Raw genomic sequence first — 51,334 nt, 5'->3', positions numbered from 1 at the left:
TGTCCGTGCTGGTGGACCACCTGGTGGGGGTGGCGCGAGCCGCTCGGGGGGCGGGGGATGGTGCCGCCGACGGGGCGACCCGCTGGCGGGGGGGGGGCCCCCCGGGGGCGCCCACCCCACCCCCCGCCCCCACCACCCCTGACCGCACGGATGCGGCTACCCCTGGCCGCACGGATGCGGCTACCCCTGGCCGCACCGGTGCGGCGGTAACTGACCTACAAGAAGGTGTTGAAGAAGTAGATCAAGAACAGGCGCCTGCGGCGCGAAGCGCTGGTGACGCCCGTAGGGCCTCTACCGGTAGTGGGGCGCGCGACGCGCGAGGCGGCTCCGCCGCGACGAAAAAGCGAGCGCCCTCGAGGAACAGGACCCGGCTGACCCCGGTCGAGACTGCGCTCGTCGCGGTCGTCGAGCGGGCGGTGCCGCCGTCCCTGCTGGAGCTGCTCGAAGCCCAGAAGGTGCCGCACGGGTGGCGGGTGTCGGTGCTGGGGGAGCTGGAGCACCGTACGGCGGAGCAGCTCGCGGACCGTGTGGCCCGCCGTTGGGTGCGTCACCGGTACCAGAGCCACCTGCTGGCCGGTCGGGGCATCGACAACCCGTACAAGGTCCTCCAGGCGCTCGTGCGGGCCGGTGAGTGCCCGGACGCCGGGTGCGAGGACGGCGAGCTGATCGACACTGGCGCGGACTGCCGGGCGTGCCAGGAGCGCAGGGCGAACGGCCGCCCGTCAGGCAAGGCCGGTTCGGTGCCTCAGCAGCGCTCGGCGTCGGTCTGGTGGGAGTGCCGGACGTGCCGGAACCCGAAGTTGGAGCGGCGGGAGCCGAAGCCGGAAGACCGCGTGTGCCAGGACTGCAACCGCGAAGCCGCCCTCGCCTTCGCGGACCTGGAAGCCCGCCTCAACGCCCCCACGACCGAGGACGTGAACGACCGATGACCAACCTGACGACCGAGCTGGGGGACGCGTTGCGTGCTCTGGGCGAGCACGGCGAGCACCTGCTGGTGTTCGAGGCCGCGCCCGAGCAGCTCGACGAGATCGGCGAGGGCCTGGACCGGGCCCGTCGGCTGCTGGCCGGCGTCCGCGCCGAGCAGTCGCCGACCGGCTGCCGGATCCACCCGGCGGCCCCGCCGGACCCGGCGAGCGGCGCGGCGTGCCTGTTCTGCGCGACGAACCGGCGGCGCAGCCAGGTGACCGCTGCGGCGCCCGTCACCGCGGTGGTGCCGCTGGACGAGATCTGCCGGGCCGTGGCCGAGGTGGGCCACGACGAGGCCGTACGCCGGTACGGCGCCCGCGCCGTGACCCGGGCACTGCTGCGGTGCCGCTTCGACCCGATGCTGACCGAGGAGTCCGCGTGAGCGAGGACCTGACGCCGCGCGAGCAGGCCGTGCGCGCGGTCGCCGACTTCGACCGGGCGGTGCACGACCCGAACCGCACGGTCGATCCGGTGGGGGCGCTGTTCCAGGCGCTGGGTGCCGCGTCGGCCCAGCACGCCCAGGAGATGCGGGCGGCGCGGACGCGGTGGCGGAACCGGCCGGAGGTGAAGGCCCGCCGGTCGGCCGCCGCGAAGAAGGCCGCCGCGACCCGGGCGGCGAAAAAGGCCGCCGAGCGGGCCGCCTTGGAGGCCGAGGCCGAGCGGGACGCCCGGGTGCCGACAGTGCGCTGCCCGCACATGGACTTCGTGCCGTTCGGCAGCGGCGAGACGGAGTGCGTCTTGTCGCCGGGGCACAGGGGCGAGGACCACGAGGACCTCGACGGCCACACCTGGCCGAGCGACGACTGCAACGAAGACGACTGTGGAGAGAGCTGTGGCTTCTGAACCGAACGCGACGGCGCCGATGATCGTCGAGGAGGCCGTGAACCGGGCGCTCGCCGGCGACGTGCACGGCGGCGGGATGCTCCTCGTCCCGCTGATGGAAGACAGCCGCCGGGAGTGCTACGCGCTGTGCGCGATGCTCGCGACGATGTGCTCGTTCGGGGTGGAGCCGCCAGCCGACGGCATGTTCGTGCTCCAGGTCGAGGACGTCGAGACCGGCGAGCCCGGCCGCCCCGAAGACCTGCCGCCCGAGGCGCAGTTCGCGGCCCAGTTCGTCACCGCGTGGGCCAACAAGGACCAGGACGCGACGCAAGCCCTGTTCGACGCGCTCGCCGCCGACACCGACACCGAGGCCGGTATGTGCCGGGTCGTGGACGGCGTGCTCGCTCTGTACGGCATGGCGATCGTCGCCGTACGCGCGCTCATCGAGGAGCAGCGCACCAACTCCAACCAGAAAGAGGACTGACCCCTTGAAGTTCGACACCGAGAAAGACGTCCGCGACTTCCTGCGCCTGTGCCTGGCCCCCGGGCACGGCACCGAGCGGACTCCGGCCAAGCTCGCCGAGGTCATGCCCGACCCGCTGTACGACGCGCTCGTGCGGCACGCGCCACACCTCGGCAAGCTACGCGCCGAAGCGGACCGCCAGGAGGCGCAGGCCCGCAGGGCACGCAAGGCGTACGCCGACGCCCTCGCCGCGTGGATCAACACCGACCCGGCGGACAGTGCGGACGTGCCGGGACTGTGCCCGCAGAACCGCCGCGGCGGTCAGCGCGAGCCGCAGCCGCACTTCTACCAGCCGGACGAGGCTGGCGTGGAGCGCTGCCTGTTCTGCAGCACAGTCGCCCACTGGGGCGGCGAGCCCGCCAGGGCCTACCGCACGCCGGACGGCCGTGTGTGGACGAAGGCCACCGAGGCCACCGAGGACGGCGTGACGCTGTACGAGGCCCCGTTCGTCGGCACCCGGTACACCGCCCTCGCCCTGGAGCAACTGCACGGGGAGATCGAGCCGTTCGACGAGCCCGCCGCGCCGCCGTACGTCCTGAACTCGCGGTCGGTGAACCAGAGCCCGCAGACGTCGGTGAAGCACATCCCGGACGACAACGGGCGCACGATCTGCCCCGGCCAGTACCAGGCGACGGAGCCACTGCCGGAGGACAAGGCCGCCGAGTACGCGCTGTGCAGCGGCTGCCGCAAGACGCTGCTGGCCCGGCACGAGACCGCCGACCACGCCGACGCATGACCCGCACCACAACGGCCGCCCCTGCGGGACACAGGGGCGGCCGACCCCAGCAAACCAGGAGCAGAGCGTGAGCACCAGTACGACGCTTCACTGCAACACCACCCGCGGCTTCTCGACCTGCGCGACCACCCTCATCACCGACGGCATGACGGCTGAGGAGGCCCGGCAGATCGGCGCCGCGCACGGCTGGCGGCACGTCAACGGCCGTGACTACTGCGCCGCGTGCAGCGGCAGCAGCATCAAGCCCCGCGTCATCGTCGCCATCAACGGCGCCGGACCCCACACCGACGACGCCCGGGTCCGCGCGGACCTTCGGCTGCAGACCGCCCGGGGCATGCTGCTGTCGCTCGTCAACGCGGCCACCGAAGGCGACTGGTGGTACGACCCCGCGAAGATGTGGAACGACCCCGGCCTGCACTTCGGTGAGGAATTCGTGGCCGCCGGGCCGGTCGATCGGCCGGTGTGCGTCGCCGGGACCGGTCGCGCCGACGACCCCCAGTCCATGGCCGACGCCGCATACATGGCATGCCTCGACCCGGAGGTCGGCCGTGCCATCACCGGCGTGCTGAACGAAGCCTTCGAGACCGTTCACCAGGAGCACGGCCTGGTCGAGTCGTCGCTCACACAGGCCGCCGTCGACCTCGCCGACGCCATCCTCCGGCCGAGGGTCCAGCGGTGATCCCCGAAATGGCTGCAATCCGCCGCGCGCTCGCCGCCGAGGAGCGCACACTACGCCCCGCCCGAAGGGAGCCGTCCATGAACCCGTTGACGCTGGTTCTCCTCCTGGCGCCGCTCGTTCTCACCCTCGGCGGGATCGGCTGCCGCCGTGCTCACCGCGCCTGGCGGAGGTGGGCACAGTGACCCGCACCAGCATGGCCATCGCGACCCTCTTCGGGCTCGGCTTCGTGTTCGCCGTGTCGGTCGGCGGCGGCCACATCACCGCAGGCCGCTGGGGGCACGCAGCCGCCGCGTACGCGGTCGCGGCCCTGTGCGTGCTCGGCGCGGTCCGCGAAGCAGGCCGCGCCACCATGCCGGGCGACTACACCGACGACGAGCCCGCCCTGGCCCCGGTGAAGCAGGCCGGACCGCTCGCCCGGCTGCGGGCCGCCCACAAGGCCCGCCGCGTCCTCCGCTACAGCGCCGACCCGTGTTCCTGCCGACAGGCGTGGGCGACGGGCGGCGCCGCGCACGACCCCTCGTGCCCCGAGCACCGGCGGAGCGTCGCATGAGCACCCCCGCGGTCGTAGTGCACGAGATGCCGCCCGCCGGCGGCTCGCACACGACGTGCTGCCTGACCCTGCCCGCCGAGCTGCCGCACCTCGACCTGTTCACCCGCGACCCCGCACGGGTCACCTGCACCGTCCGGCACATCGCCGAACTCGCCGTCGACTCCGACCGTGGCGAGTCGCCGTTCGGCTGGAGCACCCCAACCTGAAAGGCCCCCGCATGAAGCTGTTCCGTCTCACCCGCGAGCAGACCGAGGCCCTCGGCCGCCACCTGGCCCGCGCCGCCGACATGTGGCGGCAGCTCCTCGAAGCGTTTCGCGCGCTGGCCCGCCAGCTCACCCGCACCGTGACCGCGGTCGCCGAATTCGTGCGCCGCCAGCAGGCCGCTGATCCGCTCGGTCCCGCCACCGCCCAGCGGCGGCCGGCGTGGATGAGCCCCTACGGCCCGCCCACCGGCCGCCACCGCCGACGCTGACCCGCCGCCTGGCCCACCCACCGCGCGAAGGAACCCGACCATGCCTATGCAGCACCACGAGACGCCGATCCTTGACGAGCACTGGCAGGGCTTCGAACTCGCCCGCGATCACGAGTTCCGCTACGTGTGGATCTGGCTGGGATCCAACATCCGTTTGATCGCCCTCTGGATCGACGGCCCGAACTGGGGTTATGCGCATGGCTGGTGCTATCCCCGCGACGCCGAGCTGGTCGCCCGCGCGGTCGCCGGCTGGGACTCGGACATCCAGGACGAGCCTGCGGGCTGGCACAAGCGCCCCACCGGGGACCCCCGCCGGGCCCCGCGCCGAGATGAAGACCCCCACTACAACCGGGCGCGCTGCGAGCACGGCAGCTACTTCCTCGACGACGGATGCCGCGTCATCAACTGCCGCGACGTCCGCGAGCACGAGGACCGCGTCCACGCGAAAGGAACCGTATGACCGCCACCGATGCCGTCGACGAGACCGCGGGCCACGACGGAGGGGTGCTGCCGCCGTACTCCGCCGAGGGAGCCGTCTGCCCGAAGTGTCTCTACACCGAGGCGTTCACCTGGTACCGGCAGGCCCTCACCCGCCGCGTGACCGTCTCCGACTGGAACGGCGCTGTGGCCCGCCGCGGCCCGCTCCCCGAGCGGCACGAGCGCGAGTGCGGGCGCTGCACCTACCGCTGGGACGAGGCCCTGCCCGTCGACCGGCCCGGCATGACGGTCGACGCCCTCGTGTACGCCCTCGACAACTCGACGCCGTACCCGGTCGAACTCGACCGCACGGTGCTGGAGCACATGGCCTTCAAGCTCCTCGGCGTCCTCAACGTCACCGCCCGCCCCGACCATCCGCTGTGGCAGTACAGCGACGGCCGGCCCCCGCCCGCCGTCGCCCCGCAGCCCGCACAAGACAGCACGACGATCTGCGAAGTCCCACACGAGACGCGCGAAGAGGAAGAGGCGTGCGAACGCCGACGCCTGGCACAGCCCGCCACCCCGGCGAAGAGCACCAAGGAGACGACCCGATGACCGTGGAACTGCTGGAGACGATGGAGACCATCAGCAAGCGGTACTCCGTCGCCCCCGACCAGGCCGCCGAGCTCGACGCCGACCAGAAGCCCGAAGAGATCACGATCACCTGGCAGCACGTCACCGACCGCACGCCGAGCGTCATCGTCACCGCCCCGGCCGGAGAGGAAGGCTGGGCTGTACCCATCCCGCACCGGCCCGGCTGGCTCATGGACCGGATCGTCAAGGACGCGCCCGCCTGGTGGCTCAAGTGAGAGCCGGAGTACACCGCTTCCTCGTCACCGCCGACGACAGCGAACGCATGCGGATGTGGAGGCGTACGGCCGTGTATGCCAACTGGCTCGACGGCCGGGACAACCCGCGCGGCGGCCAGACCTGGCTCGTCACAGTTTTCGCCGAGCACGGCGAGGACTTCCTCAACGCAGCCCGCGCCACCGGCGCCACGGTGGAAGAGATCGAAGGCGGCGGTGATGACGAGCAGTATCACCTCCGCGTCGGCGAGCCCGGCAGCGGATGGCACACGGAAGAAGAGGCACCCCGTTGACCGCCCACAGCACCTTGCTACAACTCCTCGGCGAGTGGGTCACCGTCACCCACCCCGACGCCCCACACCGCGTCTGGCACGGGAAGCTCCGCGACGTCATGCACGCACCATGCATCGTCCTGGACCTGCCCGAAGGCGGCACCCAGGTGTTCCCGCAAGCCTTCGACATCGCCGCTGCGGCCCCGGCCCCCGGCGGCCCCCACCCCGACGTCCGAGCCGAGGCGCGGCCGTTCGCCGCGCTGCGGGACACCGGACTGCTGTGGCTGATCAACCGGATCGCGTTCCACCCGCGCGGCCTGGCCCTCGCCCTCCACCTCGACGAGCACGGCCAGGCGTACGGCTGGAGCCTCGTCACCAACACCGACGGCGAACCATGGCAGTTCGACCCGGCCACCGACAACGACGGCTACCGGCGCGCCGAGAACACCATCGCGGCAGTCCTGGACCGCCAGGACGACGCCGCCCGCTGCTGCGTGTGCGGCGGCCGGCCGGTCGCGTACGAGAACTACCGCGATCAGCCGTTCTGCGCTGGGTGCGCGAACTGCGACTGCGGCCAAAACGTGTGCACCCGGACCCGGCCGGACGCGGCCGGACCCTCGACGACCAGCACGGACAGCGTCCGGACGCATCCGGACCCGGACGCGCCGGACACGTCCGGACGGGGCGTCCGCATCGAGTACCGGGCCCGCGTCCCCCGCCACCTGGCCCCGGCCGCCCTCGCCGAAGCCTTCCAGGCCATCGCCGACGCCCGCGCCACCCAGGAGGACCCCGCCGGGCCCGCGCCCGATGGAGTACCCCGCTGCACCGCCACCTGGGACGGCCCCCAGCAGGGCGGCCCGGCCAGATGCTGGCGCGCAGCCAGCCACAACGACGACGAACGCCGAGCCCTCGACATCCCCCTGCACACCGGCCGCAACTCGACTGGCACCCGCTACCGGTGGAGCGACAGCGACGACGGCGCCCACCCCCATCTGGACACCGACCGGACACCTGCGGACGCCTATCCGGCCATCGGCCTCCAGACGTCCGGACGCACCCGGCCGCCCGTCCTCGGCACCGGCGTGACCAGCACGGACACCATCCGGACGCCGCGTCCGGACACTGCGCCCAGTCGCCCCGATACCCGCGAGTGGAAGGTCTGCGGAGACCGGCGTTGCATCGACCCCCGATGCCGCGAAGAGGCCACCCTCGCCGAGGCCCGCGAGCACATCGCCAACGCGATGGAGTTGCCGCTCGACCTCCTCGCCCCCGTGCGCTGCGACTGCGGACAGACCGGCCCGCTCGTCGGCGAGGCAGCGGGCGGACACCACTTCCACATCAGCCCCGAAGAGCACGAGCAGCTCATGCGCGGCCCCGACGAGGGCCTTCCCGGGTCCGCCTGGGCGAAGTGCTGGGACCGCGCCGAAGCCCTGCGCGCCGACCTCAACACGGTGGTCACCGCCTACGAAGCCCTGCGGACGCGGACCATCACCACCAGCAAGTACGTCAAGCAGCAGAGCAACCTCGGCTCCCCGTTCCGGGGCGGCGACACCCGCAACCGCATCCTCGACACCCTCGCCGTCTGGACCGAAGACCCCGGCCCTCTCAAGCTCGCCACCCTCACCGACAGCGAGGCCCCGTGAGCACCGTCCCCCACTTCCTCGACGCCCTCGACACCACCCCCGGCCAGTGGCCCGAAACCCCCTGCAAGGAACGACCCGACCTGTTCGTCGACAGCAGCCGCGCCATTCCCCTCAAGCCCGCCCGCGACGCCGCCAAAGAACGGTGCGCCCGCTGCCCCGTCCGCGAAGCCTGCGCCGACTACGCCATCGACAACGGCATCCGCGACGGCATCTACGGCGGACTCACCGTCGACGAACGCGACCAGCGCGCCCGCCAGCAGGCCACCGCCGACGACTGACCGCACAACAAGAAGGCCCCTGCCCCAACCCGGCAGGGGCCTCGTCGCACCGGGCCGGCCGCCTGGGCGGCTCAGGCGGTCAGGGCGCCAGTGCGCGCCGCGAACTCCCGCAGGCCCTCGACCTGGGTGGGCCCGTACAGCAGCCCGGCCGTCAGAGCCCGCAGTGCTGGCCGGCGCACCTCCTGCGGGGCCTCCTGCTCGACCTGCCGCAAGGCCGCAAACGTCTGCCGACTGTCCCCGAGCGCGTTCCACGTGCGGGCGACATCGGTCCAGGCACGCGCACGCCGTTCAGGCGTGGGCAGGTGGCTCACATCGAGCCGGGCCGCCGCCTTGACCGCCTCGTCGGGAGTGCCGAGCACGTTCAGCACGCTGATCCGATAGGCATCGACTTGCGTCCGGGTGGCCTGCACGGTGAACAGTCCCGGCACCGCTGGCCTGCGGTCCGCTTCCTGCTCGGCCTCCTCCAGCAGGGACAGGGCCGTCGACCGGTCCCTGCCTGCCGCCGCCGAGTAGGCGCCGGTCAGCAGCAGCGTCGTACGGACGGCGCCGGTGTGGTCCCGGTTGGCGTCCAGGTCCGCGGCCTCCTTGGTGAGCAGATGCACGGCGGCCGACGACCGGCCAGACCGGCGCATCGCGATCGCCAGCACGCGCGACGCTTCCCCGACCGCCACCGGAATTCCACTGGACCGCGCAGCGGACAGGGCACGGTCGGCCGCCACCCATGCCGCGTCGCTGTGCTGCTTCGTGGCGAGTTCAGCGGCCAGCACGTAGGCGCGAGCCAGGGCCACGCTCGCTTCCTCGCGGGCCCGGCCCGCCGAGGCGTCCCGGGTCGCCTCCGCCGACGCAATCAGTCCGGGCAGCACGTGGCCAAGACGGGTGTACTCCGTGGCGCCGAAGTCCCGTCGTGCGGCAGAGATCTGACCCACGAGACGCGGCAGCGGCATCGGCGCCGCCTGCGGCAGCCGGAACAGCGACAACTCCAAGTCGTCGGGTGGAGTGACGGCCGATGCCGGACTGGCGCCCACGACGGCCGTCGCCCCCGCTGCCATCACTCCCGTCAGCAGCTCCCTACGACGCACCGCATCCTCCTCGTCCGACCGACAACCTCCGGCCACCGTAGCGACATTGACGATGTCCGGTACGGCAGACGCACAGAGCCTGTCGGACGGGATCTCCAAGAACGCGGCAAACCGCATGAGCGACGAGTAGTCCAAGCGCAGCTTGCCCGATTCGATGCGCGACACAGCCGACGCGGAGTACCCGCACACCGCGCCGACCTGGGCCTGTGTGAGCCGCTTCGCGCAGCGGGCACCGCGTAACAGGGCGCCGATCTCAGCAGACGCTGGCCCCATGGGAACCTCCTCGAACCCAGTTGGGTGGAGGAGAACCTAGCGACGTCGCGGGCGCACGGGGAGGGCGCGCGGAAGCACACCGTATGCGCGGTTCGCACACGGTGTGCCGGTGCGCCCTTGAGCAGTCCCCGACCGGTCTTCACGCCGTCATCTTGAGGACTGCACCCGGCAACAGCCGGGCGTCTCCACGACCGGGCCCCCAACTGCGGCACACCCATGCCGCCGGCCGGTCACCCTCACCGGAGGCACTCATGAAGCTGCTGGTTACCGGCGGAGCCGGTTTCATCGGCTCCCACTTCGTCAGGCGCATCCTGGCCGCCGACGATGTCGAGAAGGTCACCGTGCTGGACGCGCTCACGTACGCGGGCCACACGGCGAACCTCGGACAGGCGTTCCTCAGCCCCAAGCTGGACTTCGTCCAGGGGAACATCTGCGACGCCGAGCTGGTCGACACCCTCGTCCGCCAGCACACCGCAGTCGTCCACTTCGCCGCCGAGTCCCACGTCGACCGCTCGTTCACCACCGCCGGAACGTTCCTCGTGACGAACGTCCACGGCACCCAGATCCTCGCCGACGCGGCCATGCGGCACAGCACCGACCGGTTCGTGCACGTCTCCACGGACGAGGTCTACGGGCCCCTGCTGAAGGGAGCCGCCACCGAGGACTACCCGCTGCGCCCGACCGTCCCCTACGCCGCGTCGAAAGCCGCCAGCGACCTGGTAGCGCTCAGCTACTGGCACACCTACGGCGCACCGGTCTGCGTCACCCGCTCCTCGAACAACTACGGGCCCTGCCAGCACCCCGAGAAGATCATCCCGCTGTTCGTGACCCGGCTCCTGCGCGGCGAGCCCGTCACCCTCCACGACCGCGGCCAGCACGTCCGCAACTGGCTGCACGTCGAGGACAACTGCGCCGGCATCGAACTCGTCCTGCGCCAAGGCGCTCCCGGTGAGATCTACAACATCGGCGGGGGTACGGACATGTCCAGCCGAGAGCTGACGAACGAGCTGCTGCGCATCTGCGGCGCCGGCTGGGAGCAGGTCACGTACATCCCGGACCGGCTCTCCAACGACCTCCGGTACGCCATGGACTGGTCGAAGATCGCCGCCCTCGGCTACCAGCCCACCCACGACTTCGCGGCCGGCCTCGTCGAGACGGCCACCTGGTACAGCCGCAACCGCGACCGGTGGGCGCCGTTGACGCGCAGCTCGGCCCTCACGCGTTCCTGCGGCACCGCCGACACGGCCCGGGAGCCGCTGCATGCCTGAACACTGGCCACAGGACGCGCTGATCGTGCTTGGCGCGTCCGAGGAGCAGATCCCGCTCTTCCAGGAGGCGCGGCGTCGCGGAATCCCCACCATCGCGGTGGACATGCGGCCGGACGCTCCCGCGCTTCCCTTCGCCGACGCAGCCCTGGAGATCTCCACGCGGAACACCGACGCAATCGCCGACGCGCTGGGCCACGCGCGCCCCGCCGGGATCGTGGCCGGCGCGAGCGACGCCGCACTGGCCAGCTGGCATGCCCTGGGCCTGCGGTACGGCACCGCCTACGTGTACCCGAAGAACGCACTCGCGGCCGGCGACAAGGCCACCTTCCACGCGATCGCCGCGTCCTGCGGCATCACCGGATACGGATGGACAGCGTCGGACAACCCGGAAGAGGTCGTCGTCCAGGCGGCAACTCTCAGCTTCCCGCTCATGATCAAGCCCGTGGACGGTTCCGGCAGCAAGGGCGTCACCTACGTCACCCACCCCGACGACCTGCCCGCCGCCGTCGCCCGCGCCCGCTCCTACTCCGCCTCCCGAAGCGTGATCGCCGAGGAGTTCGTCCAGGGCCGCCCGCTGGCCATCGAGGTTTTCATGCAGGACGGCCGGGCGGCACTGACCTGCATCAAGGACAAGGACTTCGTCGACGGAGGCTTCGTCGTCAGGCGGCTGCGCACCGCCTCTCTGCCCTCGGCGACACAACATCAGCTCCAGACCACTGTCGAGCGGCTGTGCCGGGCACTGGACATCGCAAACGGTCCAGCGAACTTCGACGTCGTCCTCGGCGCCGACGGCCAGGAACGGGTCATCGAAGCCAACACACGCCTCGGCGGTGACGGCGTTCCGCGACTGCTCGCCGCCGCCTACGGCGTGAACGTCGTGGGCGCGCTCGTCGCACTCGCGCTCGGTGAGCCGCTCGATGATTACCTCGTGCCGACGCGAGACGCGCATGCGGCGGTTGAGCTGATCGGATCGCCCCTCGCCACGGACGGCGAGCTCGTCGGATGGGAGGGCGTCACCGAAGCCCGCAGCACCCCCGGGATCACCGACGTCGAGCTGTACGCCAAGCCCGGCGACCTCGTGAGGCCGCACGTTCAGTCCGGCCACAAGATCGGCATGCTCATCGCCGCCGGACCGACGGTCGCGGACGTGTCCGCAGCCCTCGAAGCAGCCAGCGCGCTGATCCGGCCGGTCGTTCGACCGATCGCCTCAGACACCAAGACCGCGCACACCGAAGGCGCGGGCGGTGTCACGCCCGCAGTGAAGGGGGAGTCGTGAACGCTTCGTCAAGGCCGGATGCCCGGCGCAACGCCAGCCCGTACCTGTACGGAAGGGAACCTGCGGCAGGGGCCCAGGCACTCGAATCCGGGCAGTACGGGCACAACGAAGTCACCGAGGAATTCGAGCGTCGTGTCGCCGACTTCCTCGGCGTTCCCGACGCCGTGGCCGTCGCCTCCGGCACCGCGGCCCTCCACACGGCGCTGCTCGCAGCCGGAATCGGCCCCGGCAACGAGGTGGTCGTCCCGTCCATCACGTGGTGCTCGACCGTCCAGGCGATCCGGGCCGTCGGCGCCGCCCCTCGCTTCGCCGACATCGACCCCGGCACGCTGTGCGTGACCGACCAGCTCGTCAGGGACGCAGTCGGCCCCGACACGGCTGCCGTCATCCCGGTCCTGTTCGGCGGCCGGCCCATCGACCTCAGCCCCATCCGAGCCGAGCTGACGGAACGGAACATCGCCGTCGTCGAGGACGCCGCGCACGCCTTCGGATCCCGCAACGGGCGGCGCCGCGTCGGCGCGACCGGCGACCTGACCTGCTTCTCGTTCGGGCCGATCAAGAACCTCACCTGCGGCCAGGGCGGCATGGTCATCCCCCGCACCCCCGAAGAGGCCGACGCCATCCGGCGGGCCCGGATGGTCGGCGTCGTCCAGTCCCAGGCGGAACGCGCGAACGCCACCACCTACCGCGTGGACGGCTTCGGCCTGCGCTACCAGATGTCCAGCATCAACGCCGCCGTCGGCCTGGTGCAGCTCGACGACTTCGACACCACCGAGCGCACCCGCCGCGCCCTGTGGCGTGCGTACCGGGAAGCGCTCGCCGGGCTGGACGGGGTGAGGCTCGTCGACGTCGACCCCGACCAGGCGGTGCCGCACCTGTGCCAGGTCCGGGTCCCCAACCGCGACGAGGTGTTCGCGGACCTGCGGGCCCGGGGCATCGGCGTCGGAGTGCACTACCCGCCGAACCACCTCCAGCCCGCGTTCGCCCAGTGGCGGCGGCCCCTCCCGGCCACCGAGCAGGTCGCCGAAGAGATTCTGACGCTGCCCTTCCACCAGCACCTCACCGGCGACGACATCGACCACGTGGCCACCGCCCTCGGACAGGCCCTCAAGACAGCGCAGGGCGCATCGCGCGCACGGCCCTGACGGTGTGCCTGAGAACTAACGCCGTTCGCCGTTCGCCGTGGTGGCGCTGGCCCGCCGGGGCGGCACGGAGCCGGACGTCTGTTCCGCCGGACCAGTAACCGGCCTCCCGGACGCGGCCGACAGGATCTCGTCCACGAGCCTGTCGGCCGCGTCCGGACGGCCGTACGCACGGGCCCGCTCCGCCATGCCCCGGCGAAGGCCGGCATCGGCCAGGAGCGGGCCCAAAGCGTCCCGCAGCCTTTCCGGGGTCACCTCCCCTTCGAGCGCGACCGCAGCCCCCGCCTCCTGCAAATGCCTCGCGTTGTGGGCCTGCTCGTTGCCCGCCGCCGACGCCAGCGGCACGAACACCGCCGGCTTACCCAACGCGGTCAGCTCCGCCAACGTCCCCGCACCACTCCGCGACACGACCACATCGGCCAGCGCCAGCACATCCGGCAGCTCCGGGCCCACGAACCCGGCCAGGTAGTACCGGCCCGCCAGATCGGCGGGCAGCCCCGCCACCCGCGCCCGGAGCCCTTCCACATTGGCCGGACCGCACTGGTGGACCAGGTTCGCCCCCTGCAACAGCCACGGCAGCACCTCGGCGACCAGCTCATTGATCTGCTGCGAGCCCTGAGCGCCACCCGTCACGTACACGGTCGGCAGGTCCCGGTTGAAGCCCCACAACTGCAACGCCTGCACAGCCCTGTCCGGGACACCAGCCAGAACCTCGGGCCGCACCGGGTTCCCCGTCACCACCGCCACCTGCCGCGCCGACTCCGACAGCAGCTGAAGCGTCGACTCCGACGACACACAGATCCGCGAAGCCGACGCCGCCAGCTTCCGGTTCGCCAGCCCCAACCGCACCGTCTGCTCGTGCAGCACCAGCGGACGACGGCACAGCCGCGCCGCCAACCCGGCCGGCACCGCCACATAGCCGCCCGTCGCCAGCACCACATCCGGCCGGAACTCATCGATGGCCTTCCGGGCCTGCACGACACCCAGCGGCACCCGCGCCATATCCCTGACATTCGCCGGCGACGCCAACTTCAAAGGGTTCTTCGACCGGCGGATCTTGCCCGTCACGACGCTGGTGAAGGCGATCCCCTCAGCCGGGGCCACGCGCGCCTCCAGACCGTCAGCCGTCCCGATCCAGACAGTCTCAAGCGCCCGCCCCTCACCCGCCAGCCTGGCCTGCAGAGTCCGCACTGCGGTCAGCGCGGGATACGTGTGCCCACCAGTCCCGCCGCCCGTAACGACGAGACGAAAAGGATCGACGCTGTTCACGTGGAGCTGCTCCCAATCAGACGGAGATCAGACGGGCCGCCACAGTAGCGGCTGCCGAGCACAGCCTCAGCCGCCGCGCGCACATCCACGCCATACGCATCAGCCGCCCGCCACGAAAACGGTCAGCCGTGCGCCCGCAAGCCGACTAATCCAGAACCCCCAGGGCCGTATCCGGACGGCAGTGAACGCACGCAGGCACGCCGTGCCGCAACGCCTCCACCGCCTGCTCCCGTGACACCGGACGGCACCGCCCGCTCTGCGCTGCCGCCCAGCAGTCCCCGCTGTGCACAGAGTCCACGTTCCTGCGGTTCAGCCCGTGCTGCACCAGCCACTCCGGACGCGGTGGCCGCATCTCCTCACCGCGGAGGCGCTCAGCCTCCCGCCGCTCCTCAGCCGCGATCCAACCGTCGATCTGACGCAGAGCGGCCGTCGCCTGCTGCACCACGACCCGGCGGGTGAAGCGCAGAAGCTCCAGACGGGAAGGCTCGCTCACGCGTTCGAATATATATCGGCGGCATCCCGAGCGTCACCCGCCCCCGCACGCAACAAGCTCCCTCCCTGTGCCGTCCGCAACGGCAGGAAGGGGGCCCACGTGTGCCCGGAACAGGGTCAGTAACAACCCCACTCCCGCGCGAACATGTCCGGCGGCTCTGCGTAGTACGCCTCCTCCTCCGCATTGATCTGCTCACAGCGGCACCGGAACCCCCTGCGCATGTCGGCGAGACACTCCTCGTAGTGGTCCTCGTCGTCCTCGACCTGCGGCGATGATTCCTGACTCACGCTTCCCCCTTGTGCATCAATGCACGGAAATGTACCCGGGCGTGGCGCCCGCCCTCGGGCTTGTATGTACCGACCTCCTCGAACAGGCCCTCCTCCTGGAGGCGACGCGCGTGCGTCCTGGCCGAGCCGCGTGGGCAGCGGAGCTGTTCCTCCAGGTCGCCGATTCTCGGCTGCGCTGAAAAATCGGTACAGCGCGACGTAGCCGGGTTGCGGCCGGGTCGGCAACGCGCCGCAGACCTCACTCGTCGTCGCCCCCTGCTGAGTCATCGCTGACGGCCCCCTGGTCGCGCTTCAGGTCTGTCCGGGCTCCCGGGCGTTTGGGGTTGGCGGCGATGAATGCCGCCACTTTCGACTCCCGCCACTTCATGCGGGTGCTGCCGGGGTTGGGTTCTGGTGCAGGAAAGAGACCGCGGGCTCGCCAACGGTGGACGGTCTGCCGGCTCACGTCGAAGCGCTGAATGATCTGCGAGATCGTCAGCAACTCGTCGCTCCCGTCGCCCGGGTGCTCGTCCGACACGGCACCGTCCTCTCCCGGCAACCCGTTGACGAATGTAACGAGGTTGCGCGTAGTATTCAATCAGCAGCACAAAGCCCCGACCCGAGTGGTTGCACGCGGAGGCCGGGGCTGCTGGGAAGCGGCGATGCCCGGTGGTTGCACACCGGGCACCGCCTTTCAACCCCGGCCCCTGGTTGCACAGGGGCCGGGACCCCGACCGCTGGTTGCACAGCGGCCGGGACGCCAGACCTGCCCTAACAGGAGCTGACGCATGACTTGTAAGAGTACTGATCTCGGGTCGCCCGCACCCGAGGGCATCACCGAAGAGCAGAAGTCCAAGGCCGCTGAGGCCCTCGCGATGACCGCGGGGCACCTGGCGAGCGTCGACCCGGACAAGGACGTCGACGAGTTCACGTTCGCGGTCCTGGTGGGCGCGAAGGTGTACGACATCGGTGGCCGTAGCGGTCGCAGTGGCGGCGTGCGGATCGTCCGCCAGGCCCTGGAGGCCGTGGGCGAGGTGCCGTCGGGCGGTGTGACCCGGGTCGAGTTCGCGGTGCCCGTCGCCAGGGCGGCGCAGGCCCTCGGCTACGACTGGTCGAAGAACGACAACCGGCAGCTGGCTGCGGCGGTGGCCGGATGAGTGCGGCGAGCGAGCGCAGGAAGGCCCGGAAGGCGTACGCGGCTGGCCAGCAGCAGCGAAGCGAGGCGCGCCTCGGTGACGACATCGCCCGCCGTGACGGCGCGCAGGGCGGAGGCGCCCGGTGAAGACGCCGAAGTGCTGTGGGCGCCGGATGGTGCCGGAGGGCCGGAGGCTGGTTTGCCGCCGCTGCCACGGCTGGACCGAGTCCGGTGTGGCGGCCGTCCTGGAAGGGGCGGTCCGGTGAGCGAGTACGACGAGACGGTGCCGCCGTTCGAGCCGGTGAGGGACGCGATGCTCGCCGTTGCTGACCGGCTGGAGAAGAACGACCCCGACGAGTCTGCGGACATGAACAACGTTCTCGAGGTCGCTGACTTCGTGACCGAGGGCGCGGATCAGTCGGTGTTGGCCGGGATGATCGCGCTGATTCTCACTCCGGACGCCGGTGAGACGAACCGCCAGTACGCCGCCCGTCTGCGCGCGGAGGTGAGCGACTGATGGGAGTCAGGGATTTCGCGCGGTCGCTCATGCCGGGCAGCGACGTCGCGCTCGCCGCCCAGTTGAGGCAGGCCGAGGAGCAGAAGCGGCGCAAGCAGGCGGCGAAAGCCGAGACCGAGCGCAAGGAACGCGCTCGTCGGCACAAGCAGGAACTTGCCCGTAAGGGCAGTGGTACGAGGCGGTCCTAGCGGCTGCCGATCAGATCGAGCCGGGCCTGCAGACGCGGGTTCGGCTCGATCTCTGACGGATCGAGCGTGAAGGGCGCGAAGCGATGACCGAGACCCCCGAACAGCAGCCAAGAATTCCCGGCGTCCGGTACCGGACCGAGACGCGCACGCGTCAGGTCCCGAGCCAGGTGTTCGGGGACGAGGTGATGGACGAGGAGGAGTACAAGGTCGACGTCCCGATCCCGCCGAGGAACTGGGACGCCGCCTTGATGCGGTTCCTGATGACCGTGGCGATCGGCTCCACCGCGGTGGCGGTGGTCTGGTCGACCGCCAGCATCAGCCGGCTCCTCGGCCTGGTCGTCACCACCACGGCGATTGCCGTCGCGGCGGCCTCGCTCTTCGAGTTGCTGTGGATCGTCTGCCTCGTCGCCGAGTGGCTGCTGCGCGGCCAGCCGGACCGGGCGAAGCCCATGAAGAAGGCCGGATGGTTCGCGGTGGTGTTCGTCGTCGCCGCGGTGGTCGTTGAGGGCATCCACGAGGACCAGGTGGCCGCGGGCATCGTCGGCGGCGCGGTGTCGCTGATGGCGAAGGGCGCGTGGTGGGTGGTCTTCCGGGTGCGGCAGGTCAAGCTGCGCCGGGCGCTCGCCATGTGGCTTCAGGGGAAGCTGGAGGACACGTCGGCCGTGGAGTTGCTGCTGGCCTACCAGCACAGCATCGGTGGCCGTCAGGCGTACGCGGCCCTCGCGTTCGGTGACGACGAGTTCCGCGCGGCGCAGGGCGCTGTGCTGGCAGCTCAGCGGGTCCAGGAGATCCCGGCCGCGCCCGCCGTGCAGTCGGCCCCTGTGGTGCAGTCCGCTCCGCTGGTCCCTCCGGTTCCCCCGGGCTCCGGTCCGGCGCCGACGTCGACCCCGGCGCCGGTGCAGGCCCCGGCGCCGAGCCCGAGCCCTGCGCCGGCTCCGGCGGCGCAGGTTCCCCCGGCCGCGCCCGCTGCTCCGACGGCCGGACCCGCGCCGCAGGCTCAGCCCGCCCCGCACCCGACCGCACCGGTGCCGCCGGTGCAGCCCGCGCCGACGCAACTGCTGTCGATCGCGGCGGCCACCCGGCAGGTCCTCGCCGACAAGGGCGAGGGCATCAGCGACAAGGACCTGATCGACGAGGTCGCGAAGCTCGTCGGCAAGGAGCGCGCCGAGGGCGCGAAGTTCCCGGAGACGGTGCTGCGCAACCGGCGCACGAAGACCAACACGCGGAAGCGGCAAGGCCGCACCGCTCCCTGACCTGCGGACGGGGCGAGGCCGGTCACCTGGTGGCCGGCCTCTGCTTCGCCCAGCGACCCCGTGAGGAAGCCCTGATGTCCCCCCTGCTGGCCGTGGCGCTCATCGTCGCCGCGTTCTGGGTCTGGAACCGTCTCGGACGGCCCGGCCATCGGCCCCGGCCGGGCACGCCCGGAGCCTCGGCGTTCGCCCGCGCCCGCGAGCTGCGCACGCCGCTGGTCCGGCTGGCGACCGCCCTGGGCATCCAGACCCGGGCGGCCCGCCTCGCCGACCAGTACAAGGCGGGCGGCGTAGGGGAGCAGTACGTCGCCGGGCTCCTCGCCGAGCTCGTCGACGAGGGATGGGTGTTCCTGTACGACCGTTGTCTGCCGTCCGGCTCGACGAACATCGACATCCTCGCGATCAGCCCGCGCGGCCACGTCTACGTCCTCGACCCCAAGAAGATGTCCAAGAGCTGGGAGGTCGCCGTCGACGGCGGCCGGCTCTGGCACGGCAGCCGTGACGTCACCGACCGGCTCGATGGCCTCCGTAAGGGGGCCCGCGCCGTCCAGAGCCTCCTCAACGTCCAGCCGGTGCCCATCGCCATCATCGACGGCCGCCTGGCCCACGGGCGCGAGTACCGCCTCAGCGGCTGCCGCATCATCCCCGCCACCCGGGCCTGCACCGTGCTGCGCCGCCTCGACGCCGAGCGTCTGCCGCGCCAGCGCCCCGCCAACTTCCCTGATATCGCGGCCCGACTGCTGCCGCCCTACGCCGGAAGGTGACCAATGTCCCTGGCTGCCCTGCTGCTGGCGCTGCTCGCGTTCGGATCCGTCGGCCCGTACCCGCGACTCAGGCGCGCATGCCGCCCCTTCATGCAGGCCCTCGGCCTCTTCGGCCTCTGCTACGTGTGCTGGCAGCTCGCCAACGTGACGTTCGCCTGGCTGGGGGTTGCCTGATGGCGTCCGCAGCTGAGCGCTGGACGCAGCGCATCATGGCCGGTCTCGGTGCCCGCCCCGTCGGCCACGCCGAGCCCGATGACGAGGACGGGCCGCAGATTCCCATGCAGCCGCCGGTGCGCATCCACACCCCGGCCCCGTCGCCGGGCGTGCCGGACTGGTGGAGCACCAAGCCCCGCGATCTGTCCGACCTGCCTGACAACCGGCGCCCGGACCTGCCCGCCCCCGGCGAGCCCGCCCCGCTGCACGCCGTGGAGCAGGACGACGACGAGGAGGACGAGCAGCCCGTGCAGACCGCACCGGCGCCGAGCGGACCGGTCGAGAAGGTCGCCGCCGACGGGCCGAAGCGGACCGCGGTCCGCAAAGCGGGGGAGAAGGCGCTCGGAGACCGGCGCATGCGGATCGTCGCTTTCAACGGCACCGCTGCGGGCCTCGGTTGGAGCCTCGGCCTGGTTGACCTGTTCGCCGCCTACCTGCCGGTTGCCGAGCAGGCCGCCGTCGGCACCTTCGGGCTCGTCCTCGCCGCCGGTGGCGGCTGGGGCGCCTGGAAGTTCACCGGCACCGACGCCGTGCGCGGCGTCTTCAAGGAGAAGACGCCGCTGGTCCGGCCGATCGTCACCGCCGGTGCCGCCGAGATCGGCCGCCAGCTCGCCCCTGTCCCGGTCGAGTACCTCAACGCGTACGGCCAGGAGTGGGGCCTGGGGCCGTCCTCGGCCAGCCTCCTCCTCACCGCGGGCGGCATCTGCGGCGGCCTGTGGTGGTTCATCGACCGCCGCATCCGTCACTGGCACTGGACGTGCCGGTGGCTGTTCCGCGTCCCCCTCGCCTCCGGCCTCCTCGCCTGCCTGCCGTACTCCAGCGGCCCCGTCGCCTGAAAGGCACCCGCGTGCACACCACCACCCAGCTCGCCGCGCCCGGCATCAACGGCATGCAGCTGTTCGGCGCGGCCACCCTGACGTTCTTCGCCGCCGCGTCCGGTGTCTGCCTCCTCGCTGGGCTCCGGGGCAGCGACCGCATCAAGATTCAGAACAAGGACCAGGCTCTGATCTGGGGGTTCATCACCGGCACGCTGTGGGTCGCGGCCGGTGGGACGTGGGCCGACTTCGCCAACAGCCTCGGCGGCGTCGGCAAGAGCGTGACGACCGACACCGGCCTGGGTGATCCGGGCCTGGGTGGTTCCGCCTGTCTCCTGCTGCTGATGGCCTGGGCCTGGCCGTGGAAGAAGCGCATGCTGTGGCCCGCGCTCCTCGGCCTCATGGGCGCCGTCCTCGCCGGCCAGGCCGGGGGGATCCCCGGCATCGTCGTCACCCTGATCCGCTCGGTCGTCGCGAAGATGGCGGGAGGCTGAGGTGGTCGTCGACCTGACGAAGACGCCCAGGGAGCCCGAGTGCGCGGCGGTCGAGAAGGAGCCGGTAGTCCCTACGGCGCGCGAGGAGCTGATGGTGCCGCTGCGGGCCTTCGCCGCGGCGGTGGCCGCCGGGAGCGTCGTGCTGGTCCGCCAGCTCGGCAAGGCCGTGGGGCGTGGCCTGCGGACCGCGTCGAAGCCGCAGGGGAGCGGCGACGAAAATGAGAAGGGCGGTATCGGCGACATCGTCGAGCAGTTCATCTTGGGCGCCTTCGTCGTCGTCATTGCATGCCTCGTCGGTGGCGCCGTGATGGGCCTGCTTTGGGCGTTCGCCGCCCCCTACGCGGGGTGGATCGTCGTCGCCGTGGTCCTCGGCTGGTGCTTGGTCGCCGCGCACTTCGCGCCCGCTCCCGAGGACGAGAGCGATGAACGCGCAACCGAAAACGATCACGAAAAATCGGCGGGGGAGGAGCCCAAGGAAGACGCCGAAGAGGGGGAGCCGGAGGAAGACGAAGAGGCCCGGGAAGCCCGCTGGAACGATGTGCGGGAAAAGCTCCGCCAGTTCGTGGAACAGCGCGTTGCGGCCGGGGCAGCAAACCACACCCCGAACGTCAAGGGAAGGGGCGCCCGAGTCGACGATCTGCTCGCCGAGCAGCAGCAGCACGGCGCTCTCCCCGGCATGACACGGAAAGGAATGATCGAGCTGCTCGAAATGGTCGGCATCACGGTCCGCGAGCAGATGAGTTTCCGTGTCTACGAAGAGACCGATTCAGGCTCGAAATGGGTCAAGAAGAACGTCCCCGGTGTGCACGTGGAAGACCTCGCCGAAGACCTCGGACACAGGCCCCGACTGCCCGCCCATTTGGTGCCCTCCCTGGACCCGAGCGGGGCCCCCATTTCGCCCCCAGATCCCGCCCCGATTCCGGCCGCCAGGACGGCCGGAGAATAGGCCCCGCTGGGGCCCGCCGTCCCGGCCGGCGAGGAGGCCGCGCAGGGGAGCGGCACAGAGGCGCCCCCCTCCCCCGGCCCGAGAGGGGCCCCGGTCGCCTACCGCTACCGCCCTACCTACCGCCTACTACCGGGGGAGAGGGGGGTAAACCGGACACGCCCTTCCCGGCTCGTCACGGAGCGCGCTACGCTCGTGACGCGCCGCGAGCGACCGCGTGGCACAGGCGCAGCACCACCCAGGGGGCCGAAGATGCACCGATACGAGTGCGGGAACTGCCAGCTCGTATCCGACCCGTACGTTCTCCGGAACGCCGCCGAGCGGTACGGCCAGGAGCACCGCGACAAGCGCCACGACGGAATGCACCCGATGAACGAGGCGATTCTGTCCGGTGGCGGCCGAATGCCGCAGGCCGGCGAGTGGCGGATCTTCGTCCTGTTCGGGGTGCTGATCCTGCTCGGCATCGCCTCCAAGGTGCTGTAACCGCCGCACCCCCGAAAGCCGAAAGGGCCACGCTCCCCCGTCGTGGCCCTTTCCTCATTTGCGGTTCGCTGCCGCTTCCTTGACGATCCGCTCGTCCGCCCCAGGCTGCTGCACGTACCAGTCGTACGGCACGACGACCGATTTCGGCTTTCCGTCGTTGTCCTCGACCAGCTTGTGCTCCGACGGCAGTTTCCGACGGCGCGGCACCTCGTACTTGCGGGCAATGAGCCGCACCTGCTCCTGCTCCCACGGAAGATGCTTGGCCATCTCCGGATTCGTCACGTCCGGGTTGGCCTTCAGCTCGTCTGCGATGCACTTCTCCAGCGCGTCCAGCCGCTTCCGCTCGGTGTCGAGGGACAGGTTCCAGCCGGCCAGGGCGGCGCGGAGCTGCTCGCTGGGCTGGTAGGTCCGTGGCTCCCCGTCGCTCTTGCGGTGCCGCTCGCGCGGCGGGTAGCCGCCCCGCTTGACCATGAGGAGCCGGAGGTTCTCCGCCGTCCATGGCACGTGCTCGGCGAGCGTCGGCAGGTTCAGCTGCCGGTCGTCGTGCAGCTCGCGGCGGATGGCTTCCTCAAGGGCCTCGCGCGCCTCGGCCACGCTCGGGATCCGGTCGGCCGGCTCGGGTACGCCGTCCTCCGGTTCCCACTGCACGGATGCCCGCCAGGCGGCGAGGCGCTCCTTGAGCTGCGCGCTGGGCTGGTAGCCGCTCGTGGGCTCGCTGTCGGTCATACCGCGAGTCTTGCACAAGAGCGCCGGGATAAACGCGAACGATAGCCCCAAGGCAAGGTCAAACTAGCTGTGAACTGCGCTTTTCTCGACCAAACGAGGTTGGACACAGGTGGGCCGGGGACGAATGAAGTACGACAAACCACCACACGCAGAACGGAACAGGACATGCGGAACCTTGGAGCTGGAATGGTCATCCCTCCCGCCAACTCGCCCTTCGTCCGAGCCGCCCTTCAGGGCGCGGGAGTCGCCCTCGTTCCGTCCGTGCGGGTCCATGTCCCCTATCCGGAGGTGCCCGACCTGGGGGCCTGCGGCGACTGCGGGCGGGATCTCGTGTGCCTCGTCGACAGCCTGCGCGCCGTCTTCTGCGAGCACTGTGACCTGGGGATCTCGCTGGCCGGGCAGCCAGCCGGTCGCCGCTGACCCCCCCGCCTCCGGACCCACCCACCCGAAGGGAAACCAATCGCCATGTACGACGTCATCCTCGACGGCCCCGGTCTCGACGGCCGCACCTACTTCGCCGACCGCCCCGGCGAGCTGCGGAGCATCGTGTGGGCCGTCGCCCGCGCCCAGGACCGGCCCGTCACCGACGACAGCGAGATGATCGCCAAGGTCGGCGAGCTGCGTTCGGACTGCGACATCACCGGCGAGGGCACGCTGCAGGTCCACGGCGTCACCGTCACCGTCCGGGACGCCGAGGGCTGCGAGGGGCACGCCGGTGAGGACAGCGTGCTCCTCGGCGGCCCCGAGTTCTGCGACGGCTCGTGCAGGCCCCGCCCCCGCTTCACCAAGAACGCGGCGTTCGCCCTGATGTGCGCGCTCGACGACGCCGAGCTGGACGAGAGCGGCGGCTGCGGGCCCTGCGGGCTGGAGGCCAGCCAGATGTGCGCGGCCTGCGGGAAGTGCAACTGCCACACCCACGAGACGTGCGTCCGCCCCGCCGAGGGCTGACGGTCGACGAGGCGCCCCGGGCCTGACCAAGACAGGGGCGCCTCCCTTGGCCCTTCCTTGACCAAATTAACCGGGATAACGCGGATACTCCCGAGCGTCTTGGTCAATGATGAATGCACGACACACCACCACCCATCGAACAGGAGCCGCCATGGACGCCGCGCCGGACACCAGGTGTACGAAGTGCGGGAGGCGGCTCCGGAACTACTCGCCCGACGGCCTCGGGCCGAAGTGCAGGCGCAAGGTCCGCAAGGCCCAGCGCTCGCCCGAGATCCACGGCCGGTACAAGGCCCACCTGATCGAGCGGGCGGTCGAGCTGCTGGAGCAGGGCGGGCTGATCCCGCTCCGTAAGAGCAGCAAGAACGTCGTCTTCCTCGCCGTCAGCTCCGACGGCTCCACCGCCTACCGCACGGCCGTGGCCGCCTGCACCTGCCCGGCCGGCCTGCGGGCCAAATACGACTGCAAGCACCGCATCGCCGCGCACGTCATGGCGCTGGCCAGCTGAAAGGACACCCGTGAACCGCCTGCCCCACCTCCACCCGATCCGGCCGGACTGGCCCGAGCTGCCCGACGTCGCCCGGTGCGTGCCCGACGACCAGGAGCCGCCCGTCGACCAGTGGCCGGCCCTGAACCTGCGCTGGAGGGAAATCCGCCCCCAGGTCCTCCCCTTCGACCAGGGCACCGGCGCCCTCACCGAGAGCCTGCTGGAGGCCGTGGGCGCCCCGGCCCCCGTCGCGCTCGTCTCCTACCGGCACGAGCCCGGCGCCCGGCGCGGCAAGTGGATCTGGCGCTGCGAGGTCCACGTCGTCACCGGCCAGACGGTGGCCGCCGACGGCTTCAACTTCGACTGCCCGGCCATCGGCCGCACCGGCACCACCCGCGACGGCGCCCGGGAAGCGGCCCTCACCCACATCACCGCCCAGCACCCCGACGCCGCGGTGCCCTACCTCGGCCGCCGCCAGTACGCCCTGCGCCGCTGGTCCTGAAACACCCCACCCAGGAAGGAACGCCATGACCATCATCGAGACCACCGCCACCGAGGCCGTCGCCCGACGCCTGCGCATCCTCGCCGGGATCGTCGAGGACCGCGCCCACCACCCCGACCGCTCCCGCATCGTCCACCTGGCGTTCAAGCTGAAGTACGCGGCGCAGACCGCGACGGTCCACCCGATCGAGGAGGGGCGTCGACTGCCCGCCTACACGCTCAACGAGCTGCAGGAAGCCCGCGACCTGATGGCGGCGCACGACTTCCACCTCTCCCCGGCCGTCCTGGACTACGCGGTCGCCCCGGCCCTCGGCGAGGTCGGGCCGATGAAGCCGCTGGGCGCGGTGAGCCAGAAGCTTGCCCGCGACGACTTCGAGCTCCAAAAGCGCCGCAACACCGTCGTCCACTCCCGCAAGCTGGACTCGGACGACGACGAGGCCGTGGCCTGGGCCCTGCGGGCGCTGACGACGATCCACTACCAGCACGAGCAGCTCGGCAAGGTCGTGGCCGTCGACAACGCCCGCCCGTGCAACCGGGGCAAGACGCCGTTCCACCTGACCGCGCAGCGCGGCTACGCCAAGAAGGCCGCCGCGCGGGCCCGCACCCACGAGGGCGGGAAGCTGGTGGTCGCGCTCGGCGAGTTCGGCATCCCCGCATTCCTGCACGAGGACCGCGGCGTCTCCAGCGTCCTGGTGGCCGTCGACCGGAGCGCCGACGAGAACCAGGCGCACACCGGGCCGCGCATCCTCATCTCCTCCGGCGAGGACGCCATGCGACCGGCCGGTGAGCACGACGAGCCGTGGGCGGGCCACCTGTACGGCGCCGATGGCGAGTGCCTCGACGAGGTCTTCGAGGCCCCGTCGGGGCTCGACCTGGCCGAGGAGTGCGCGGAGGCCGCTATGCGCCTGGCCGCCTGGCTGGACGCCAATGCCGACGCCTACACCAGCTTCTGACCTGCGGATACTTGCCGATTTCTTGACCAAAACGGCCGGGCTAACGAGGTTGGCCGGGTGGGTTCGGTCAAGGATGAAGGCACGACACACCACCACACAGGGCCCGGCCAGCGGGCCGGGCCCTCACCCCCCAACCCAGCAAGGAGCCGCCACCGTGTTCACCGAGACCGTCCAGGGCGACCACACCACCACCGGCACCGCCACCGAGCCCCACGCCCTCACTCTCCTGCGCAGGGCCTGCAACCGCGGCTACGCCATCGAGCCCCAGCGCACCGGAGGCGCCGTCATCCGCTGGCGCCGGATCAGCCTCGCCACGCACCGCCCGGTCCTGCGCTCCATCACCCTCACCCCGCAGGTCCCCGCCGACCCCACCGACTGCGACCTGGCCAACCTGCGGGTCATCGCCTCCGTCCCCGTCGTCCGCCTCGTCGACTCCGAGCGCTTCACCCTCCCGGTCATCGAGGCCGGCACGTACGTCATCCCGCCGAGCCAGGGCGAACGGCTCCTCTCGCAGGGCTTCCTCCTCAACAGCCGGGACGAGCACCTGCGCCTCACCCTCTCGGCCCACCTCGCCCTCGTCGCCCACAAGCACCAGACGATGAACTCCAGCGACTGCACGACGGCCTGGTGCTCGTGCGGCCTGGCCGTCCACTGCAAGAACGCCGAGCAGGCCGAGGCCCGCAGGAACGCGCACCTCGCGGCCGTCGGCGCCGACTTCGTCCAGTCCCTGGACGCCGCCTTCACCGCGGCCGTCGCCTCGGTCTGACCGGCGGTTCCCCTGGCGTTCTTGACCAGATCAACCGGGATAACGAGGTTATCCCGGTGGATTGGGTCAATGATGAATGCGCGACACACCACCACCCACCAACCCGGATCGGAGCAAGCCATGCAGGCCACCACCTCCCACTTCGAGCAGTTCCTCACCGACGGCACTGACGACGCCCACTACAACCTCCGCCTCGCCGACGGCCAGGTCATCAGCATCAAGGCCGCCTCCTGCGCGGCCACCGTGGACGTCTACCTGCCCGACGAGATCGCCACCCCCGACGGCGACGCCTGGGAGCTGGAGGACCCGTGGGAGGCATGGCTGACCGCCGATGACGACCCGGTCGACGGCCGCTACTTCTACGAGGTCCCGGTGGCCGACGTCCGCAAGCTCATCGAGGAGCACGGCGGCGAGCACGCCGACCAGAGCGACCCCGTCACCGACCGCTTCGACCAACTGGTGGCCGAGGGGACCGGCACCGGCCGGCGCCCGATGATCCGCATCCGCCTGGCCGACGGCGAGGTCATCGCCATCAAGGCCGACGCCGGCGAGGGCTACGTGGACGTCTACCTGCCCGAGACGATCGAGGTCCCCGACAGCGACGCCTGGGAGCTGGAAGAGCGCGAGCTCCAGCTGACCCGCACGAACGGCGAGCCGCTCACGGGCCGCCTGTTCTACGAGGTCCCCGCGGCCCACGTCCGCGCGCTCATCTGGAAGCACGGCGGCGAGCACGCCGACCAGACCAACTTCTCCTGACCCACTGCCCGGACAGCATCCGGACGGCATCCGTCCAGCTCAGCGGCCACCGTCCGGACGCCCTACCCACCCGAAAGGCACCGCCATGCAGGTCACCGAGACCATGGTCAGGGGCATCTACGCCACCGCCGCCACCTACCTCCCCGCCGACGACACCCAGGCCGCCCCCCGCCACCTCTTCCGCGCGCTGGACGACGCGATCCACCGGCGCTACGACGAGGAGCCGCTCAGCCCGCTGGAGCTGCGCACCCTGCGCGAGGCCAGCGCCGAGCGGATCGGCTGGTCGTCGAAGTGGACGGTCCGCACGCTCGCCGACGAGCTGCGGGACCTCTCCCTGGAGGGGCTCGACCTCGCCGAGCTGGTCGGCGTGCGCTACACCAACGCGGCCGGCCGGATCTACTTCCACGGTGCGTGGAGCCCGCGCAGGGTCATCCCCGGCATGCCCTTCCCGGCGGCCGACGGGCGCTCGTTCTCCGGGCGGCCCTGGGTGCACCTGTGGACCGACCGCAACACCTGGCAGCGCAACCCGGTCGTCGTGCACGCCTCCATCCGGCCCGACGTCTCCACCCGTCCGGACGCCGCCCGGACGCAGCGTCCGGACGGCGTCCGCGCAGCTCAGACAGTCCTCGCCTCCTAGCCCATCCACCGCGTCCGGACGCCGTCCGGACACCCCTCACCCCACCCACGACGGAAGGCACGCAATGTCCCGCAAGAACCTGGAGACGCCAGAGCGCTACGGCGGAGAACCCCTCTACGGCAACCTGCCCGCCGACTACCGGCAGAACGAGCGCCCCTTCACCGTGACCGTCATCGGGCCCGAGCGGCACGACTGCACCGGCAGCGTCACCCGCTACATCCTCGACGCCTGCTCGACCGAGAAGGCGTGGGCGGCAGCGCTCGCCTGGCACATCGCCTCCGAGGAGACGCCCGACTGCATGGTGGTCGCCGGCGAGTCGTACGAGGGCCTGCCCCAGGGCGACCACAAGCTCAGCCACATCGACCTGCGCCCCGAGCATCAGCGACGCCGCGACCTCGACGACCTCGCCGACGACGCGACCGAGCTGCTGGGCCGGTACGACTGCCTCACCGGCACGTACGTCACCGACAGCGGGACGGTCCCGCCCGAATGGCGCGAGGCGTACGACAACGTCCGGCGCTCGTTCTGGCGCGACGGCTGGAGCCTGGTCCGCAAGATGGCCAGCCTTGACGGCCGCTGACCTGGGGATACTTGCCGATTCTTTGACCAAATCAATCAGGGTAACGAGATTACCCCGGAGGGCTTTGGTCAATGAAGAGGATGTCACCACCCACCACCCCCCAGGGAGTCAGCATGGACCAGGCCACCACCACCGCCATCTTCGCCAAGGCCGCTGCGGCCACCACCTGGCGGCGCACGAACCTCGGCCTGCGCGCCACCGTCGACCACGACGGCTTCACCTGGACCGTCCAGCTCCCCCGCGAAGGCGAGGGCCGGGCCTACATCAGCGGCAGCACCGGCTTCGGCGGCGACACCAGCGAGTACGTGGAGGCCACCTGGGGCGAGACCTTCAAGATCGTGGACGCCGCGCTGGCCGCCACTCGACTCCACTGACCACCCGGCCCGGCCCCCTCGGGGGGCCGGGCCGCCCGCATTCCCGAAGGAGGAACCATGCCAGTCACACCGATCGCCAAGAGCCCCAGCATCGCCATCGCCCGCGCCCTGCGGCGCCTCGACCTCGCCCAGGGCAAAGGCAAGGACTTCAAGGTGGAAGGCGAGTACAACAAGGCCGGTGAGCGCGTCTGCACGTACGTCCTGCTCCTCACCCGGCACGCGGACGAGACGGTCGCCGCCCGCGCGGACGACATCGAGCGCTGGGCGAGCGAAGACGGCGGCTGGTCGTTCACCGTGAACGTCCGGTACAGCAACAACGGCCGCCCGCACTGCACGATCAGCAACGGGGCCGGGGAAAAGGTCCGCGAGGAGCCGCCCGCCACCGAGGCCACGCCCGAGCAGCAGCCGGAGGAGCCGGCCGGTGAGCCGGAGGTCCTCGAGGACCCGGCGCAGCCGGAAGAGGAGGAGCAGCCCGAGGCGCCCCAGACTGAGGAGCCCCGGCCCTCGAAGGGCTCGCTCACCATCACCCACACCCGGGCGGACGGCACGCTCCTGGCGGGCTCCAGGAAGGGTGACGGCGTCTTCGAGCTGGTCAAGCCGTTCGGGTTCTGGCCGTTCCGTTCGCTCGGCGTACTCGGCATCCGGAACTCCCGCGACTGCGAGGCCCAGAAGTGGCGGATTGACTGCGCGACCGCCGCTCTGCGCGAGGCCGGGTGGGAGGTGACCGTCGAGATCGACGAGAGTCGGCGGCGCAGCTTCGAGGAGGCCGAGGCCGATCGGCTGGAGCGGGCCGAGGACCGCACCGAGCGGTTCAGCGACCGCGCCGGTCGGGCCGCCGCAGCCTCCGAGGCGCGCCACAAGGCGGCCCTCGGAGCGCTGGATGGCATCGAGCCCGGCCAGCCGATCCTGGTGGGCCACCACAGCGAGCGCGGTCACCGGCGGGCGATCGACCGCAGCGACAGCCACATGCGCAAGTCGATCGAGGAGCAGAGCAAGGCCGCCCACTACACCCACAGGGCGGAGGCCGCCGAGAAGTACGAGGAGCGCCGCTACGACCCCAACCGCACCCGGCGGCGGCTGGAGAAGCTGAAGGCGGAGCTGCGCCAGCAGGAGGGCTACCGGGACGAGGAGAAAGCCGCGGGTCGGGACGCGGGCCGGTACGAGCGCCGGATCGAGGACCTGAACGAGGAGATCGCCCACTGGGAGAAGGTGGTCGAGAAGGCCCGCCAGGACGGCGTGAAGCTGTGGGAGGCCGACGACTTCGCTCCCGGCGACTTCGCGATGTACAGCGGATCGTGGTACCAGGTGAAGCGGGTCAACCCCAAGACGCTGTCGATCGCGTGGAACCTGCGGCTCGCGCCGAAGGCCGTGATGACGCTGGAGGACGCCACCGAGCGCGGCAGGACCTGGACCTTCGGCATGGACTACACGAACGTCCGGGCCCGCTGCCCCGAGGCGGCCATGCTCGCCTTCCTCGCGGACGGCAAGGTGCCCGGCACGAAGTCGGCGTGGGCGGCCCACGAGGCCCAGCCGGCGAGCGAGGTCCGCGCGGCCCAGGCGGCGAAGCCGAAGCAGAAGCCCCAGCGGAGCGGCAGCGATCCGAAAGTGCCCAAGCGGATCTACGTGGAGTGCCCGCTCGGCGGAGCTGAGGCGACGCTGACGTGGCTCAACGGGAACAGCCGACCGCACAAGGACTTCGAGCTGGTGAGGATCGAGGCCGGAGAGGAGAAGTTCCACCGGTCGGTCTGGTCGCGGGCCCTCCAGACCGAGATCGCGAGGATCCTCGCCGAACGCGGCTACGAGGTGGACGAGGCGGACTGGACGCTGTCCCGGGACCGCAGCGGCTTCGTCCGGCCCATCAAGCTGAAGGAGCAGCCGCCCTCGGCGTCCGCCGGGCAGCCGGAGCCCCCGGCAGGGGAGACCGCCCCGCCCGCCGAGGAGCCCGAGACGATCGAGGAGCCGCCCGCCGAGGAGCCCCCGGCGGAGGAGTCCGAGCAGCTGGTCGACGAGCCCGCCCCACCTGCTGACGAGCCCGAGACGATCGAGGAGCTGCCCGCGGAGGAGCCCCCGGCGGAGCACTCCGAGCAGCTGGTCGACAAGCTCGCCCCGCCCGCCGAGGACCCGCAGGACCTGCGCCTCCAGCGCGAGCAGGCCGCCGCGCTCGGCTGGTCGGCCGGTCAGGCCGAGTTCGTCATCGCCGCGGCGGCCGGACGGCTCTATCTCCACCGGTTCGGCTCGCTGTACTGCCGGGACATCCCCGGCACCGCGGGCCGTCTGGTCTCGATCCACCGGCTGAGCCCTCTGCAGAAGGCCGGATTCGTCACCGTCGGCGCGGCCGACAGCAATCAGGAGCGGCCGGTGCTGGTGACGGTCGACGGCCGCCGGGCGGTGGCCGTGTGGAAGCGGTGGAAGCCCCGGCCGGTGGAGAAGAACCGCGAGGAGGAGTGCGAGCGGCTGCGGCCCCTCCTCCACGGCGTCCAGGCCCGCAGGCTCGCCGAGCAGGCCGTCGAGGAGGAGAAGAAGCGGAAGGCCAGGCACCAGGCGTTCCAGGAGGCCCACGAGCGGCTGATCGCCTGGGAAGACCGCCAGGACCGCATGTGGAAGGCATGGGCGACCGTGCACGACATCACCTTCCGGCTCCAGCGGCTGCCCGCCGGCTGGGTGCCGACCGAGGAGGAGATCGAGGCGCACCGCCTGGACCCCAACGTGGTCGCCGAGCTGCGAGCGGAGGCCGAGAATCCGGAGCCGAAGCCGGAGCTGCCGTCCACCAGGGTTCAGCTCACGCCGGAGCTGCCCCCGCTGGAAGCAGACGACCAGACGCCCGAGCAGCTCGACCTGTTCGCAGCGATCTGACCAGCACACTTGACCACTCTTTGACCAAATTAATCGGCCTAACAGGGTTACCCCAGAGTGCTTGGGTCAATGAAGAGGATGTTACCAACCACTACCAACCCCCCACGGAGGGCGCCATGCAGGCCAAGATCATCGAAATCCTCACCTCCCTCGCCGGAACCCGCATCGAGGCCGAGGACAAGGCCCGCAAGGCCCTGGTCGCCGAAGCGGCAGACATGACCAAGGGCCTCACCTCCTACACCATCCGCACGGCCATGGAAAAGGCGGCGGACGCGATGCCCTGGCGGCTCCTGATGGAGGACCAGAGCGAGAGCGAGCCGGTCGAGGTATTCGTCAAGCTCCGCGAGCAGCTCACCCGCCAGCTGATCCGCACGACCTCCAACACCTCCACCTGCACGATCGCCAACGAGCAGGACCGGCTCAAGTGGGACGGGGTCCGCCGGTTCCTCCAGGACACCGACTACCTCGTCAGCGCCCTGAAGGCCGCCGAGCAGGCCGCCGCCGAGCCCGCCAAGGGGGCCGCCCCGGCGCCCGAGCCCGCCAAGCCGGCCCCCGGTCGCCGACCCACCCCGGCGCAGCTCAAGGCGCTGGAGCTGATCGCCCAGGGTGGCGTCCAGCGCAGCCAGTTCGGCATGAAGGACCGCATCCGCATCAGCGGCAACGGTGGCGTCATCTACAGCGACACGCTCGACGTGCTGGAGCGCGAGGGATGGGCCACCGTCGACTACTCCACGAGCCTCTTCCACGGCCAGGACGTCACCCTGACCGACGCCGGCCGGGCCCACCTGCCCGCCTGACCGCCCGACGGCCACCGGCCCGGCCTCGGCCGGGCCGAGGGCAGCACCCTTGACGATTGCTTGACCAAACTAATCGGGCTAGGGAGATTACCCCGGAATGCTTGGGTCAATGAAGAGGATGTCACCAACCACTACAAACCCCAGGGAGCCCGACATGGCCACCACCACCGCCCGCAAGCCCGTCACCCCCACCACCCTCGACGCCAACGAGCTGGCCGACTTCCTCGCCGAGCAGGCCATGCCCCTCCGCTCCCTCTTCCACAGCGGCAACCCCGACACCGCCACGGGCTCCCAGCTGGTGCACGACGGAGTGTTCGCCCTGGTCCGGGCCCTGCGTGCCGGTGAGATCGCCCCGGTGGTCGCGCAGGTCCGGCTGATCGGCATCAACCGGACGGCCGCCCGCTACTACGTTCGCACTATCACCGCCCACCGCGCGGTCTGAACGCGCTAGCTTCCCGGCCCGGCACCCGCCGGGCCGGGCCCCTCCACCCCGGAAAGGCCCACCGATGACCGTCCAGCCCCAGCCCGCCATCACCGCCGACGACCTCGGCGAGGCCGTCGGCAAGATCGCCGCCTTCGCCGCCCTCTCCCTCCATGAGTCGTTCCCGCACCTGGACCTGGACGAGCTGGTTGAGACGTTCACCCGCGAGAGCGCCACCGACTTCCTCAGCCGCCGGTTCCTCGCCGGGCTCCACGGAGGTCAGAACCCCGGCGAGGCGGCCGGCGCGGCCGGAAGCGCCCTGATCCGGGCATGGGCCGACGCCCGCCTCACCGCCCGCGCCGAACTCGACCAGCAGGGCCCCACGCCCCGCGACTGGGAGGTCTACTACCGGGACGCCGACGGCAACCGGCAGATCTCCAAAGGCCACGCCAACCGGGCCGCCGCCGACGGCGAGGCGGCCCGCCAGCGGGCCAGCGGCGCCACCGGTGTGAAGGTCGTGCCCGCCTTCGCCACCCCGAGCGAGGCCCTCGGCTACCGCAACCGCCACGCGGCCCGCGCCACCGACGCCGACCTCGTCTGACCCATCCGACCACCGCTCGAACGGAGAGCCATGACCGCCCGACCCACCCCCGCCCAGAGGAGGGCCCTCGCCCTCATCGCGGGCGGCCGAGTCCGCCTCGTCCAGGTGGGGCTCGGCTCCTCCCGGATCGACAGCCCTGACGGGCACGTAGCCCGTTCCACCCTCGAAGTCCTCGTCCGCGAGGACTGGGTCCAGGCCACCGGCCCGACGTGCCAGCCCATCGGCCTCACGGCCACCGGCCAGTCGCTCCTGCCTGACCGCACCCACGACGCCGACCCGGACGGCCCCACCGGCGACCAGGTGCTCGCCGTCGCCCTGCGGGCCGCCATCCGCGCAGGCGACGTCGGGATCGTCCTGCACGCCGACCCCGACGAGGTCGAGATCACCGGCAACGACGACACCGTGCTCGTCAGTATCAAGGGCCGCCGCTTCACCGGCCCCGACGAGCTCGCCAGATTCCTCGGCGTCGAAACCGACGCCATCGACGACGCCCGCTGAACGGAAGGGAACCGACATGGCAGAGATCACGATCAGGCACACGCGGGCCGAGGGCACGCTGATCGTCGGCTCCGAGCCCGGCGACGGCATCCTGGAACTGCTGAACCCGTGGGGCTTCCGCTACGCCCGCACCGTCGGCCACATCTACCTGCGCGGCTCCCGGGACCGGGCGGCCGACATGCGCCGGATCCGAGGCGCCAAGGCTGCCCTGGAGGGCAAAAACCACACGGTCACCCTCTCCATCGACGAGACCGTACGGCGGACGTTCCAGGAAGCCGAGGAGGACAGCTACCAGCGGGCCGGCGAGCGCGCCGTACGGCTGGACGCGCGGGCCGAGCGTCTGCAGGAGTCCTCGGACGCGAAGTGGACGGAGGGGCGCCGGATCGCGGCGAGCTACCAGGGCGAGCCGGTGAAGGTCGATCACCACTCGGCCGGCAAGCACATGCGCGAGTTGGCCAGGGCGCGGAAGCTGTTCGGTCAGTCGGTGGTCGAGCAGCAGGAGGCGGACCGGTGCCGGGGCCTCGCGGACGCGGCGGCCACCTTCGAGGAGCACCGCAAGGACGTCGGGACGACGCTGCGCCGGTTGGACCGGCTGCGGGCCTACCGAGGCCGTATCGAGCGGCAGATGTCGGCCACCGTCCAGGCCGCCGTCACGCAGGCCGCCGCGGGGGAGCCCCTGGACCCCGAGGCGCTGTTCGACAACCTCGTCCGGCTGGACGCCGACCACTACGACCTGTGCGAGGAAATCGCCGCGTGGGCGGGTCACATCGAGCAGGCCGAGGCCGACGGCGCGAAGGTCTGGCGGCCCGAGGACTTCACGCCCGGTGACTACTGCCGGACCGGCGAGCGGTGGTACCTGGTCCTCCGGGTCAACGCCAAGACGCTGAGCGTCCCGAAGTCGGTGGACTTCCGGGCCCGGGTCTACAACCGGGACAACCAGCTCGGGACGAGGACGAGCACCCTCCCGTACGACAAGGTCACCGGCCGGATGAGCGGCGAGGAGATGGCCGCCCAGCTCCAGGCGGAGGCCGCCACCGCGTAGCGGGCGCAGGGGGCCCGCAGCGGCGGGCCCCTTGACCCACCCTTGACCAAATCAATCAGTGTAACGAGGTTATCCCGGCGGGTGGGGTCAATGTTGAAGGTGTCACCACTTCACCACCCATCCCGGAGGGACCGACATGGCCGCCACCATCACCACCTTCAAGCTCATCCCCGCCCACCTCGCCCAGCAGATCGCCGATCAGATCGACCAGCCCGGCACCACCCCGATGATCGAGGCCCGGATCTTCGGCCTCCTCGTCGACGCCGGATACACCCCGGAGGAGATCGGCCCGATGACCGGCGTCCACTGGGCCCGGGTCTTCAACCGGCTCGCACTGCGCAAGCTCATCAAGGACGCCCAGGGCATGGTCGACCGCGGGGCAATCTCCGGTGACAGCGGGTACTACATCGCCCAGCTCAGGCCGGAAGGCCAGGCCGGCATGCTCGCCCGTATCCGCAAGGGCGAATTCGCCACCGAGAACGACCTCCGGTGCGCCGCGCTCGACATCCAGGACACCGAAGAGGCCGCGATCCCCGCCTGATCTGACCCACCCACCCTCAGCGCCCCGCCCTCAGTGGCGGGGCGCCCCCAGTTCTGCCCGCACGCATGAAGGAGCATCCGATGCAGATCCCCAGCGACGTCCTCGCCGTCCTCGCCGACGACCGCACGATCATCAGCGGCAACCGCATCCAGATCCCGTTCCAGCTCGACGACGCCCTGTACAAGCGGGTGAACGTCATGCTCAAAGACGTCGGCGGCCGGTGGGACGGCCGCAAGGCGGTCCGAGCCCACGTCTTCCCCTTCCCGGTGGAGGAGTTCCTGCGGGCCTGCATCGCGGCCGGCGAGTGGCCCAGCAAGTTCGAACAGGGCTGGTACCCGACCCCGCCGAAGGTCGTGTTCGACATGCTGGAGCACGCCTCGATCCGGGTCGGTCACACCGTGCTGGAGCCCTCTGCCGGAACCGGCTCGCTCGCCAAGCGGGCAGCCGAGGAGATGGGCATCGTGGACTGCGTCGAGCTCGACGCCCGCCGAGCCCACGTCCTCCGAGAACTCGGCATCGCCCGCCAGGTCATCCAGGGTGACTTCCTCGACCTCGACCCGCTCGCCCTCGACGAGCCGTACGACCGCGTGCTGATGAACCCGCCGTTCTCCAACGCCATCGGCCACGTCATGCACGCCCTGGGCTTCCTCAAGGACGGCGGCACCCTCGTGGCCGTCATGCCCGAGTCGATCACCTGGCACACCGACCGGGCCGCGGTCGAGTTCCGCCAGTTGATCGCCGACAACGAGGGCGAGGTCACCCCGCTCCCCGAAGACGCCTTCAAACCTTCCGGGGCGTCCATCCGGACCGTCCTGCTGCGCCTGGACGCCGACCCCGACGGCACTCTCCCCACCCACGGATGGCACCAGCGCCAGCCGCTCCAGCTCGACCTGTTCGCCATGGCCTGACCTGCGGGTTTCCTGACCCTTTCTTGACCAAATCTATCGGCTCAACGAGGTTAACCAGGTGGGTTTGGTCAAGGAGGAAGGTGTAACCAACCACCCCAACCCCAGGGAGCCCGACATGGCCACCACCACCCTCACCGTCACCACCGGCCCCCTCGCAGTCGCCGCCAGCCTGACCGGCTACGGCCTGGTCGCCGGCGCCCGCGCGGACTTCATGCCCAACGGCCCGGAGCGCGAGTCGATGAGGGCCTGCGCCCGTCGGGCCCACGAACTGGCCCAGCAGATCGAGCGGGGCGAGGACATCCCGCGCTGGCGCTTCAACCACTTCGCCCGCCAGGTCGAGAACGAGATGACCCACGCGGGCCCGCGCCAGCTCCCGCCCCGCGCGGCCGAGTGGATCGCCGCCTTCGCCGCCTGACCACCCACGGCGCCCCGCCCGCCGGGCGGGGCGCCCCGCCACACCCACTCACCGAGAGGTACCCGTCATGACCAGCGCCACCCCGGACGTCACCCCGCGCGAACTCGCCAACGCCCTCACCCTCGTATCGCTCGTCCTTCGAGGCCGCGCCAAGGCGGGCGGAGATTCCACCGGCGAGGGCAGCGCCTACCTCGACCGCAGGGCCTGCCTCCAGGTGGCCGCGGACCTGCCGCCCATGCTCCCCTTCGACCGGAACGCCTGGGTGGCCGCATGGCAGGCCGCCCGCGAGGACGGCAGTCTTCCCTACCGCAAGGCCCTGTACCGCAAGCTCTGCCAGACGCTCGCCGACTCGCTCGACTACGACGGCGACCGCTGGGAAGGGCACTACGAGCCGGCCGAGTTCCGCAGGCTTGCCTCCCGGGTCCGCAGCATCGAGACGAAGGTCTGCCTCGGCGGCTCGCTCGGCCCCTTCGACGCCATGGTCGACCCGGCCGACCGGTGGAACGGCAGCGTCTCGCCCCGCTTCACCCTCGACACGGTCCGGGAACTGGCCGCCGAGATCCAGCGGCAGGCCGAGCATCCCGACTTCGTCGACGACACCGTGCACGTCATCGACCGAGGCCGAACGGACCGCGACGGCCGCCCGATGGTCGTCGTGCTCAAGGTCTCCTGGCAGCAGCTGGGCGACGACGGCCCCGACGAGTGCACCGACGTCATCGAGCCCGACGAAGAGGGCCGCTACGCCATCGCCGCCTGGGAATGGACGTGGAGCTACGCGTCCTGGTGGTGCACGTGCAGCGAGGGCCACGACTGGCACGTCCCCCAGTGCGAGGACTGCGGCATGACCCGCGACCAGTCGCTGGCGCTCAAGGAGGCCGCACCCCGCATCGGCCAGATCCTCCGCGCGCTCGCCCCGGAGGTGACCGCCGCTCTCTTCGAGACCGACGGCACCCCCCGCATCGTCGGCGTGTTCGCCGGCTACACCGAGCTGAACATCGGCGACGGCGGTCCGTTTGACAGCGAAACGCTCGGTGAGGCGGACGCGGCCCTGCATGCGGCGCTCGGCAGCGACCTGACCGCCAGCGGCCCGCACTGGCTCCGGTTCTCCTAACGATTCCTTGACCAAATTTGCCGGTATATCGAGGGTATCCCGGCGGGCGGGGTCAATGAATGAGGTGTCACCACTCACCACCCACCCCCAGGAGGGGTCATGGAGCACATCATCATCGCCACGGAGAACGCCCCGGCCCGAGACGGCATCTTCCTCGCCCGTGAGGACCTGGAACTCCTCGCCCCCTGGCTCCACGACGCCCTCGTCCCCCTGGCCAGGGAGGACGAGAACTCCGACGTGTGCCAGGCCCTCGCCAACCTCCTCAACCTCGCCCACCGCCACTACGGAACGCCCGCTTCCTCCCGCTCCACCTGTATCTGCTACGGGTGACCGCCCCGGGCGGGGGCGCGGACACACCCCCGCCCAATTCGACCAAATCCACCGGGATAACGAGGTTATCCCGACGAGTGGGGTCAATGATCGAGGACGACACACCCACCCACCCCGAAGGGACGGCGCGAATGCCCTACATCTCCTCCACCACCCGCACGATGGCCTCGGCCGCGGGAGGCGCCCAGACGTACGCCCGACGTCGGCGAGCGAAGGCGTACAAGCACGACGGCACCGAGCTGTCGGTCATGGACTGGTTCTGTGGGGCCGGCGGGTCCACCCAGGGCGCGGACGCCGTCCCGAACGTCACGGTCACTCGGGCCGCCAACCACTGGCGGCGGGCCATCGAGAGCCACGAGCGGAACTTCCCGGGCGTCGCCCACTACATCGGTGACATCCGCAAGGCCCCGGTCTGGGCCTGGCCGATCACGGACATCCACTGGGGCTCGCCCGAGTGCACCAAGTGGAGCATCGCCCAGGGGAAGAAGCGGGACTTCGCGAAGGCCGTGCAGGGCGACCTGCTCGACCTGTACGCGGAGCTGGAGGAGGAGAAGTTCCAGACGGAGGAGGAGCGCGACAGCGGCGGGCCCACCGAGGAGGAGCAGGCCAGCCGGGCCCTGATGGAGGAGATCCCGCTCTACCTGCGGGGCGTCATCGAGCGCGGGGGATTGGTCAAGGCGGGGGTCGTCGAGAACGTGGTCGACGTCCGCCAGTGGGCCGAGTGGGACCGCTGGGTGGCCGAGTTCCACAAGCTGGGCTACCGGACCAAGCTGGTCGCGCTGAACAGCATGCACGCGGACCCGCGCTCGGTACACCGGGCGCCGCAGTCCCGTGACCGCCTGTACTTCGTTTACTGGCACGCGAGCCTCGGCCGGAACCCGAACTTCGAGAAGTGGCTCGCCCCCTCCGCGTTCTGCACCGGCTGCGGCGAGATGGTCAAGGCGCGGCAGGTGTTCCGCAAGCCCGGCGTCGACATGGGCCGGTACAAGAGCCAGTACGACTACCGGTGCCCGAACACGAAGTGCGGCCACCGGATCGTGGAACCCGAGACGCTCCCCGCCGCGGCGGCCATCGACTGGTCCATCAAGGGTGGCCGAATCGGCGACCGCAAGACGCCACTGGCCGAGAAGACGATGCGGCGCATCCAGGCCGGGCTGGACAAGTTCGCCCGCCCGATGATGGTCCCCACCGGCGGCACCTGGCGGGACGCGGCCACCGACCTCCTCGACCCCATGCCGACCCGCACCACCCGCGAGAACGACGCGCTCGCAGTACCCCCGCTGCTCGTCCCCTGCGACGGCCGCGAGGGCAAAAACGCCCGCACGATCTACGGGCCGATGCAGACCCAGACCGCCAGGGCCGAAGCGGGCCTCGCGTGGCTGCCGTTCATCACCGAGATCCGGGGTGGATCCAGCGACGTCCGCGCGGTCACCGACCCGCTCGCCACGGTCTGCGCCAGTGGCAATCATCACGGCCTGGCCGCCGTGCCCGTGCAGGGCATGATGATGCGCAACAACGGCAGCCGAGGTGACGGCGGCGAGCACTGCACCGACCTGGCCGAGCCGATGCGGGCCCTCACCGCCACCGGCCACCAGTCCCTCGTGACCTGGGAACCGTTCCTGGCCCCGTACTACGGCAACGGGACGCCGCGCCCGGTCAGCGAGCCCGTCGGCGCCCTCACCACCCGCGACCGGTTCGCCATCGTCCAGGGCGACATCAACATCGAAGACGTCCTGTTCAGGATGCTTCAGCCTCACGAAATCCAGCGCGCGATGGCCTTCGCTGACGACTACGTGGTGTTGGGCAGCAAGAGGGACAGGGTTAGGCAGCTCGGCAACGCGGTCACCCCGAACGTCTCGGAGATCCTGATCTGCATGCTCGCCGAGTGCATCACCGGCGAGGAGATCAGCCGCTACGACCTGGCCGCCTGATTGACGACTCTTTGACCAAATCCCCCGGCGCAGAGAGGGTAAACCGGGGGGTTTGGTCAATGAATGAAGTACGACACACCACCACAAACCCCAGGGAGCACACGATGGCGATCCTCCTCATCAGCAACGCGAGCGGCACGGTCACCGCGACGGTCAACGTCAGTCCCGCGCCCGTCCTGCCCCCGGCGGGCCGGATGACCACCCCCCTCCCCACGCGGGACCTGGGCGAGTGCGAGGACTGCGGGTCGGAGCTGGCGGCGCTCACCAACAACAAGGGGGAGGTGCGGACGACGTTCTGCGAGTACTGCGAGTTCGGCTACTGAACCGGCCGGGCGGCTGGCCGGCCGCCCCCGGAGCGGGCAGCGCGACGGGCCCCAGCCCGGTGCGCGCCGCCCGCCCCGGAGCCGCCACCAGGCACTCCACCCACCCGAAAGGACCGACCGTGACCACCACCCCGCACGCCGCCAACCACGATCACCTCGCCGTCCAGACCGACTCCGTGACCGCCGCCCTCTCCCACGCCGCCGACGACGCCCTGCAGAACGCCACCCGCGCCCGCCAGGCCCTGCACCGCAACACCCTCGAATACGCCGCCCGCCTCATCCGCGACGTCCTGCCCGACGCGGCGGCCATCACCGCCGACACCAGCGACGGCGAGCTGTACGAGGTCCGCGACGGCAAGGGCAAGGCCCTCTGGCGCGCCCCGTTCACCCCGGCGAGCCCGCTGTGCGACAGCCTCGCCGACGACGTCACCGACCTCCTCAAGCACGCGTTCCTGTTCGGCGGGCTGGAAGAGGCCGGATGGGAGACGGCGGCCGAGGGCGAGCCGTACCGGTCGATCCCCCTCCCCACCGGCACCCAGCGCGGCACCGCGGCCACCGAGTTCCCCGCCAGCCGCGCGCACGGCTCGATCCGCGCCGAGTACACGCCCGGCGCCACCCCGGCCTTCGAGCTCGACGGCCTCGACGACGCGTGCATCCGGGAAACCCGCGACCGCATCCGCGCGGCCATTGTCAACAGCGACCTGGAGTGGGAGCCCGGCCACATGCGGGTCAGCGCCCACTGGACGGTCACCTCCGGCTACAGCGCCGACCTGACGCTCGCGGTCACCGCCCTCGCGGCGGCCGGCGCCATCGACCCGGCCGCGCTCAACGGGGTGGCCCTGATCGGCGAGCTGGGGCTCGACGGCCGGGTCCGCCCCATCCACGACGTCACTATGGCCGTGCGCATGGCCCAGGAAGCGGGCTACCTGAAGTTCATCGTGGCCGCCGACGACTTCGACAAGGTCAGCCGGAACGAGGACATCACCGCGGTCGGCGTCACCACCCTCGCGGCAGCGCTCGACTTCCTCGAGGAGATGCACGAGCCCACCACCCTCACGGCCTCGGCCCGGCCGAGCGGGACGCCGGGGGAGGACGCCGGGCCGTGCGCCCAGTGCGAGAAGCCGCTGATCTGGGACGGCACCGGCAACCGGCTGAACGACGAGTGGGGCGAGTACATCTGCACCGGCCCCAAGAGCAGCGGCAGCAACGTCCACGTCCTGGCCCAGTAGCAGCTGGTCGGCGGGCCGGGGAGCAGGGAGCGCTCACCGGCCCACCCCTCATCCTCCACCCGCCCGCCCGAGAAAGGACGCCACATGACCGCCTGGACGATCCGGCCCATCCGCCTCCGCGACGAACACCTTCCCCACGGCCTGGACAGCGGCAAGCCGACCTGCCGCCCGTGCGCCACCGCCTGGCCGTGCGAGCACGGGCGGGAGTACCTGACGGAAAGCCGCTGCACATGCGGCCAGGCCGTCTGGCGGGAGAAGCACGGCCCCCGCAACTGGCACGTCGGCCCCCGCTGCTACACCCCCGCCGACGTCACCCGGTGGCAGGCGGCCGAGCTCAAGGCCACGCGCCGCCCGCACTACCCGCCGAGCCACTTCTACCCGCCGAAGCCGTCCCGGCCGGTCCGCCAGCGCCCGCCCTACAAGCACAACCCGGCCGGGCCCGGCGACGTGAACCTCGGCACTTTCGTCTGGGTCCGCCCAGGTGCATTGGACCCCGGATGGGGCGACATCCACCGGCTGGCGATGGTCACCGCGGTCGGCCTCCCCAGGTGCGAGATCTGGCTGCACTGCGACGGCACCGTGCACCAGGCCCGCGCCGACCTGCTCATCCTCACGACGTCCCCGAGCCAGCAGGGCAAGCACGCGCCCGAGTGGACCAGGTGGACGGTCGCCGAGCACCTCGTCCACCAGGGCGCCGGGCGGCCCGCCCCGGCCGCCGAGGGCGACCAGCTCGACCTGTTCGCCACCGGCTCTGACCTGCGGGTTTCCTGACGATTCCTTGACCAAATCAACCGGGATAACGAGGTTGGCCAGGTGGGTTGGCGGAATGCTGAATGTAGATCAACCACCCACCCACCAGGGAGCGAGCGATGGACATCAGGACCCTCACCGAAGAAATCGAGCTGATCGCCGGCGCGGGCGACGCGGACGACGCGCTCGACCTGATGAGGCGCCTGGCCCGCAGCGGCCAGACCGAATGGGCCGTGGCTGTCCGCCGGACGGTCAGCGGCGGCAAGCTCGACGCCGAGGCGCTCGTGGAGACCGGCAAGACCCTCCACCGCCAGATGATCGAGCGCCACGAGCACAACCGCCGCGAGCTCGCGAAGGCCACCCGCGACCTGATCCGCCACGGCGGGGACAACCTCCTCACCCGGGCGGCGGGCGAGCTGGCCCGCTTCATCTGACGGCCGCCCAGCGGCCCGCGCCCTCCGGGGCGCGGGCCCCGGCAATGCCCTGACCTGGGCATACTTGCCGATTCATTGACCAAATCAATCGGTAAACCGAGGTTGCCCCGAGTCTCTTGGTCAATGATGAATGCACGACACACCACCCACCCACCACGGAGGACGCCATGACCGCCACCACCGCCAAGGCTGCCAAGAAGGCCACCACCAAGGCCCCCGCCACCAAGGGTGCGGCGAAGAAGTCGACCGCCCGCAAGGCCCCGGCCAAGAAGGCGGCCCCGGCCGAGATCAAGACGGCGTTCAAGCTCGTCCCGATCGACCGGATCGACCGCGACCCGAACCAGCCCCGCGAGGTCTTCGACGAGGAGAAGCTCCAGGAGCTCGCCGACAGCATCGCCGAGATCGGGGTCCAGCAGCCCATCGGCCTCCGCTACATCGCCAGCACCAAGCGGTACATGCTGATCGCCGGCGAGCGGCGCTGGCGGGCCTCCAAGCTGGCGGGCAAGGCCGACATCCCGGCGATGGTGACCCACGGCCTGGACGGCGGCTCGGAGACGCTGGAGGGCTTCGAGCGGTCGGTGGCGGAGAACCTCAGCCGCGAGAACATGACCCCGCTGGAGGAGGCGCGAGCCTTCCAGAAGCTGGTGGACTTCGGCCTGACCCCGGAGCAGGTGGCCAAGCGGGTCGGGAAGTCGTGGAACTTCGTGGATCTCCGGCTCTCCCTCCTCAAGCTCGTGCCCGCCGTGCAGGAGGCGCTGATGAAGGGTCACCTGCCGGTCGGCCTGGCCTGGTACGCCTCCCAGATCAGCCCGGCCAACCAGAACGCGTTCATCGCCCGCTGGACGCGCGGCCAGTTCAACAGCCCCAGGGAGGCCGAGATGTTCTGCACGAGGGTCCGCAACGAGGAGCAGGAGGCGGCCAGCCAGAGCGTCATGTTCGTCCTCGCCGAGGACGCTCCCGGCGCCGACAAGGCCGACGACAGCATGTTCCCCGAGCTGGCGGTGGACGTCGACAAGCGCGAGCAGATCGTGGCCGACCGGGCGAAGCTGGTCAGCAAGATCGGCAAGCTCGGTGACGCGGGCAAGATCCTCCAGGAGATCGCCGACATGGACCCGGACACGCTGGCGCTCCTCCTCTCCGGTGCGCACGGCGGCATCCCCGGCAACAAGATGCGGGTCGACCACCTGCGGCAGGTGGCCACCAAGGCCGCGTCCAACCTGGCCAAGGCCGCCACCGCGGCCACCGTCCTGGCGGGAGCGCTCAGGGTCGCCCCGGAGGCCGAGGCCACCACCATCACCGAGACCATCGCCTCCTAGTCCAGGAGGCGCAGGGGCCCCGCGCACGGCGGGGCCCCTTGGCCAAATCCACCGGGACAATGAGGGTAAACCCGGTGGCTTGGTGAAGGATGAAAGAGTACAACCCATCACAGAAAGGCACCGAAGTGCTCGATGTAAGCCAGATCGACCTCACTGCGCCCGAACCGCCGGTCGAACAGCGGCAGGTGACCCAGCTGCTGGAGCTGGCCACCACCCGCTACCAGAACTGGCGGCCGGACAGCGGCTACCTGCCGGTGGGCATCACGGTCGGACGGCCCCGCTTCGTCCGCTACAGCTTCGAGACCATCCCGGCGCTCGCCCCGTACGAGCTGATGCGCGGCCCACTGGCCGGTGTGAACAACATCGAGATCGAGCGGAAGGTCTACTACGCGCGGCTCCGGACGTACGAGAGCGAGATCCTCGCCGCGCTCCAGGAGCTGGCGGCCCGCTACCCCGGCACCCCGGCCTGCCTGATGTGCTTCGAGGACGTCAACGGTAAGGACGGCCCGGACGGCTGCCACCGCCGCTGGTACGCCCAGTGGGCGGAAGCGCGGTACGGCTGGGACATCCCGGAACTCCCCAACCCGGCAGGTGTGGCACCGAGTCAGCCCCGCAAGGCCCGGCCGCCGGCTCCGCCCACCCTGTGGTGACGGGTTGAACGCCGGTGGCCGGGAAGGGACAGCTTCCCGGCCACCGGCCTGCCGCCCCTCGTCCGGCCGTACGCGTCCGACGGACAAACCAGGGCAACTGCTAGCCTTCTGCCCGGCGTCACGGCCACCACCCGCGAGCAGCTCGATTGGATGGAGCACCGTCTCTCGAAGGCGGAGGTTGGAGGTTCGAGTCCTCCCTCGCGGTCCGCACCGGCCCCGCTCGGCTCTCCGAGCGGGGCCGACGTCGTCTGATCTACCCTGTGCCCCGCGCTGCTGGTTGTGGGCCGAGCGAACCGCTGACCCCCTGGGATCCCCATGCCAGCTGGATTCGCTGCCCCCGGCGTCCTCTTCGCCGGGAACTCCTCAGCCCCCGACCGGGCCTTCTACCGGCAGGTGTTCAACAAGCTCCCCCGCGACCGTTATACGCGTTACGTCGAAGTGGGGGTGGGCTCGTTCGCCGCGGCGCTCGTCGCCGCCAACGCGGGCATCCCGCCCTCGTGCATGGAGACGTCCGACGTCACCCTCTACACCGGCATCGTCGGCACCTACGTGTCGGGCGGCGACCTGGCCAGCCTGGGCATGACGCTCGACGGGGAGCCGGTGGACATCCCCGACCTGCCGCCGCACGAGCAGGCCGCCCACCTCCTGTACGTGCACTGGCTGGCCCGCATGCAGGCCAAGCCCGAGGTCGACTACTGGACCAACCTCGTCACCGACATGATCGAGCGGGAGGACGAGCACAAGCAGCGGCTGGCCAACTCGCTGCGGCAGATCGGCGAGCGGCTCCCCGGCGTGAAGTTCACACCGAAGTGCATGTGGGACCACATCGCCGAGGCCGAAGACGACCCCTCGGCGATCATCATCGCCGCGCCGCCCACGTACAAGGCCGGCTTCGAGAAGTTCTTCGACACCGGCGGCCGGATCGCATGGGACGAGCCGCCGTACAGCGTCTTCGACCCGGACGTCGACATGAAGCGGCTCGCCGACCACATGGAAGGCAAGGCCGCGCTGCTGATGTTTCTGCAGGAGGAGCGCACCGGCGTAGCCGCCCACCCCACCCCGGTGTTCGCCCACCCCCTCGGCGACGTCGCCCGCGCCTACGTCATCAGCAACCGACCCGAGGAGATCTTCGAGCTCACAGGCGGGCCCAAGGTCGCCCTGGGCATGTCCCGGTCCACCGGCCCCACCTCCCTACCGATCATCCCCCCGGACCACCAGGTCACCGATGGGTCCCGCGTAGAGGTCATCCCCGCCAAGGGCACGGAGGTCGACTACTACCGCGACCTGTGGATGCACCGCCTGGCCGCCGCGCCCGGCTCGTACAACATGCTCGTCACCGTCGACGGCTACGTGGCCGGCGTCATCGGCTACGGCGCCGAGACCATGACCCGCCCGTACCCCGGCGCCACGAAGTACACGACGCACCTGCTGATGAGGTTCGCGTTCGGCGCCCCCCACTACGAGCTGCGCCTCACCCGCCTGGCGACGATGCTCGCGCTGCGCCGCGACACCGCGAAGCTCGTGTTCACCGGCGCCTCGGAGATCCTCCTCGCCGCGTCGAACGGCCTCGTCACCGTCGAGTACACCCGGCACCCCGAAGCCAAGGGCCTGCGCGGCCTCATGCAGCTCGAATCCCGGGCCAAGCACCCGGACGGCTACAAGCTGTCGTACCGCGCCGACTGGGTCCTGGACGACATCCCGACCACCCTCACCACGTTCCTCGCGAAGGAGAAGGCATGGCGCGCAAGCCGCAGCAAGGCGAAGCAGAAGTGATCACCCCGGCCCCCCAGGACCAGGAGCCGGAGCCCGCACCGGACCCGGGCCCGACAGGCATGTCCTGGGACACCAGCAACCCGCCGCAGGACGTCATGCAGATCGGCGAGGACCTGTTCATCCGGTGGGTCGACGTCGCCTCGCTGCGCGAGCAGGACATCAACGCCCAGGTCATGCAGCCCCGCCATTTCGAGCGGCTCACCGGCAACATCCGCAAGCGCGGCATGGTCGAGTCCCTGCCCTACTGCCACCAGCCCGGCGGCACCGGCCCGATCGAGGTCATCAGCGGCCACCACCGTTCCCGGGCGGCACGGGCCGCGGGTCTCGCACGGATCCCGGCCATCATCGACACCCGCACGATGCGCCGCTCCGAGGTCATTGCGAAGCAGATCGCCCACAACGAACTCCACGGCGACCCCGACAAGGACGTCCTCGCGCAGCTCGTCTCGATGATCGACAACGTGGACGACCTGATTGCCACTGGCCTCGACGAGAACCAGCTCCCCACGGTCGAGCCCGACGACACGAAGCTGGCCATCCCGCACGGAGAGTTCGACTGGCGGGCCGCGACGCTCATGTTCCTCCCGCACCAGATGGAGGACTTCAAGGAGGCCGTCACCGCCATCGCGAACGGCACGGACCTCGTCGGCGTAGCCCCCGTGGAGATGTTCGAGGAGTTCGCCGCCGCGGTGTATGCCTTCGGCCGCTGCAAGGACGTCCGGAACTTCACCACGATGATCGCCATGCTCACGGACCTCGCCCGCCGGGAGGTCGAGGAGCACGCCAAGCAGGCCGCCGAGCAGGACGAGCCGGCCACCGCCTGACCCCTCCCTGTCCCACCGCGCCCGCGAAGCCCCTGCACGCGGTTTCGCGGGCCCCTTCTCACCCCCAGGAACCGGTGAGCACTATGAGCGACCGCATCACCCTCGACCCCGCGCTGGACCCCTGGGAGCGGCAGCCCGGCGAGACACCGAAGAAGTATGGCCAGTTCCTCACGTTCCGCGATCAAGGTGTTGCACGCTCGCTGAGCACCGTTGCAGAGGCGTTGAAGTTCACGCCCCGTAGCGCTCAGGTCATCGCCACCCGCTTCCGCTGGCAGGAACGCGCCGCCGCATGGGACGCCCACCTGTCCCGCCAGTACGCCGCCGAGATGGAAGAGGAGCGGCGACGGGCGGCCCGCGAGGACGTCAAGATCATGCGGATCATGACCGGCATGATCGGCCAGGCCCTGCCCCGCGTGCAGCAGCTCGCCCCGGACATGACGCTCGCCGAGTTCACCCGCTTCGTGGACACGACGATGAAGTGGCGGCGCACGCTCCTCGGCGACCCGACCGCCACGATCGCGGTCACCGGCCCCGGCGGCGATCCCCTCTCGGTGCAGATCGAGGAATTCGCGGCCCTGCCCCCGGAGCAGCGGCGCGTACGCCTCGCCGAGCTCGCGGCCACTGTCGCCCGCCGCGCGCAGGCCACCGACGACAGTGACGACGAGGACGACGGCGAGGAGACGTACCCGCTCGACGACGAGGACCAGGAGGACGAGCCCGCCCCGGCCGGCGACGAGCACGACGGTGACGAGTGACGGTGACGCCTGCCTTCGGAGAGCTGGGCCACCTCGACGACACGGAGGTGTTCCGGCGGCTCCAGGCTGCCAAGCTCGCGGCGGCCCGGGACCTGCTGCGCGATCCGGCGACGCTCGCGCGGGGCCTGGATCCCGGCTACCGGATGCGCCCGCACCTGAAGGTCATCAGCGACGCGCTCGTGGGCCTGGAGCGCGGCGAGTACGACCGGCTGCTGGTGATCACCCCGGCGCAGGTCGGCAAGTCCACCACCGTGGCGGAGTGGTTCCCGTTCTGGTGGCTGTGCCTGCACGGCGAGGACCGTGTGGCGGTCACCTCGTACTCCGACGACCTGGCACTCAGGCGCGGCAAGGCGATCCGGCAGTACATCGGCGACTACGGCGGCGAGTACGGGCTGTCACTGCTGCCCGGGTCGGAGGCGGCGCAGGACTACGACACGAACCAGGGCGGCGGCGTCCGCTCCGTGAGCCTCGGAGCCGGTCTGACCGGCTTCTCCGTGAACCTGCTCGTGGTCGATGACCCGCACAAGGACCGTGCCGAGGCCGAGTCGAAGAAGATGCGCGAACGCGTCCACGACTGGTGGTCGTCGGCCGCCCTGAAACGTCTCCAGCCGGACCGCAACGCCGTGGTGGCGATCCAGACGAGATGGCATCCCGATGATTTCGCGGGCCGCCGGCTGGAGGAGGACGGGCGACTCGAGGACGGTGGCCGCTGGAAGGTCGTCCACCTCCCGGCCATCGCCAACCCCAGCAAGTTCGGGCCCGACCCGCTCGGCCGGCGGGACGGCGACCCGCTGCCGCACCCGAAGATCCCGACGAGGAACCGGCGCAAGCTGATCGCCTGGTGGGACGACGTCAAGAAGACGTCGACCGTGCGGGACTGGCACGCCCTGTCGCAGGGCGACCCGCAGCCGTCCGAGGGTGCGCTCGTCTCCCGCGACCTGCTGCGCTCGATCCGCGACGGCATCACCGTGGTGGAGCCGCAGAAGATCGCCGTCTCCATCGACCCCAGCGGCGGCGGCCGGGACACCGCGGGCGTCATCGGCGGGTTCCTCGGCGCGGACAACCGGGTCTGGATCACCCACGACCGCACGAAGGCCATGTCGTCGGCGGAGTGGTCCCGCACCGCGTGCCTGCTCGCCCACGAGACGAACGCGGGCGTGATCTATGTCGAGTGGAACTTCGGCCGCGACATGTGCACGCTCGCGATCGGCACGGCGTGGGAGGCACTGCAGAACGAGGGCGCCATCCCGAAGGGCAAGCTGATGCCCGGCATCGACGCGGTCAGCGCCAAGCAAGGCAAGCTCTTGAGGGCCGAGCCGATCGCCCAGCAGATGGTCGAGGACAGGGTCCGGCTGCGCGGCGCGTTCGTCGACCTGGAGAACGAATGGGCGACCTGGCAGCCCACCGACGCCGACTCGCCGGGCCGTATCGACGCCTCCTGTGTCCTCGTGTACGGCCTGATCCCCGAGGCCAACCAGGGCGCCATCGTCCACGCCCCGCTCCCGACGGCGCCTCAGCCGGGCCAGTTCGGGCGGGGTGGGCTGGCGAGCGGCGCGGCGGCACCATACGGGCGGAGGATCGGAAAGTGATCGGGGCGTCAGGAGGGCAGCACGCTGCGCGGGATGAACATCGTTCCCTGGTCGGCGTGTTGGTCGTTGCCCGCCGGCCCGTAGAACAGCATCTCCACGCCGTCCTTGGTCTCGACCTGAACGGTCTGGATGGGGGAGGTGGCCGCGGCATCCAGCATGGCGTCGAGCAGAGCGGCGTGCAGCGCGTCATCGTCCATGCGCTGACGATATACGGGCGGACGTCGCTCACCACGCCTCGCTGCCAGGGCGCCGCAGCCCGGACAGTATGGGCGCGGCGGGCTGGCAAGCGGCGCGGCAGCACCGTACGGCAGGAGGATCGGTAAGTGGGCGCGAACAGCAGCCTCGACGAGGCATGGGCGGCGGTCATGGGGTGTCTGGACCAGGTGGAGGCCACGGCCCGCAGGGTCGGCTACGACCGCGTCGAGGCGGTCGCCGCCTTGTGGGGCACGAAGTACCTCCTCCTCACTCGCGACGACAGCAGCGCCGACCCGAAGGTGACGACCGAGCTCGACGCCGATCTGGCCGACCACATCGCTCTGCATGAGCCGGCCCGGGTCATCGCGCAGACAGCGTTCATGCGGGACGTCGCCCTAGCACCGCACCGCCCCGTCGACGGCGGATGCCCGATGGACGGGGACGACTGCCCGGTCATCCACGCCTTCCTCGCCCTGTAGCGCAAATGACGGACACAAGTGGGCAGAGCCCGCTACAGTGAAGATCAGACGCCGGGTGTCCCGGCAACCTCTACGCTGCTGGCTGTGGGCCGAGCGGGAGACGACTCCTCGGAGCTGTCGTGCCCCTCGATGTCCCCCTGCACGAATCCCACCGCGCCTACATTCGAGCCGTCGCCGCAGCGCTAACCCAGGCGGGCATCTCCGTCGCCGACGTTGACTTCCTCGAAGACGTCTGGGACGACGGAGAGCCCATCCGCTGCGCGCACATCCACCTCGCCCGCCTCGCCACGATGCAGGTCTACGGCGTCCGCAAAGTCTGGATGTCGTGGACCGAGGAACGCGGCTGGAACTTCCACGTCGCCGCGCCCGACAGCATCGTCACGGGCCTGACGCACCCGCTGTGCAACCAGGTGCTCCCGGCCCCGGCCGAGCTGCTCGCCGTCGTCCAGGCCGCGCTCACCGAGCAGCCCGAGCCGACCGGCCGGCCCCACCCGGCCTACCGTTTCTACGGCGACCACGACGAGGCCCTGGAAGCACAGCTCGACGCCCACACGATGAGGATCACGATGGAGGGCAACCTGCACGTATCGGAGCCCGAAGCTGCCATGGCTTGGGTGCCCGGCAAGGTGCTCGCGGTCGAAGCGGTCATGCCAGACGGCAAGGTCCACGGCAAGTGGACGATGAAGCTGCCGGACACCCCAGCGGCCGTGCTGGAATTCTTCGAGCGCCAGATGATGGAAGTGATCCGCCGC

The 51,334-nt window shown here is 70.9% G+C and carries 70 protein-coding genes, 1 tRNA gene and 1 pseudogene (1 of these 72 only partly in view); 64 read left to right on the top strand and 8 right to left on the bottom strand.

Translation table 11 applies throughout. The annotated features are described in order from the left end of the window. Positions 1-416: 416 nt before the first annotated feature. The 15 genes from ACH5AC_RS25470 to ACH5AC_RS25400 all read left to right on the top strand — a co-directional run bounded on the left by ACH5AC_RS25470 (position 417) and on the right by ACH5AC_RS25400 (position 8,224). Positions 417-929 (top strand): hypothetical protein, encoded by a 513-nt coding sequence (locus ACH5AC_RS25470; protein ID WP_398864472.1) that lies wholly within the window; start codon positions 417-419, stop codon positions 927-929. After that, positions 926-1,348: a hypothetical protein gene (locus ACH5AC_RS25465; RefSeq protein WP_398864470.1), complete on the top strand. Its 423-nt coding sequence runs from the start codon at positions 926-928 to the stop codon at positions 1,346-1,348. The genes ACH5AC_RS25470 and ACH5AC_RS25465 overlap by 4 nt, the downstream gene beginning before the upstream one ends. After that, positions 1,345-1,809, top strand: a complete 465-nt coding sequence (locus ACH5AC_RS25460; protein WP_398864468.1) for a hypothetical protein — start codon at positions 1,345-1,347, stop codon at positions 1,807-1,809. The genes ACH5AC_RS25465 and ACH5AC_RS25460 overlap by 4 nt, the downstream gene beginning before the upstream one ends. Next, a complete protein-coding gene (locus tag ACH5AC_RS25455) occupies positions 1,799-2,272 on the top strand; it encodes a hypothetical protein (protein WP_398864467.1) in 474 nt (157 codons plus the stop codon). The genes ACH5AC_RS25460 and ACH5AC_RS25455 overlap by 11 nt, the downstream gene beginning before the upstream one ends. Before the next feature lie 4 nt (positions 2,273-2,276). Beyond that, complete coding sequence (locus ACH5AC_RS25450; RefSeq protein WP_398864466.1) at positions 2,277-3,047, top strand: hypothetical protein; 771 nt, start codon at positions 2,277-2,279, stop codon at positions 3,045-3,047. A 67-nt stretch (positions 3,048-3,114) separates the two neighbouring features. Continuing rightward, a complete protein-coding gene (locus tag ACH5AC_RS25445; RefSeq protein ID WP_398864465.1) occupies positions 3,115-3,726 on the top strand; it encodes a hypothetical protein in 612 nt (203 codons plus the stop codon). 178 nt (positions 3,727-3,904) lie between these two features. Continuing rightward, positions 3,905-4,276 (top strand): hypothetical protein, encoded by a 372-nt coding sequence (locus ACH5AC_RS25440; RefSeq protein ID WP_398864464.1) that lies wholly within the window; start codon positions 3,905-3,907, stop codon positions 4,274-4,276. After that, entirely contained in the window at positions 4,273-4,482 is a 210-nt protein-coding gene (locus tag ACH5AC_RS25435) for a hypothetical protein (RefSeq protein WP_398864463.1), read from the top strand. The genes ACH5AC_RS25440 and ACH5AC_RS25435 overlap by 4 nt, the downstream gene beginning before the upstream one ends. An 11-nt stretch (positions 4,483-4,493) precedes the next feature. Next, on the top strand, positions 4,494-4,748 hold the full coding sequence (locus ACH5AC_RS25430; protein ID WP_398864462.1) for a hypothetical protein: 255 nt from the start codon (positions 4,494-4,496) through the stop codon (positions 4,746-4,748). A gap of 40 nt (positions 4,749-4,788) precedes the next feature. Next, positions 4,789-5,208, top strand: coding sequence for a hypothetical protein (locus ACH5AC_RS25425; RefSeq protein ID WP_398864461.1), 420 nt, complete (start codon positions 4,789-4,791; stop codon positions 5,206-5,208). Next, positions 5,205-5,780, top strand: a complete 576-nt coding sequence (locus ACH5AC_RS25420) for a hypothetical protein (RefSeq protein WP_398864460.1) — start codon at positions 5,205-5,207, stop codon at positions 5,778-5,780. The genes ACH5AC_RS25425 and ACH5AC_RS25420 overlap by 4 nt, the downstream gene beginning before the upstream one ends. Further along, a complete protein-coding gene (locus ACH5AC_RS25415) occupies positions 5,777-6,034 on the top strand; it encodes a hypothetical protein (RefSeq protein ID WP_398864459.1) in 258 nt (85 codons plus the stop codon). Before ACH5AC_RS25420 ends, ACH5AC_RS25415 begins: the two co-directional genes overlap by 4 nt. Further along, complete coding sequence (locus ACH5AC_RS25410) at positions 6,031-6,324, top strand: hypothetical protein (protein WP_398864458.1); 294 nt, start codon at positions 6,031-6,033, stop codon at positions 6,322-6,324. Before ACH5AC_RS25415 ends, ACH5AC_RS25410 begins: the two co-directional genes overlap by 4 nt. Further along, a complete protein-coding gene (locus ACH5AC_RS25405; RefSeq protein ID WP_398864457.1) occupies positions 6,321-7,946 on the top strand; it encodes a hypothetical protein in 1,626 nt (541 codons plus the stop codon). Before ACH5AC_RS25410 ends, ACH5AC_RS25405 begins: the two co-directional genes overlap by 4 nt. Beyond that, on the top strand, positions 7,943-8,224 hold the full coding sequence (locus tag ACH5AC_RS25400) for a WhiB family transcriptional regulator (RefSeq protein WP_398864456.1): 282 nt from the start codon (positions 7,943-7,945) through the stop codon (positions 8,222-8,224). Before ACH5AC_RS25405 ends, ACH5AC_RS25400 begins: the two co-directional genes overlap by 4 nt. Positions 8,225-8,295: 71 nt before the next feature. Here ACH5AC_RS25400 and ACH5AC_RS25395 read toward each other — a convergent pair whose 3' ends face one another. Both ACH5AC_RS25395 and ACH5AC_RS25390 read right to left on the bottom strand, forming a co-directional pair. Further along, on the bottom strand, positions 8,296-9,303 hold the full coding sequence (locus ACH5AC_RS25395; protein ID WP_398864613.1) for an XRE family transcriptional regulator: 1,008 nt from the start codon (positions 9,301-9,303) through the stop codon (positions 8,296-8,298). A gap of 141 nt (positions 9,304-9,444) precedes the next feature. Then, positions 9,445-9,576 (bottom strand): annotated as a pseudogene (locus ACH5AC_RS25390) (helix-turn-helix domain-containing protein); the annotation flags it as partial. Between the two features lie 251 nt (positions 9,577-9,827). On the opposite strand from ACH5AC_RS25390, the gene rfbB reads away from it, so the two are divergent. Genes rfbB through ACH5AC_RS25375 form a run of 3 tightly spaced genes read left to right on the top strand, consistent with a single transcriptional unit; the run spans position 9,828 to position 13,265 of the window. Beyond that, positions 9,828-10,844, top strand: coding sequence for a dTDP-glucose 4,6-dehydratase (gene rfbB / locus ACH5AC_RS25385; RefSeq protein WP_398864455.1), 1,017 nt, complete (start codon positions 9,828-9,830; stop codon positions 10,842-10,844). Then, positions 10,837-12,120 (top strand): ATP-grasp domain-containing protein, encoded by a 1,284-nt coding sequence (locus tag ACH5AC_RS25380; protein WP_398864454.1) that lies wholly within the window; start codon positions 10,837-10,839, stop codon positions 12,118-12,120. The genes rfbB and ACH5AC_RS25380 overlap by 8 nt, the downstream gene beginning before the upstream one ends. Then, positions 12,117-13,265, top strand: a complete 1,149-nt coding sequence (locus ACH5AC_RS25375) for a DegT/DnrJ/EryC1/StrS family aminotransferase (protein ID WP_398864453.1) — start codon at positions 12,117-12,119, stop codon at positions 13,263-13,265. The genes ACH5AC_RS25380 and ACH5AC_RS25375 overlap by 4 nt, the downstream gene beginning before the upstream one ends. A gap of 15 nt (positions 13,266-13,280) precedes the next feature. On the opposite strand, the gene ACH5AC_RS25370 is transcribed toward ACH5AC_RS25375, so the two are convergent. The 4 genes from ACH5AC_RS25370 to ACH5AC_RS25355 form a co-directional block, all read right to left on the bottom strand. Next, positions 13,281-14,531 carry a UDP-N-acetylglucosamine--N-acetylmuramyl-(pentapeptide) pyrophosphoryl-undecaprenol N-acetylglucosamine transferase gene (locus ACH5AC_RS25370; RefSeq protein ID WP_398864452.1) on the bottom strand — a complete coding sequence of 417 codons (1,251 nt, stop codon included), beginning with the start codon at positions 14,529-14,531 and terminating at the stop codon, positions 13,281-13,283. A 145-nt stretch (positions 14,532-14,676) separates the two neighbouring features. After that, a complete protein-coding gene (locus ACH5AC_RS25365) occupies positions 14,677-15,024 on the bottom strand; it encodes a DUF6233 domain-containing protein (RefSeq protein WP_398864451.1) in 348 nt (115 codons plus the stop codon). Positions 15,025-15,140: 116 nt separating this feature from the next. Continuing rightward, positions 15,141-15,311 carry a hypothetical protein gene (locus ACH5AC_RS25360; RefSeq protein ID WP_398864450.1) on the bottom strand — a complete coding sequence of 57 codons (171 nt, stop codon included), beginning with the start codon at positions 15,309-15,311 and terminating at the stop codon, positions 15,141-15,143. Positions 15,312-15,549: 238 nt separating this feature from the next. Next, entirely contained in the window at positions 15,550-15,828 is a 279-nt protein-coding gene (locus tag ACH5AC_RS25355) for a helix-turn-helix transcriptional regulator (protein WP_398864448.1), read from the bottom strand. A 250-nt stretch (positions 15,829-16,078) separates the two neighbouring features. On the opposite strand from ACH5AC_RS25355, the gene ACH5AC_RS25350 reads away from it, so the two are divergent. From ACH5AC_RS25350 to ACH5AC_RS25300, 11 genes are all read left to right on the top strand, one after another. Then, positions 16,079-16,447 carry a hypothetical protein gene (locus tag ACH5AC_RS25350; protein WP_398864447.1) on the top strand — a complete coding sequence of 123 codons (369 nt, stop codon included), beginning with the start codon at positions 16,079-16,081 and terminating at the stop codon, positions 16,445-16,447. After that, on the top strand, positions 16,444-16,572 hold the full coding sequence (locus tag ACH5AC_RS25345; RefSeq protein WP_398864446.1) for a hypothetical protein: 129 nt from the start codon (positions 16,444-16,446) through the stop codon (positions 16,570-16,572). The genes ACH5AC_RS25350 and ACH5AC_RS25345 overlap by 4 nt, the downstream gene beginning before the upstream one ends. Positions 16,573-16,687: 115 nt before the next feature. Then, the gene (locus ACH5AC_RS25340; protein ID WP_398864445.1) at positions 16,688-16,942 is read left to right on the top strand and encodes a hypothetical protein; all 255 of its coding nucleotides are present in this window, start codon (positions 16,688-16,690) and stop codon (positions 16,940-16,942) included. Further along, positions 16,942-17,130 (top strand): hypothetical protein, encoded by a 189-nt coding sequence (locus ACH5AC_RS25335; RefSeq protein WP_398864444.1) that lies wholly within the window; start codon positions 16,942-16,944, stop codon positions 17,128-17,130. Before ACH5AC_RS25340 ends, ACH5AC_RS25335 begins: the two co-directional genes overlap by 1 nt. An 83-nt stretch (positions 17,131-17,213) precedes the next feature. Next, on the top strand, positions 17,214-18,383 hold the full coding sequence (locus ACH5AC_RS25330; protein WP_398864443.1) for a hypothetical protein: 1,170 nt from the start codon (positions 17,214-17,216) through the stop codon (positions 18,381-18,383). Between the two features lie 74 nt (positions 18,384-18,457). Next, positions 18,458-19,144 (top strand): nuclease-related domain-containing protein, encoded by a 687-nt coding sequence (locus tag ACH5AC_RS25325; RefSeq protein WP_398864442.1) that lies wholly within the window; start codon positions 18,458-18,460, stop codon positions 19,142-19,144. A gap of 3 nt (positions 19,145-19,147) precedes the next feature. Beyond that, entirely contained in the window at positions 19,148-19,318 is a 171-nt protein-coding gene (locus ACH5AC_RS25320) for a hypothetical protein (protein ID WP_398864441.1), read from the top strand. Then, complete coding sequence (locus ACH5AC_RS25315) at positions 19,318-20,193, top strand: hypothetical protein (protein WP_398864440.1); 876 nt, start codon at positions 19,318-19,320, stop codon at positions 20,191-20,193. Before ACH5AC_RS25320 ends, ACH5AC_RS25315 begins: the two co-directional genes overlap by 1 nt. Before the next feature lie 11 nt (positions 20,194-20,204). Next, entirely contained in the window at positions 20,205-20,666 is a 462-nt protein-coding gene (locus ACH5AC_RS25310) for a hypothetical protein (protein ID WP_398864439.1), read from the top strand. A 1-nt stretch (position 20,667) separates the two neighbouring features. Then, positions 20,668-21,612 (top strand): hypothetical protein, encoded by a 945-nt coding sequence (locus ACH5AC_RS25305; RefSeq protein ID WP_398864438.1) that lies wholly within the window; start codon positions 20,668-20,670, stop codon positions 21,610-21,612. A gap of 249 nt (positions 21,613-21,861) precedes the next feature. Continuing rightward, positions 21,862-22,092, top strand: coding sequence for a hypothetical protein (locus tag ACH5AC_RS25300; protein ID WP_398864437.1), 231 nt, complete (start codon positions 21,862-21,864; stop codon positions 22,090-22,092). A 54-nt stretch (positions 22,093-22,146) separates the two neighbouring features. Here ACH5AC_RS25300 and ACH5AC_RS25295 read toward each other — a convergent pair whose 3' ends face one another. Next, positions 22,147-22,818: a hypothetical protein gene (locus ACH5AC_RS25295; RefSeq protein ID WP_398864436.1), complete on the bottom strand. Its 672-nt coding sequence runs from the start codon at positions 22,816-22,818 to the stop codon at positions 22,147-22,149. 186 nt (positions 22,819-23,004) lie between these two features. Here ACH5AC_RS25295 and ACH5AC_RS25290 point away from each other — a divergent pair, with 186 nt between their 5' ends. From ACH5AC_RS25290 to ACH5AC_RS25130, 33 genes are all read left to right on the top strand, one after another. Then, positions 23,005-23,238 (top strand): hypothetical protein, encoded by a 234-nt coding sequence (locus ACH5AC_RS25290; protein WP_398864435.1) that lies wholly within the window; start codon positions 23,005-23,007, stop codon positions 23,236-23,238. A 45-nt stretch (positions 23,239-23,283) separates the two neighbouring features. After that, on the top strand, positions 23,284-23,766 hold the full coding sequence (locus tag ACH5AC_RS25285; protein ID WP_398864434.1) for a hypothetical protein: 483 nt from the start codon (positions 23,284-23,286) through the stop codon (positions 23,764-23,766). A 151-nt stretch (positions 23,767-23,917) separates the two neighbouring features. Continuing rightward, positions 23,918-24,271, top strand: coding sequence for an SWIM zinc finger family protein (locus ACH5AC_RS25280; protein ID WP_398864433.1), 354 nt, complete (start codon positions 23,918-23,920; stop codon positions 24,269-24,271). A 10-nt stretch (positions 24,272-24,281) separates the two neighbouring features. Further along, a complete protein-coding gene (locus tag ACH5AC_RS25275) occupies positions 24,282-24,752 on the top strand; it encodes a hypothetical protein (protein WP_398864432.1) in 471 nt (156 codons plus the stop codon). A gap of 25 nt (positions 24,753-24,777) precedes the next feature. Beyond that, complete coding sequence (locus tag ACH5AC_RS25270) at positions 24,778-25,704, top strand: hypothetical protein (protein WP_398864431.1); 927 nt, start codon at positions 24,778-24,780, stop codon at positions 25,702-25,704. 154 nt (positions 25,705-25,858) lie between these two features. Continuing rightward, complete coding sequence (locus ACH5AC_RS25265; protein WP_398864430.1) at positions 25,859-26,470, top strand: hypothetical protein; 612 nt, start codon at positions 25,859-25,861, stop codon at positions 26,468-26,470. A gap of 120 nt (positions 26,471-26,590) precedes the next feature. Then, positions 26,591-27,226, top strand: a complete 636-nt coding sequence (locus ACH5AC_RS25260) for a hypothetical protein (protein ID WP_398864429.1) — start codon at positions 26,591-26,593, stop codon at positions 27,224-27,226. 85 nt (positions 27,227-27,311) lie between these two features. Further along, positions 27,312-27,863, top strand: a complete 552-nt coding sequence (locus ACH5AC_RS25255) for a hypothetical protein (protein WP_398864428.1) — start codon at positions 27,312-27,314, stop codon at positions 27,861-27,863. Positions 27,864-27,927: 64 nt separating this feature from the next. Continuing rightward, positions 27,928-28,443 (top strand): hypothetical protein, encoded by a 516-nt coding sequence (locus ACH5AC_RS25250; RefSeq protein ID WP_398864427.1) that lies wholly within the window; start codon positions 27,928-27,930, stop codon positions 28,441-28,443. Positions 28,444-28,556: 113 nt separating this feature from the next. Continuing rightward, positions 28,557-28,817: a hypothetical protein gene (locus ACH5AC_RS25245; protein ID WP_398864426.1), complete on the top strand. Its 261-nt coding sequence runs from the start codon at positions 28,557-28,559 to the stop codon at positions 28,815-28,817. 57 nt (positions 28,818-28,874) lie between these two features. Continuing rightward, a complete protein-coding gene (locus ACH5AC_RS25240) occupies positions 28,875-31,670 on the top strand; it encodes a DUF3560 domain-containing protein (RefSeq protein ID WP_398864425.1) in 2,796 nt (931 codons plus the stop codon). Between the two features lie 116 nt (positions 31,671-31,786). Then, a complete protein-coding gene (locus tag ACH5AC_RS25235; protein ID WP_398864423.1) occupies positions 31,787-32,467 on the top strand; it encodes a hypothetical protein in 681 nt (226 codons plus the stop codon). 154 nt (positions 32,468-32,621) lie between these two features. Beyond that, a complete protein-coding gene (locus ACH5AC_RS25230) occupies positions 32,622-32,909 on the top strand; it encodes a hypothetical protein (RefSeq protein ID WP_398864422.1) in 288 nt (95 codons plus the stop codon). Positions 32,910-32,973: 64 nt separating this feature from the next. Next, positions 32,974-33,489: a hypothetical protein gene (locus ACH5AC_RS25225; protein ID WP_398864421.1), complete on the top strand. Its 516-nt coding sequence runs from the start codon at positions 32,974-32,976 to the stop codon at positions 33,487-33,489. Positions 33,490-33,519: 30 nt separating this feature from the next. Continuing rightward, the gene (locus ACH5AC_RS25220) at positions 33,520-33,987 is read left to right on the top strand and encodes a hypothetical protein (RefSeq protein ID WP_398864420.1); all 468 of its coding nucleotides are present in this window, start codon (positions 33,520-33,522) and stop codon (positions 33,985-33,987) included. 16 nt (positions 33,988-34,003) lie between these two features. Beyond that, positions 34,004-35,029 (top strand): DUF3560 domain-containing protein, encoded by a 1,026-nt coding sequence (locus ACH5AC_RS25215; RefSeq protein ID WP_398864419.1) that lies wholly within the window; start codon positions 34,004-34,006, stop codon positions 35,027-35,029. Between the two features lie 136 nt (positions 35,030-35,165). After that, entirely contained in the window at positions 35,166-35,570 is a 405-nt protein-coding gene (locus ACH5AC_RS25210; RefSeq protein WP_398864418.1) for a hypothetical protein, read from the top strand. Positions 35,571-35,650: 80 nt separating this feature from the next. Further along, entirely contained in the window at positions 35,651-36,478 is an 828-nt protein-coding gene (locus ACH5AC_RS25205; RefSeq protein WP_398864416.1) for a class I SAM-dependent methyltransferase, read from the top strand. A 115-nt stretch (positions 36,479-36,593) separates the two neighbouring features. Then, positions 36,594-36,893, top strand: a complete 300-nt coding sequence (locus ACH5AC_RS25200) for a hypothetical protein (protein WP_398864415.1) — start codon at positions 36,594-36,596, stop codon at positions 36,891-36,893. Positions 36,894-36,960: 67 nt separating this feature from the next. After that, on the top strand, positions 36,961-38,004 hold the full coding sequence (locus ACH5AC_RS25195; protein ID WP_398864414.1) for a hypothetical protein: 1,044 nt from the start codon (positions 36,961-36,963) through the stop codon (positions 38,002-38,004). A gap of 99 nt (positions 38,005-38,103) precedes the next feature. Beyond that, the gene (locus ACH5AC_RS25190) at positions 38,104-38,334 is read left to right on the top strand and encodes a hypothetical protein (protein WP_398864412.1); all 231 of its coding nucleotides are present in this window, start codon (positions 38,104-38,106) and stop codon (positions 38,332-38,334) included. Between the two features lie 131 nt (positions 38,335-38,465). Continuing rightward, on the top strand, positions 38,466-40,265 hold the full coding sequence (locus tag ACH5AC_RS25185) for a DNA cytosine methyltransferase (RefSeq protein WP_398864410.1): 1,800 nt from the start codon (positions 38,466-38,468) through the stop codon (positions 40,263-40,265). 104 nt (positions 40,266-40,369) lie between these two features. Then, positions 40,370-40,588 carry a hypothetical protein gene (locus ACH5AC_RS25180; RefSeq protein WP_398864409.1) on the top strand — a complete coding sequence of 73 codons (219 nt, stop codon included), beginning with the start codon at positions 40,370-40,372 and terminating at the stop codon, positions 40,586-40,588. Between the two features lie 119 nt (positions 40,589-40,707). Next, positions 40,708-41,817: a magnesium chelatase domain-containing protein gene (locus ACH5AC_RS25175; protein ID WP_398864407.1), complete on the top strand. Its 1,110-nt coding sequence runs from the start codon at positions 40,708-40,710 to the stop codon at positions 41,815-41,817. A gap of 84 nt (positions 41,818-41,901) precedes the next feature. Beyond that, positions 41,902-42,588 (top strand): hypothetical protein, encoded by a 687-nt coding sequence (locus tag ACH5AC_RS25170; RefSeq protein WP_398864406.1) that lies wholly within the window; start codon positions 41,902-41,904, stop codon positions 42,586-42,588. 98 nt (positions 42,589-42,686) lie between these two features. Further along, positions 42,687-43,001, top strand: coding sequence for a hypothetical protein (locus ACH5AC_RS25165; protein ID WP_398864404.1), 315 nt, complete (start codon positions 42,687-42,689; stop codon positions 42,999-43,001). 167 nt (positions 43,002-43,168) lie between these two features. Beyond that, a complete protein-coding gene (locus ACH5AC_RS25160; RefSeq protein WP_398864403.1) occupies positions 43,169-44,317 on the top strand; it encodes a ParB/RepB/Spo0J family partition protein in 1,149 nt (382 codons plus the stop codon). Between the two features lie 125 nt (positions 44,318-44,442). Further along, positions 44,443-44,967, top strand: coding sequence for a hypothetical protein (locus tag ACH5AC_RS25155; RefSeq protein ID WP_398864402.1), 525 nt, complete (start codon positions 44,443-44,445; stop codon positions 44,965-44,967). Between the two features lie 131 nt (positions 44,968-45,098). Next, positions 45,099-45,172: transfer RNA gene (locus ACH5AC_RS25150), tRNA-Arg, on the top strand. A 110-nt stretch (positions 45,173-45,282) separates the two neighbouring features. Further along, the gene (locus ACH5AC_RS25145; RefSeq protein WP_398864400.1) at positions 45,283-46,740 is read left to right on the top strand and encodes a hypothetical protein; all 1,458 of its coding nucleotides are present in this window, start codon (positions 45,283-45,285) and stop codon (positions 46,738-46,740) included. Beyond that, positions 46,704-47,564, top strand: coding sequence for a ParB N-terminal domain-containing protein (locus ACH5AC_RS25140; protein WP_398864398.1), 861 nt, complete (start codon positions 46,704-46,706; stop codon positions 47,562-47,564). Before ACH5AC_RS25145 ends, ACH5AC_RS25140 begins: the two co-directional genes overlap by 37 nt. Before the next feature lie 83 nt (positions 47,565-47,647). Then, the gene (locus ACH5AC_RS25135; protein WP_398864396.1) at positions 47,648-48,319 is read left to right on the top strand and encodes a hypothetical protein; all 672 of its coding nucleotides are present in this window, start codon (positions 47,648-47,650) and stop codon (positions 48,317-48,319) included. Positions 48,320-48,321: 2 nt separating this feature from the next. Next, entirely contained in the window at positions 48,322-49,908 is a 1,587-nt protein-coding gene (locus ACH5AC_RS25130) for a hypothetical protein (protein ID WP_398864395.1), read from the top strand. Between the two features lie 8 nt (positions 49,909-49,916). Here ACH5AC_RS25130 and ACH5AC_RS25125 read toward each other — a convergent pair whose 3' ends face one another. Further along, complete coding sequence (locus ACH5AC_RS25125) at positions 49,917-50,105, bottom strand: hypothetical protein (RefSeq protein WP_398864394.1); 189 nt, start codon at positions 50,103-50,105, stop codon at positions 49,917-49,919. Between the two features lie 126 nt (positions 50,106-50,231). On the opposite strand from ACH5AC_RS25125, the gene ACH5AC_RS25120 reads away from it, so the two are divergent. Together ACH5AC_RS25120 and ACH5AC_RS25115 are read left to right on the top strand one after the other, a co-directional pair. Further along, complete coding sequence (locus tag ACH5AC_RS25120) at positions 50,232-50,582, top strand: hypothetical protein (RefSeq protein ID WP_398864392.1); 351 nt, start codon at positions 50,232-50,234, stop codon at positions 50,580-50,582. 119 nt (positions 50,583-50,701) lie between these two features. Then, positions 50,702-51,334, top strand: the 5' portion of a protein-coding gene (locus tag ACH5AC_RS25115; RefSeq protein WP_398864390.1) for a DUF6292 family protein. Its footprint extends 111 nt past the window's final position; only the first 633 of its 744 coding nucleotides appear in the window; its start codon is at positions 50,702-50,704; its stop codon lies beyond the right edge, outside the window.

Origin of the sequence: Streptomyces sp. NPDC018693, from assembly GCF_044391385.1 — a bacterium.
In the GTDB taxonomy this organism is placed as follows: Bacteria; Actinomycetota; Actinomycetes; order Streptomycetales; family Streptomycetaceae; genus Streptomyces.
This window is presented reverse-complemented; position numbering and strand designations above follow the sequence as displayed.

What these genes read in the sequence shown, in the direction of transcription:
- ACH5AC_RS25465 (WP_398864470.1), top strand. Translation starts at nt 926, where the DNA reads ATGACCAACCTGACGACCGAGCTGGGGGACGCGTTGCGTGCTCTGGGC.
- ACH5AC_RS25435 (WP_398864463.1), top strand. Translation starts at nt 4,273, where the DNA reads ATGAGCACCCCCGCGGTCGTAGTGCACGAGATGCCGCCCGCCGGCGGC.
- ACH5AC_RS25430 (WP_398864462.1), top strand. Translation starts at nt 4,494, where the DNA reads ATGAAGCTGTTCCGTCTCACCCGCGAGCAGACCGAGGCCCTCGGCCGC.
- ACH5AC_RS25425 (WP_398864461.1), top strand. Translation starts at nt 4,789, where the DNA reads ATGCCTATGCAGCACCACGAGACGCCGATCCTTGACGAGCACTGGCAG.
- ACH5AC_RS25420 (WP_398864460.1), top strand. Translation starts at nt 5,205, where the DNA reads ATGACCGCCACCGATGCCGTCGACGAGACCGCGGGCCACGACGGAGGG.
- ACH5AC_RS25415 (WP_398864459.1), top strand. Translation starts at nt 5,777, where the DNA reads ATGACCGTGGAACTGCTGGAGACGATGGAGACCATCAGCAAGCGGTAC.
- rfbB (WP_398864455.1), top strand. Translation starts at nt 9,828, where the DNA reads ATGAAGCTGCTGGTTACCGGCGGAGCCGGTTTCATCGGCTCCCACTTC.
- ACH5AC_RS25380 (WP_398864454.1), top strand. Translation starts at nt 10,837, where the DNA reads ATGCCTGAACACTGGCCACAGGACGCGCTGATCGTGCTTGGCGCGTCC.
- ACH5AC_RS25350 (WP_398864447.1), top strand. Translation starts at nt 16,079, where the DNA reads ATGACTTGTAAGAGTACTGATCTCGGGTCGCCCGCACCCGAGGGCATC.
- ACH5AC_RS25345 (WP_398864446.1), top strand. Translation starts at nt 16,444, where the DNA reads ATGAGTGCGGCGAGCGAGCGCAGGAAGGCCCGGAAGGCGTACGCGGCT.
- ACH5AC_RS25335 (WP_398864444.1), top strand. Translation starts at nt 16,942, where the DNA reads ATGGGAGTCAGGGATTTCGCGCGGTCGCTCATGCCGGGCAGCGACGTC.
- ACH5AC_RS25330 (WP_398864443.1), top strand. Translation starts at nt 17,214, where the DNA reads ATGACCGAGACCCCCGAACAGCAGCCAAGAATTCCCGGCGTCCGGTAC.
- ACH5AC_RS25325 (WP_398864442.1), top strand. Translation starts at nt 18,458, where the DNA reads ATGTCCCCCCTGCTGGCCGTGGCGCTCATCGTCGCCGCGTTCTGGGTC.
- ACH5AC_RS25320 (WP_398864441.1), top strand. Translation starts at nt 19,148, where the DNA reads ATGTCCCTGGCTGCCCTGCTGCTGGCGCTGCTCGCGTTCGGATCCGTC.
- ACH5AC_RS25315 (WP_398864440.1), top strand. Translation starts at nt 19,318, where the DNA reads ATGGCGTCCGCAGCTGAGCGCTGGACGCAGCGCATCATGGCCGGTCTC.
- ACH5AC_RS25300 (WP_398864437.1), top strand. Translation starts at nt 21,862, where the DNA reads ATGCACCGATACGAGTGCGGGAACTGCCAGCTCGTATCCGACCCGTAC.
- ACH5AC_RS25295 (WP_398864436.1), bottom strand. Translation starts at nt 22,818, where the DNA reads ATGACCGACAGCGAGCCCACGAGCGGCTACCAGCCCAGCGCGCAGCTC.
- ACH5AC_RS25290 (WP_398864435.1), top strand. Translation starts at nt 23,005, where the DNA reads ATGGTCATCCCTCCCGCCAACTCGCCCTTCGTCCGAGCCGCCCTTCAG.
- ACH5AC_RS25285 (WP_398864434.1), top strand. Translation starts at nt 23,284, where the DNA reads ATGTACGACGTCATCCTCGACGGCCCCGGTCTCGACGGCCGCACCTAC.
- ACH5AC_RS25280 (WP_398864433.1), top strand. Translation starts at nt 23,918, where the DNA reads ATGGACGCCGCGCCGGACACCAGGTGTACGAAGTGCGGGAGGCGGCTC.
- ACH5AC_RS25270 (WP_398864431.1), top strand. Translation starts at nt 24,778, where the DNA reads ATGACCATCATCGAGACCACCGCCACCGAGGCCGTCGCCCGACGCCTG.
- ACH5AC_RS25260 (WP_398864429.1), top strand. Translation starts at nt 26,591, where the DNA reads ATGCAGGCCACCACCTCCCACTTCGAGCAGTTCCTCACCGACGGCACT.
- ACH5AC_RS25255 (WP_398864428.1), top strand. Translation starts at nt 27,312, where the DNA reads ATGCAGGTCACCGAGACCATGGTCAGGGGCATCTACGCCACCGCCGCC.
- ACH5AC_RS25250 (WP_398864427.1), top strand. Translation starts at nt 27,928, where the DNA reads ATGTCCCGCAAGAACCTGGAGACGCCAGAGCGCTACGGCGGAGAACCC.
- ACH5AC_RS25245 (WP_398864426.1), top strand. Translation starts at nt 28,557, where the DNA reads ATGGACCAGGCCACCACCACCGCCATCTTCGCCAAGGCCGCTGCGGCC.
- ACH5AC_RS25240 (WP_398864425.1), top strand. Translation starts at nt 28,875, where the DNA reads ATGCCAGTCACACCGATCGCCAAGAGCCCCAGCATCGCCATCGCCCGC.
- ACH5AC_RS25235 (WP_398864423.1), top strand. Translation starts at nt 31,787, where the DNA reads ATGCAGGCCAAGATCATCGAAATCCTCACCTCCCTCGCCGGAACCCGC.
- ACH5AC_RS25230 (WP_398864422.1), top strand. Translation starts at nt 32,622, where the DNA reads ATGGCCACCACCACCGCCCGCAAGCCCGTCACCCCCACCACCCTCGAC.
- ACH5AC_RS25225 (WP_398864421.1), top strand. Translation starts at nt 32,974, where the DNA reads ATGACCGTCCAGCCCCAGCCCGCCATCACCGCCGACGACCTCGGCGAG.
- ACH5AC_RS25220 (WP_398864420.1), top strand. Translation starts at nt 33,520, where the DNA reads ATGACCGCCCGACCCACCCCCGCCCAGAGGAGGGCCCTCGCCCTCATC.
- ACH5AC_RS25215 (WP_398864419.1), top strand. Translation starts at nt 34,004, where the DNA reads ATGGCAGAGATCACGATCAGGCACACGCGGGCCGAGGGCACGCTGATC.
- ACH5AC_RS25210 (WP_398864418.1), top strand. Translation starts at nt 35,166, where the DNA reads ATGGCCGCCACCATCACCACCTTCAAGCTCATCCCCGCCCACCTCGCC.
- ACH5AC_RS25205 (WP_398864416.1), top strand. Translation starts at nt 35,651, where the DNA reads ATGCAGATCCCCAGCGACGTCCTCGCCGTCCTCGCCGACGACCGCACG.
- ACH5AC_RS25200 (WP_398864415.1), top strand. Translation starts at nt 36,594, where the DNA reads ATGGCCACCACCACCCTCACCGTCACCACCGGCCCCCTCGCAGTCGCC.
- ACH5AC_RS25195 (WP_398864414.1), top strand. Translation starts at nt 36,961, where the DNA reads ATGACCAGCGCCACCCCGGACGTCACCCCGCGCGAACTCGCCAACGCC.
- ACH5AC_RS25190 (WP_398864412.1), top strand. Translation starts at nt 38,104, where the DNA reads ATGGAGCACATCATCATCGCCACGGAGAACGCCCCGGCCCGAGACGGC.
- ACH5AC_RS25185 (WP_398864410.1), top strand. Translation starts at nt 38,466, where the DNA reads ATGCCCTACATCTCCTCCACCACCCGCACGATGGCCTCGGCCGCGGGA.
- ACH5AC_RS25180 (WP_398864409.1), top strand. Translation starts at nt 40,370, where the DNA reads ATGGCGATCCTCCTCATCAGCAACGCGAGCGGCACGGTCACCGCGACG.
- ACH5AC_RS25170 (WP_398864406.1), top strand. Translation starts at nt 41,902, where the DNA reads ATGACCGCCTGGACGATCCGGCCCATCCGCCTCCGCGACGAACACCTT.
- ACH5AC_RS25165 (WP_398864404.1), top strand. Translation starts at nt 42,687, where the DNA reads ATGGACATCAGGACCCTCACCGAAGAAATCGAGCTGATCGCCGGCGCG.
- ACH5AC_RS25160 (WP_398864403.1), top strand. Translation starts at nt 43,169, where the DNA reads ATGACCGCCACCACCGCCAAGGCTGCCAAGAAGGCCACCACCAAGGCC.
- ACH5AC_RS25145 (WP_398864400.1), top strand. Translation starts at nt 45,283, where the DNA reads ATGCCAGCTGGATTCGCTGCCCCCGGCGTCCTCTTCGCCGGGAACTCC.
- ACH5AC_RS25140 (WP_398864398.1), top strand. Translation starts at nt 46,704, where the DNA reads ATGGCGCGCAAGCCGCAGCAAGGCGAAGCAGAAGTGATCACCCCGGCC.
- ACH5AC_RS25135 (WP_398864396.1), top strand. Translation starts at nt 47,648, where the DNA reads ATGAGCGACCGCATCACCCTCGACCCCGCGCTGGACCCCTGGGAGCGG.
- ACH5AC_RS25125 (WP_398864394.1), bottom strand. Translation starts at nt 50,105, where the DNA reads ATGGACGATGACGCGCTGCACGCCGCTCTGCTCGACGCCATGCTGGAT.